This window comes from Stenotrophomonas sp. STEN147 (assembly GCF_056757995.1).
Map to the genome: position 1 here is coordinate 56523 of NZ_JBRRCG010000013.1, position 54757 is coordinate 111279.

Sequence of the window (54757 nt, forward strand, 5' to 3'; positions counted from 1 at the left end):
GGCTGCACGGCGACGGCTTCCGGCCAGGCGCCAGGCGATCGACCCCACCCCGCGACCGAGGGCGCGCTGCAGCATCCACGGCAGGCGGGCGATGGCGAAAGCGCCGTACATGGCGGCGAACATCGGCCAGTTGCGGGGATCGCGCAGTGACGGGCGGACGGCAGTGGAGGCATCGGACATGGCGCCATTCTAGCAATCCGGCTGCGTGTCTTTCCCGGGGGTGTCCCGTATCCTTGCCGCATGCGCAAAGACCCTGTCGAATGGATCCTGCGCGGCCTGTATTCGGTCGTGCTCTACATCCTGCTGCCGATCACCGTGTACCACCTGGTCTGGCGCGGCTTCCGGGTCCGTGAGTATTTCCGCCGCTGGGACGAGCGCTACGCCTCCTATCCCCAGCCCAGCGGCCAGCCACGGGTCTGGCTGCATGCGGTCTCGGTGGGCGAGGTCAACGCCGCCGCGCCGCTGGTCAACGCCCTGCGCCAGCAGCGCCCGGATATCCGCTGGGTCATCACCACCATCACCCCCACCGGCTCCGAGCGCGTGCGCGCGCTGTGGGGCGATGCGCTGGACCACGTCTACCTGCCGTATGACGTGCCCGGCAGCGTCAACCGTTTCCTCGGCCACTTCCAGCCCAGCCTGGCGCTGATCCTGGAAACCGAACTGTGGCCGAACATGCTGTTCGGCTGCCGTGACCGCGACATTCCGGTCTACATCCTCAATGCCCGCCTGTCGGCCCGTTCGCTGCGTGGCTACCGGCTGCTGGCCGCGCTGATCCGCCGCGCGCTGCGCACGGTGACGTGCGTGGCAGCCCAGTCGCAGGACGACGCAGAGCGCTTCGTGCAGCTGGGGGCGGCGCCTGACCAGGTGCAGGCACTGGGCAACCTCAAATTCGACATCGCCACGCCGGACGTGCAGGCCTTCATCGAACAGTTCCACGCACGGGTGCCGGCCACGCGGCCGGTGTGGATCGCGGCCAGTACCCATGATGGCGAAGAGCAGGCGGTGATCGATCTGCACCGGCGCCTGCGCCAGCACCATCCGGACCTGCTGCTGCTGTGGGCACCCCGGCATCCCGAGCGCTTCCCGAAGGTGGAGGCGCTGGCGCGCGAGCAGGGCTGGAACGTGGCGACCCGCCGTGCGCAGCAGTGGCCGTCCGCCGATACCGATGCCTTCATCATCGACACCCTGGGCGAACTGATGCCGTTCTATGGCTGTGCGCAGGTCGCCTTCGTCGGCGGCAGCCTGCAGCCGATCGGTGGCCACAACCTGCTGGAACCGGCGGCGATGGGCACTGCCGCGGTGACCGGTCCGCACCTGCACAATTTCTCGGAGATCTCGCGGCGCATGCGCGAGGCCGGTGCGCTGTTGATCGGCGAAGACGTGCAGGCGGTCGGCGGTCTGCTGCAGCACCTGCTGGAGGATCCGCAGGCCCGCGAGGACATGGCGCACGCCGGATGCACGCTGGTCAGCAATGGGCGCGGCGCGCTGCAGCGGACGCTGGCGCTGGTGGCCCCGCACCTGCCACCGCCCCGCGGCTGAGCCGCACGCGGCGCGCTCGCCGCCGTACTGTCGCGATCAACTGGATTAAGCCTGCTTGACGGCTATCGTTCTGTCGTAGCAGGACCGGTCGCCGACGCCGCAACGTGCCTCGGATCACACCTCGCGGCATGCAGATGCAAATCTGATATCGATTGCCCGCACAGGCTGCCAGCCTGATGTCGACCGTGCTTGGACGGCATCAAGGGAGCTTGAGATGAGCGGCAGCGATGGCCATCGGCTTGGAATGGATCATCTGGGCGTGATCCTGATGACGTTGCTGCTCGGTGGCAGTGTCATCGCACGGGTCGGTCAGTACACGGCGGCGCAGGCGGGGCCGGCCGTCGTGCTCAGTTTGCTGCTCGCAGCCCTCGGTGCGGCGCTGGTGCTGGCACGCCTGTACAGGGTGGTGACGCAGGCGGATATGGCCGATGGCCTGCATGGCCTGCTGGTGGCCGGCTGGGGGCGGTCGATTGCCCGCGTACTGTGCCTGGCGTTGTTGCTGGAGTGCACGGCGACGCTGGCGGGTGCGGCGCAGTCCGGGGCTGGCCATCTGCATGCGGCACTGGCGGCGGCGAGCGCATCCAGCGCCGGTACGTTGCCGGTGCAGGTGACAGCCGCTGCAGGCCTGCTGCTGTTGGGAGCCACCACGCTGATGCGACCGGCGCGGACGGTGCTGCTGGTGTGCGCGCTGTTGACCGTGAAGATCGGCATCGGCGTGCTGCTGCTGGCGCTGGCGGCCCGGTATGTGCACTACGCGCACTGGATCCCATGGGTTCCCCCCGCCACTGCACCGTATCGCTTCGGCCTGGGAGGCGTGCTCGCTGCGGCTGTGCCGCTGCTGGGCATCTTTGCCAGCGCCGGCCTGGCACTGGGTGTTCCCGGGTTGCCTGTTGGCGAGCTGGCGCGACGCCCACTGACGATGCTCATGGTGCTCGTCGCGGCGACGCTGATGCTGATCGCACTGGCCGCACTGCAGGCGGGCCTGGTCGACTATCCAGCGCTGGCCAGCAGCCGGCCCTTGACGGTTGCGCTGCGAAGCCATCCCCAGTTGTCCTGGATGTTGCCGTGGCTGCCGCTGGCAGGCTATGCAGGGTTGGCGGCGCTGCAGCTGGTGCTGCTGATGCTGGCGACGCGGCTGGCGCTGCCGCTGTGGCCGCTTGGAAACGAGGGCGACCCACCAGCGGCGTGCGTGGCGACCGTGGCGATCATCCTGTTGGCGACCCTGCTGGCGCTGTGGCTGCCGGCCGGCGTCTTGCCGGCGATGCCGGGGCCGGTGGGACTGCTGGTGGTGGCCGCCTTGTGCCTGGGAGGACTTCAGCGGCGCAGCGAGGTGACGCGCTCGCCTGCCGACGCCGTGCTGGGCATGGCGGCAGCAGCGTTGTGCCTGCTGCCGCTCCTGCGCTAGATCACATCGCCGCGGCACAATCAGAAAAGCCACCCGGTCGGGTGGCTTTCCGTCAACGCGGGTGACGACTTACTGCGTGGTCGTGGCGGGATTGCCAGCGTCCTGGGTCAGCAGGCGATTGATGTCCTGCAGTTCGGCCACGTCCAGCGCGCCCAGCGACTGGCTCAGCAGCAGGCGGTTCTGCAGGAAGGTGTAGCGGGCCTGCGCGTAGTCCAGCTGTGCCGAGAACAGGATGCGCTGGTTCTGGATCACGTCCAGCACCGTACGGGTACCCACTTCCAGGCCGACCTGCGAGGCGTCGTACGCGCTCTGTGCCGAGACGACGGCCAGGCGGCGTGCTTCCACCTCGCTGATGCCCTGCACCAGGGTCTGGTAGGCATTGCGGGTGTTGCGATCCAGCGCGCGCTTCTGCTGCTCGTAGCCATCCTGGGCGATGTCACGCTGGGCCAGCGCCTGGCGCACGCCGGACTGGGTGGCGCCGCCGGCGAAGATCGGCACGCTGAGGGTCAGGCCGATGCTGTTGGTGCGCGCATCCGGGGACAGCGAACCCGAACCGGTGCTGTCGCCCCAGGTCGCGGTCTTGCCCCAGCTGCCGCCCAGCGACAGCGTCGGGTAGTGGGCGCCACGGGCGGCCTGCACGCCAGCCTCGGCCGCGCTGACCTTCAGCTCCTGCGCCTTCAGCGACGGGTTCTGGCTGGTCGCCTGCTGCACCAGTTCATCGATGTTGCCGCGGTTGGCCGGCACTTCGGGACGGAAGTCGGCCGGCAGCCCCTTGAGGTTCAGCACCGGCTGGCCGGTGAGTTCGGTCAGCGCCTGGTAGTTATCGGCCAGGGTGTTCTGCGCGACGATGGTGTTGGCGCGCGCCTGGTCATACTGCGCGCGCGCTTCGTGCACGTCCGTGATCGGCGCCAGGCCCACTTCCAGGCGCTTGTCGGCGAAGTCGAACTGCTTCTTCGCGGCCGCTTCGTTGGTCTGTGCGGCATTCAGCGATTCGATCGCCACCAGCACGTTGAAGTAGGCCGCCGAGGTGCGGACGATCAGGCTGTCGTTGGCCGAATCCAGGGTGAAGTCAGCCGCCTTGCTCAGTTCGCGCTGCGAGCGCAGGTTGTTGATCTGCGTCCAGTTGAACAGGGTCTGCGAACCGTCGATCGTGTAGTTGCGGCGCTTGCTGCTGACCGTGCCGGTATTGGCATCGGCGTTGGCTTCGCTGCGTGTGCGGTTCAGCGTGGCCTGGCCGTTGATCTGCGGAAGCAGGGCAGCGCGCGCCTGCACGGCGCCTTCCTTGTCGTACAGCCGGGTGGATTCGGCGGCCGACAGCTGCGGATCGCCGTTGCGCGCCATCTCGTAGACCTGCAACAGGTCAGCGGCATGGGCAGACAACGGCAGCAGGGCAGTGGCCAGCGCAACAGCGAGGGATCGGCGGATCATTGCGGCTTCCTTGGACTCAGAGGTGGAACTGGGGTGCCGGGGCGGCACCGCGCAGGTAATCGATATCGGTCTCGAACAGGGATTCGGTGCTGCCATCGGCCTTGATCAGAAGCGCTTCCATCGCCGGCGAACGGCCCTGGATCACGAACAGGCGACCACCCGGACGCAGCCACGAGGCGAACTGTGACGGCACCACGTTGACAGCACCAGTGACACAGATCACGTCAAAGCGACGTTCGGTCTGCCACGCCAGCGCGTCAGCCACTTCCACCCGGACGTTGGTACCCAGGCCGGAGGCATCCAGCCGCGCGCGCGCGGCGGTCGCCAGTTCCGGGTCGATCTCCAGGCTCAGCACGTCGCGCGCCAGCGCGCCGATGCAGGCGGCCAGGAAGCCGCTGCCCGTGCCGATCTCCAGCACTTCGTCACCCGGTTGCAGGTCCAGCGCCTGCAGGGTACGGCCCTCGATGACGGGCTTCATCATCTTCTGGCCATTGCCGATCGGCAGTTCAACATCGGCGTAGGCCAGTGCCCGGTGCGCGTCGGCGACAAAGGCCTCGCGCGGCAGGCGGGCCAGGACGTCGAGCACCTTGATGTCCAGCACGTCCCAGGGACGGATCTGCTGTTCCACCATCAGTTCGCGGGCGTGGGCGTAATCAATCGTCATGAGGTTCAAATCCAGCGCAGTGGGCCGGCCATTTTACCGGTGCCGGAGGCCGGCGGCGCGCCCAGAGCATCCGCTGCCGGGGGGCCGGGGTCGCAGTGCCGGAAGTCATCGCGACCACCGGTTCGTTCAGCTTTGCCGTTTCAGCCGGTTCCGGCTCCTCCGGGCGCATAGGCGCGCAGGAAGAAGTCGACGCTGGCCGCCACGTGGGTGACAGGATCGATCTCCACCGATGACAGTGGCATGCCGCACATCATATGCATGTGCACTTCACCCTTGACCAGGGTCAGGAACTGCTGCCCGGCCAGGTGATGGTCGGGAATCTGCAGCTCGCCCCGCTCGCTGCGCGAGCGCAGGAAGTCGGCCAGCGCCTCGCAGGTGCGCTCGGGCCCGGCCTGCCAGAACAGCTCACGCAGGCGTTCGTCGGTCTCCGGGGCCATCATCACCCGTTGGATCGAGATCGCCGCGTCGGAGGTGATCAGCTTGAAGAAGGCCAGGCCGATCCCGATCAGCTGGTCTCGCAGTGGCCCTTCGGCGTCGGCCACGAACAGCGCATCCGGCAGCATCTCGATGCATTTGGACTGCACGGCCTCGGAGAACAGGGTCTCCTTGTCGCCGAAATGGCTGTACACCGTCAGCTTCGACACGCCCGCCTGGGCAGCGATGCTGTCCATGCTCACACCGGTATAGCCCTGTTCGATGAACAGGGTCTTGGCCGCCTCGAGGATCGCCGCGCGCTTGCCAAGATCCTTGGGACGCCCGGGTCCGGCGGCCTTGGCAGCAGGCTTGGCCGACGGCTTGCGGGAAGTGGAAGAACTCATTGCGGTAATACTAGACCAAGCGGTTCGATATTTATACTATACCGGCCAGTTTACTAAATTGGGCCGGACGTTGCGGCTCCCCTGCTGAACTCAGTGTTGTCAGGACGTTGACCGATGAAGATCGTGCGCTGGATGGGCGGTATCGTGTGGGTGGCTGCGCTGGCAGCCTGTTCGGGACAGGAGCAGGCGCCACCGGCGGCCGTGCCGGTGCTGGTGGTGCATCCCGGCGAGCAGGTCGGGCAGGCGCCGGCGGCGTTTCCCGGTACGGTCCGGGCACGCCAGGAGAGCCCGCTGTCGTTCCGCGTCGGCGGCAACCTGGTCAAGCGCCATGTGGACGCCGGCCAACGGGTGAAGAAGGGGGACGTGCTGGCCGAGCTGGATGTCGCCGACTTCGCCCTGCAGGCGCGCGCCTCGCAGGCGCAGCTGGCCGCGGCCGAAGCCGATCTGGTACGCGCCCGCGACGATCTCAAGCGCTACCAGGTGCTGGCCGACCAGCAGCTGGTCAGCCGTTCGCAGCTGGATCAGCAGTCTGCCGCGTTCAAGGCCGCGCAGGGCCAGGCCAACGCGGCCCGGGCCAACCTGGACGTGCTGCGCAACCAGGCCGGCTACGCCCAGCTGCGTGCGCCGGCCGATGGTGTGATCGCCAGCCGTGAGGCGGAAGCCGGGCAGGTGGTGGCCGCGGGCCAGACCATCTTCAACCTGGCCGCAGACGGTGGCCGCGAAGTGCTGATCGACCTGCCGGAAGCCACCATCCGCGACTACGCGGTAGGCCAGCCGGTGGAAGTGGAGTTGTGGAACCGCCCGGGGCAGCGCCTGCCCGGCACGATCCGCGAGATCGCCGCCGCCGCCGATCCGCAGGCGCGGACCTACGCAACCCGGGTCAGCCTGCCCGCCGATGCACTGGCCGATGTCGAGCTGGGGCAGAGCGCGCGCGTGTTCAGCAGCGCCGGCCGCCACGGCACCCTGCAGCTGCCGATGGCCGCTCTCCAGCGCGGTGCAGGTGGCGCAACCAGTGTGTGGGTGGTGGACCCGGCCAGCAGCACGTTGAAATCGGTCACCGTCAGCACGGGCGCCTATGGCATCGACGCCGTGCCGGTGCTGTCCGGCGTGGACGCCGACGACTGGGTGGTGGCTGCGGGCGGCCATCTGCTGCGATCCGGCCAGCAGGTCGTGGCGGTGGACCGGCAGAATCGCCCGGTGCTGAAGCCCGCAGCGCCGGCTGCCGCACCGAAGGCAAAGGAGTAAGCCTGTGCGCCGTTTCAATCTATCCGAATGGGCGCTGGGCAACCGCGCGCTGGTGCTGTTCGCCATGCTCGCCTTCGCCCTCATCGGCGCCTGGTCGTACAAGCATCTGGGCCAGTCCGAGGATCCGCCGTTCACCTTCAAGGTGATGGTGGTACGCACGATGTGGCCGGGCGCGACCGCCGAGCAGGTCTCGCGCCAGGTGACCGAGCCGATCGAGAAGGCGCTGCTCAACACCGGGCAGTACGAGTTCATCCGCTCCTACTCGCGCCCGGGCGAGTCGCAGGTGATCTTCGCGGCCAAGGACAGCCTGCGCTCCAAGGCCATTCCGGACCTGTGGTACCAGGTGCGCAAACGCGTGGGCGACATCAAGCCGAACCTGCCGCGCGAAATCGTCGGTCCGTTCTTCAACGATGAGTTCGGCGACACCTTCGGCAACATCTACGCGCTGACCGGGCAGGGCTTCGACTACGCCGTGATGCGTGACTACGCCGATCGCATCCAGCTGGAACTGCAGCGGGTGCCGGACGTGGGCAAGATCGAGCTGCAGGGCCTGCAGGACGAGAAGGTCTGGATCGAGCTGTCCAACACCAAGCTGGCCACGCTGGGCGTGTCGCTGCAGCAGGTGCAGCAGGCGCTGGCCGACCAGAACGCGATCAGCGCCACCAGCTTCTTCGAGACCCCGACCGATCGTGTGCAGCTGCGCGTGACCGGCCAGTTCCAGAGCATCGATGACATCCGGCGCTTCCCGATCCAGGCCGGCGACCGCACCGTGCACCTGGGCGATATCGCCGAGATCAAGCGCGGCTTCGCCGATCCGGCGTCGCCGAAGATGCGCTTCATGGGTGAGGATGCGATCGGCATTGCGGTCGCGATGAAGGACGGTGGCGACATCCTGAAGCTGGGCTCCACGCTGGATGCCGAGTTCGAGCGCCTGCAGAAGACGCTGCCGGCGGGCATGCACCTGCGCAAGGTCTCCGACCAGCCGCATGCAGTGGAAGAGTCGGTGGGTGAGTTCGTGCAGGTGCTGACCGAAGCGGTGGTGATCGTGCTGCTGGTGAGCTTCTTCTCGCTGGGCCTGCGTACGGGCCTGGTGGTGGGCGTGACCATTCCGCTGGTGCTGGCGATGACCTTCTTCGTCATGCATTACTTCGATATCGGCCTGCACAAGATCTCGCTGGGCGCGCTGGTGCTGGCGCTGGGCCTGCTGGTGGACGATGCGATCATCGCGGTGGAGATGATGGCCACCAAGATGGAACAGGGCTACGACCGCCTGCGCGCGGCCAGCTTCGCCTGGGAATCCACGGCGTTCCCGATGCTCACCGGTACGCTGATCACGGCGGCAGGTTTCCTGCCGATCGCCACGGCGGCGTCAAGCACCGGTGAGTACACCCGCTCGCTGTTCCAGGTGGTGACCATCGCACTGGTGGTGTCATGGATTGCGGCGGTGCTGTTCATTCCATACCTGGGTGACAAGATGCTGCCGGATCTGTTCAATCCGCAGCTGCCCAAGCCGGACAGCCTGGCCGGTCGCTGGCGTGCGAAGCGCCTGGCCTGGGCCGATCGCCATCCGGCGCTGCTGCGCTGGGTCGCACCGAAGGAGCATGCACACGACCACGATCCGTACCAGCGGCCGTTCTACACGCGTTTCCGCCGCTTCCTGGACATGTGCCTGCGCCACCGCTGGTGGGTGATCGCAGCAACGGTGGCCCTGTTCGTGTTCTCGCTGCTGATGTTCCGCTTCGTGCCGCAGCAGTTCTTCCCGGATTCGACCCGCCCGGAACTGATGGTGGATATCGAACTGGCTGAAGGCGCGTCGCTGCAGGCCACGCAGGCGCAGGCCAGCAAGCTGGAAAAGCTGTTGAAGGGCCGTGAGGGCATCGCCAACTACGTGGCCTATGTGGGGACCGGTTCGCCGCGCTTCTACCTGCCGCTGGACCAGCAGCTGCCGGCGACCAACTTCTCGCAGTTCGTGGTGCTCACCGAAGACGCCAAGGCGCGCGAGGCCACGCGCGACTGGCTGCTGAAGGACGTGATCCCGCAGTTCCCGGATGTGCAGATGCGCGTGACGCGGCTGGAGAACGGTCCGCCGGTGGGCTACCCGGTGCAGCTGCGGATCTCCGGCGAGCACATCGAGCAGGTGCAGGCGATCGCGCGCCAGGTACAGGACAAGGTGCGGGAGAACCCGCATGTGATGAACGTGAACCTGGACTGGAGCGAGCCGAGCAAGGTCGTGCGGCTGGTGCTGGACCAGGACCGTGCGCGCGCGCTGGGCGTGAGCAGTGCGCAGGTGAGCCAGCTGCTGGGCACTTCGCTGTCGGGCATGAGCGTGAGCACCTATCGCGAGGGCAATCGCCTGATCGAGATGCTGCTGCGGGGTCCGGAGAACGAGCGCGTGCAGCTGGGCATGCTGGGCAGCCTGGCCATTCCAACCGCCAATGGCACGTCGGTGACGCTCTCGCAGGTGGCGCGCCTGGAGTACGTGTTCGAGGACGGCATCATCTGGCATCGCAACCGCCTGCCGACCGTGACCGTGCGTGCCGATATCGGTGACGGCAGCCAGGCGCTGGACGTGGTGCAGCAGATCCTGCCGACGCTGGATGGCATCCGCGCTGCACTGCCGAGCGGTTACCTGCTGGAAACCGGCGGAACGGTGGAGGATTCGGCACGTGGCCAGGACTCGATCAAGGCAGGCATGCCGCTGTTCCTGATCGTGGTCGCAACGCTGCTGATGCTGCAGCTGCGCAGCTTCTCGCGTGCGGCGATGGTGCTGGTGACGGCACCGCTGGGCATCATCGGCGCGACCTTGTTCCTGCTGCTGTTCCGTGCACCGTTCGGGTTCGTGGCGCTGCTGGGCACGATCGCGCTGGCCGGCATGATCATGCGCAACTCGGTGATCCTGATCGACCAGATCCAGCAGGACATCGATGCCGGGCATGATCGCTGGCATGCGATCATCGACGCGACGGTACGGCGTTTCCGCCCGATCGTGCTGACCGCCCTGGCGGCGGTGCTGGCGATGATTCCGCTGTCGCGCAGCGCGTTCTATGGCTCGATGGCGATCTCGATCATGGGCGGGTTGATCGTGGGTACCGTGCTGACCCTGGTGTTCCTGCCGGCGCTGTATGCGGCGTGGTTCCGGGTGAAGCCGGATGAATCCGGGGCGTAATGCCCCGGGTTCCAGGGCCACCGCCTCTGGCAGGTGCCAACCCGGGTTGGCACGGCGCTTTGCATCCACGCATGCTCGCGGGATCTGCTTTCTGTAGAGCCGAGCCATGCTCGGCTGCTCTTCGCGCGATGATGGGGTGAGTCGAGCATGGCGTGGATCTACTGCAGTTGCAGGCCGCTCCGCAGCAGTGGCACCAGCCACTCCAGGAATACGTGCACGCGCTGTGCCCGATGCTGCCGATGCGGTTGCAGCAGGGTGACCGGCAACGGTTGTGCGACATGCCGTGGCATCACTTCCACCAACGTGCCGGACTGCAGCTCGTCCTGCACGTCATAGCGCGGAATCTGCAGCAGTCCCAGTCCGGCCACGCAGCAGGCGATCGAGGCTTCGGCGCTGTTCACCCGTACCCAGCCCTGCATGGGCAGCGTGCGCAGCTGGGGTCCGTCCTGCCATTCCCATGGTTCCACCCGCGCGGTCGTCGGCGAGGCGTAGTTCACCGCCCGGTGCTGCTGCAGGTCCGCCGGTTGCTGCGGGACGCCGTACGCGCGCAGGTAGGACGGCGCAGCCACGTTGACGAAGTCCAGCGTGCCCAGCGTGCGCGAAACCAGGCTGGAATCGCCCAGCTGGCCGACCCTCAACACCGCATCGCAGCCTTCCTCGATCAGGTTCACTGCGCGGTCGGTCATGCCCAGATTCACCTCCACCTGCGGATAACGGGCGAAGAAGTCAGGCAGCGCCGGCGCCACGATGCGCCGGCCGATGCGGCTGGGTACGTCGATCCTCAGCAGGCCGACCGGCTGCGCGTCCTCCTGGCGGAACAGCGATTCGGCATCTTCGACCTCGGCGATCAGGCGCAGGCAGCGGGCGTGGAACACATCGCCATCGTGGGTGGTGGAGACGCGTCGCGTCGAGCGTTGCAACAGGCGCGTACCCAGCCGTTGTTCCAGCTCGGCGACCGCCGCCGATACCGTGGAACGGGGCAGTCCGAGCTGGTCGGCGGCGCGGGTGAAGCTGGCGCACTCCACCACCCGGCTGAAGATGCGGAAGCGGTCGATCCGATCCATTGTTCGCTCGATCTGGAAAGTTAAGTCAATGTTGCGGGCTTTATCCGCATTTTCCGCACGATATCGTCATCGGGGCAGGGTTGCCATCCCGGACAGCCCCACTCCGAGACCGAAGCCATGACCGACCACTCCCTCAAGGGCAAGACCGTGCTGATCGCAGGCGGTGCCAAGAACCTCGGTGGCCTGCTCGCCCGCGATTTCGCCGCGCACGGCGCCGGGGCCATCGTCATCCATTACAACAGCGATGCCAGCCAGGCCGACGCCGAAGCGACCGTCGCGGCGGTCCAGGCCGCGGGCAGCGAGGCCGTGGCGCTGCAGGGCGACCTGACCTCCGCTGCCGCGATGGAGCGCCTGTTCGCCGACGCTGTCGCAGCCGTCGGCCGTCCCGATGTCGCCATCAATACCGTCGGCAAGGTCCTGAAGAAGCCGATGCTGGAGATCAGCGAAGCGGAGTACGACGAGATGAGCGCGGTGAATGCCAAGGCGGCGTTCTTCTTCCTCAAGGAGGCCGGCCGTCACGTCAATGATGGTGGCCGCATCTGCACCCTGGTGACGTCGCTGCTGGGCGCCTACACGCCGTTCTACTCCAGCTATGCAGGCACCAAGGCGCCGGTGGAGCACTTCACCCGCGCGGCATCGAAGGAGTTCGGCGAGCGGGGCATCTCGGTGACCGCGATCGGTCCCGGGCCGATGGACACGCCGTTCTTCTATCCTGCCGAGAGTGCCGATGCGCAGGCGTATCACAAGACCGCGGCGGCGCTGTCCGCGTTCACCCGCACCGGTCTGACCGACATTGCCGACATCGTGCCGTGGATCCGTTTCCTGGTCACCGACGGCTGGTGGATGACCGGGCAGACGGTGCTGGTCAACGGTGGCTACACCACCAAGTAACCGGGCCACGCCGGGCGAGGCTCCACCGCACTGCACCTGTGGCGCCGAGCCATGCCCGGCTCATGCAACAGCCGCCGGGCATGGCTCGACGCTACAGGTGCCGCCCGGCGGGTCAGGCCAGCTTCGCCAGTACGGCATCGTGACCGCGCCTGCCGGCAGGTCCCGTGAATGAATCCGTAGGTTCTGCCTCGGGCTGGCGTTGTGATCGGAGTGTTTGAAACTTCTTGCATGGATCGGGGCAGAGCGCCAAGGCATCGTGGGCAGGTATGAATATGAATCGGTTCTGCAGGTGCTGCGCTTGTCAATGTCCCCTTCCTTCAACGCCAGGCGCGGTACGCGCGTCGACGCGACGTCCCCGTCAACAGCGGTCAGGTGATCCATGCCGATACCGCTGCTGATGACCTCACGGATTCGCCTGGCTGGTCCCGTCGTGTTGACCTGGATGCTGCTGGTTGCTGGGGCGCCAGCGTTGGCCCGGCCGCCCTCGGACGGATGGACACTGGAGCGCACGGACTCAAGGAAGATGGCCCTGGCCGATCTGGCGGCCATTGTCGAATGCCGTGCCGACCACCGCACAACGATACGTAATCATCTTCTGATCGGCGAGGTGCTGCGGCAGGACCGCGCGCCACTGCCGCGGAAGTACGGTACGTGGCGGGTGCTTGGTGACGAGTACGGACGCACACTCATCGAACTGCCGAAACCGATCAAAGTGCATGGAGTCAGGTCCAGGACGTTGCTGCTTGATACGTTGATAAAGAGGCTCGTTCTGCCACGCGATGCAGGTGAGAGAATCGTTGCGGAACAGCAGTTGCAGGCGGTGCCTATCCCGCCCGCATTCAACCGTGATGAATGGCACCGCAGGCTCCAGCAGCGCACTCCGAGCAACGGCAATGGCCTCACCGCAGAGCAGAGGTTGGTGCTGGACCGGCGTGGAAGTGGCCTGTTGAGCATCGGCTGCGAATACATGCATCGTCAGCGCCCGGATTGGGTCAGTGAGCAGGCCTTCCGTGGGAGCGCACCGGCGGAGCGTGAACGGGCTGCGTTGGCGCTGCTGCCGCGGCTGATGAGCTGCGAGGGGACCATTGAAGATCGCAATTGGCTTGCGACGGTCCTGATCTATCGTCGCTGGGAACCACTGGCGTGGCGACATGACGAGGACGGCCTGGGGACGGAATGGTGGGATCTGCCGCACCCCGTCGACATCGGCGGTTTGAGCGTGCAGCGGCTCTATCGGCGGGATCGCAACTTCCACGTGATACTGGCCCAGGACAGCGCTGCACGGATCGCAAACCGGCTCGGTGCTGCGCAGACCGGGGTGCGCAACGGCAAGGCGGAGTACTCGATCGATCAACCACAGCGCCAGGCCGCAGATGGCTGGCTGGAGCAGAAGCGACTGATGCTGGCAGATATCGGTAATGGCCTGACCGAGCAGGGGTGCTACTTCCGGGAGGCGCTGCCCGAGCTGGGAGATCCCGTCTTCGGTGGCGCAGGGGGCGGGCGCATGTAGGGGCAGCCAGCACGGCGCATCATGCGATGCCCGGATCGTCCGCGCTGCGGTGGGTGCGCGCTGCAAGGTGCCGGGCAGTGCGCCCGGCACCCGGAGGGGTCAGGCCAGCTTCGCCAGCACGGCGTCGGTCGCCGCCGCCGTGCTCACGGCCTGGCCCTTTGCAGCCAGATCAGCAGTGAACACGCCATCATCCAGCACCGCGTGCACGGCCGCCTCCACCGCCGCCGCTTCGGCATCCAGGCCCAGCGAGTGGCGCAGCAGCATGGCCGCGCTGAGGATCGTCGCGTAGGGGTTGGCGATGCCCTTGCCGGCGATGTCCGGTGCCGAACCGTGGATCGGCTCGTAGATGCCGACCGCCCCCGGTTCTCCCAGCGACGCCGACGGCAGCAGGCCCAGTGAGCCGGCCAGCATCGAGGCCTCGTCGGTGAGGATGTCGCCGAACATGTTTTCGGTCACGATCACGTCGTATTCGCGTGGCTTGGCCAGCAGGTGCATCGCCATCGAATCGACCAGCTGGTGTTCCAGCACGACGTCCGGGAACTCCTCGCGGCCGATGCGGGCGGCGACGTCGCGCCACAGGCGGGACGTCTCCAGCACGTTGGCCTTGTCCACCGAGGTCACCTTGCCTCGGCGCTGCTGTGCCAGGCGGAACGCGCTGCGCAGCACGCGCTCGATTTCGGCCACGGTGTAGCGGCAGAGGTCGCTGGCGCTGTCGGCATCGCGGGTCTTGTCGCCGAAGTAGATGCCGCCGGTCAGTTCGCGTACCACCACGAAGTCCACGCCCTTGAGCAGTTCGGCCTTGATCGGCGATGCCCCCAGGGCGGCATCATGGGTACGCACCGGCCGCAGGTTGGCGTACAGGCCCAGCGCCTTGCGGATCGCCAGCAGGCCCTGCTCGGGGCGCACCTTGGCGTTCGGGTCGGACCACTTCGGTCCACCCACTGCACCCAGCAGCACGGCATTCGCAGCCTGGCATGCGGCGAGGGTCGCGGCGGGCAGGGGCTCGCCATGGCGATCGATGGCGATGCCACCGATATCGTGCTCGCTGAACGTGAAGGTGTGGTTGAAGCGTTCGCCGATGGCTTTCAGGACCGCAACCGCAGCGGCGGCCACTTCCGGGCCGATGCCATCACCGGGGAGTACAACGATCTCAGCGTGCATGCTCACTCTCGTAACGTTCGATGTCAGGGACGCGGCCCAGCAGATAACCCAGTTGATCGACGCCTTCCAGCAGGCAGGTCTGCGAGAAGCCATCCAGCGGGAAGGAGTAGACCCGGCCATCCGGCGTACGCAGCTCGCGTGCCGCCACGTCGATGGTCAGTTCGTCGTCGGGGCGCTGCATCAGCGCCTGAACGTCGGCTTCGTCCAGGACGATCGGCAGCAGGCCGTTCTTCAGTGAGTTGCCACGGAAGATGTCGGCGATCTCGCTGCTGACGATGGCGCGCAGGCCCAGGTCGGTCAGCGCCCACGGCGCGTGCTCGCGCGAGGAACCACAGCCGAAGTTGCGGCCCGCCAGCAGGATGCTGCGGCCGGCGTTGTGCGGCTGGTTGAAGGCGAAATCGGCCACCGGCGAACCATCGGACTGCCAGCGCCAGTCATTGAACGCGTTGCGGCCCAGTCCGGCACGCTCGGTGGTGGACAGGAACCGGGCCGGAATGATCTGGTCGGTGTCGATGTTGGTCTGGCGCAGTACGACGCTGGACGAGGTCAAGGTGCGGAAACCGGCCATTACGCCACCTCCTGCGCGAACAGTTCGCGGGTATCGGCCACGTGGCCCTTCACCGCCGCCCAGGCGGCGCTCATCGGCGAGGCCAGCAGTGTGCGCGAGCCCGGCCCCTGGCGGCCCTCGAAGTTGCGGTTGCTGGTACTCACTGCCAGTTGGCCGGGGGCGACCAGATCACCATTCATGGCGATGCACATCGAGCAGCCCGGCGCGCGCCATTCGGCACCGGCTGCACGCACGATCTCATCGATACCCTCCGCTTCGGCCTGGCGCTTGACGATCTCCGAGCCCGGTACCACCAGCATGCGCACGCGCTCGGCGACGCGGCGGCCGCGCAGCACCTGTGCCACTTCGCGCATGTCGCTGAGGCGGCCGTTCGTGCACGAACCGACGAACACGACATCGACCGGCGTGCCGGCCAGTGCCTGGCCGGCCTGGAAGTGCATGTAGTCCAGGCCCTTCTGCGCGGCGGCGTCGTTGGCCGCAGGAATCGGCACATCGACCGCGATGGCGGTGCCGGGATGCGTGCCCCAGGTCAGGGTCGGACGGATGTCGGCTGCATCGATGTGGACTTCGCTGTCGAAGCGCGCGCCTTCATCGCTGCGCAGTTCCTGCCAACGGGCCACGGCCGCCTCGAAATCGGCGCCCTTGGGGCCGCGTGGCGTGTTGGCGACGAAATCGAAGGTGACCTGGTCCGGTGCCACCATGCCCGCGCGCGCGCCGGCCTCGATGGACATGTTGCACAGGGTCATGCGCTGCTCCATGTCCATCGCTTCGATGGTGCTGCCACGGAACTCGATCACATGGCCGGTGCCGCCGTTGACGCCGATCACACCGATGATGTGCAGGACCACGTCCTTCGCGCCGACGCCCGGCGCCAGGGGGCCGTCGACCGTGATTGCCAGCGTCTTCGCCTTCCGCTGCAGCAGGCACTGTGTTGCCAGCACATGACCCACTTCGCTGGTGCCGATGCCGAAGGCCAGCGAGCCGAACGCACCATGGGTGGAGGTATGGCTGTCGCCGCAGACGATGGTCATGCCGGGCTGGGTAAAACCCTGCTCGGGCGCGATGACATGGACGATGCCCCGGTTGTCCGAGCTCATGTCGAACAGTTCGATGCCGTGCTCGCTGCAGTTGCGCGCAAGCGTGGCGACCTGCGCCTCGGAGGCGGCGCTGGCGTACGGCAGCCGGCCGTCGGCGGTGGCCGGCAGGGTCGGCGTGGAATGATCCATCGTCGCCTTGGTGCGGTCCGGCCGGCGTGGGCGGAGACCGCGTTCGCGCAGCTCGGTGAACGCCTGCGGCGATGTCACCTCGTGGATCAGGTGCAGGTCGATGTACAGCACCGCAGGGGCGCTGTCGGATTCGGGAACGACCACGTGGGCGTCCCACAGTTTGTCGTACAGGGTGCGGGGTGCGGAGGTCATGCGGTTGCCTGGCAGAAGTACGATTGAACGAACATCGGGAAATAACGGGAAAGGGTCAAGTCAACGGCGGCGCGCGAGGACGCGCAGGCGCACGTAGTCAGCCAGCGGCTGGCCCGCCGCGTTGCGGGGCAGGTCGGCCAGCAGGGCCGCGGCGGCCTCGCGAACGGTGGCTCGGGCCCCGACCGGCAGGTCGTCCAGCAGCGGTGCGGCGAACACCCGCAGCCATCCTGCCACGCCGGTCGGCAGTGCGGTGGGGCGCGGCAGGCATTCGATCAGCTGCACCTGGAAGCCGTGCTGGCGCAGGCGGTCGGCGTAGGCGTCGGCGGTCGGGAAATACCACTGGAAACCGCTGGCGCCATGGCCATGCGCGGCACGTGCGGCCTGCACCGCGGCGATGATGGTCGCCACGTTGCCATGGCCACCGAACTCGGCCACGAAGCGGCCGCCGGGACGCAGTGCACGGCGCACGCCTTCCAGCACGGCGTCGGGGTGACGCATCCAATGCAGCGCGGCGTTGCTGAACACCGCGTCGAACGCGCCATCGAAGGACAGGGCATGGCCGTCCATCACCTGCGCATCGACGCCGCGCGCGCGGGCGGCGATCACCAGTTCCGGCGACGCGTCCACGCCGTGGATGCGTGCACCGCTCAACGCCAGTTCACTGCTGAGCACCCCATCGCCACAGCCCAGATCGAGGATGTGCTCACCGGCGCGCGGGTCGAGCAGGCGCGACACCGCGCCGCCGAGCAGCGGCACGAAACCGGCATCGATCGCATAGTCCTGGGCGTTCCACTGCTGGCCCGCCGTAGCGGACGTGGTCGTGTCGAAGGCGCTCATGTCAGGTTTCTCAGGCGGTGGCAGGGGTGGCGGTTTCGCTGACGCTGCTGGCGGCAGCCTGGCGTTGGCGCAGCAGCCGGTTGGCAACGTCCAGCCAGGCCAGCGCAGAGGCTTCGATGATGTCCTTGCTGGTGCCGGTGCCGTCGTATTCGATGCCGTCGTGGCGCACGCTCAGGTTGGCCTCGCCGCGTGCATCGGCACCGATGCCGACGCTGTGCACGTGATAGCTGTCGAGCATCAGCTGCACGCCGGTGGCGGCCGACAACGCGCCGAACAGCGCGTCCACCGGACCATCGCCCTGCGCGGTCTCGGCCACGCGGTTGCCGTCCGGGTCGGACAGCTCCACCAGTGCATTGGCGCGACTGCCGACATCGCTGATGGTCATCGAGGCCAGGCGATAGCCCTGTGCATTGGCGCCGCCCTGCATCAAGGTCTGCAGGTCGGCATCGGTGACCACCCGCTGCTGCTCGCACAGGCCCTTGAACTGTTCGAACACCAGCTTCAGCTCTTCTTCGTCCAGCCAGAAGCCCAGCGCACGCAGGCGCGCTTCGACGGCGGCGCGGCCACTGTGGCGGCCCAGCACCATCTGCGAATCCTCCCAGCCCACGTCTTCCGGGCGCATGATTTCGTAGGTGCCGCGATGGCGCAGCATGCCATGCTGGTGGATGCCCGATTCATGGGCGAAGGCATTGGCGCCGACGATGGCCTTGTTGCGCTGCACCGGCATGCCGACCAGGCGCTGCAGCAGCTGCGAGGTGCCGACGATGCGCGGGGTGTTGATCGCGGTGTCCTGCTCGTAGAAGGCCTGGCGCACCTTCAGCGCCATCGCGATTTCTTCCAGCGAGCAGTTGCCGGCGCGTTCACCGATGCCGTTGACGGTGCACTCGACCTGGCGGGCGCCGCCCTCGATGGCGGCCAGGGAATTGGCCACAGCCAGTCCCAGGTCGTTGTGGCAGTGCGCGCTGAAGATCACATTGGCGGCATTGGGCACGTCGGCCACGCCGGCAATGACCTGCTGGAACATCGCGCGGATTTCCTCCGGCGTGGTGAAGCCGACGGTGTCGGGCAGGTTGATGGTGGTGGCGCCGGCGGCGATGGCCGCGCGCGAGACCTCGATCAGGTAGTCCAGCTCGGTGCGGGTGGCATCTTCGGCCGAGAACTCGACATCGTCGATGTAGGAACGGGCCAGCGATACATGCTTGCGTACCGACTCCAGCACCTGCTCGCGGGTCATCCGCAGCTTGTGCTCGCGGTGCAGCGGGCTGGTCGACAGGAACACGTGCAGGCGCGGGTTGGCCGCGGCTTCCAGGGCACGTGCCGAGGTCTCGATATCGGCCTGCAGGCAGCGCGACAGCACGGCCAGGCTCAGGCCCGGACGGCGCAGTTCGCGGCCGATCAGGGCCATCGCTTCGCGGTCGGACTGCGAGCTGGCCGGGAAGCCGGTCTCGATGATGTCCACGCCCAGTTCGTCCAGCGCACGCGCCATCACCAGCTTCTGCGGTGGGCTCATGCTGCAGCCGGGGGACTGCTCGCCGTCACGCAGGGTGGTGTCGAAGATGCGGATGCGCGGGGTGGTAATTCGTTCGATGGTGGTCACAGGGAGATCTCCTCGACAACAGGTGCAACGGCGTGCAGGGGGGAAGGGGGGGCAGCAGTGGTGGGCGTGACGCTGGTCCGTGCCGGCGGGCGGGGCGTCTCGGCGCGACGCCGTCGCGGCTTGCGCGGCGGGCGTGGGCGGATGTCGGTCAGCAGGCCGGCCAGCACGCCGGCATCGATGTTGCCGCCGGAGACCACGGCGCACTTGCGGCGCCCGGCGATGCGTCGACCGGCAGCCAGTGCCAGCGCGCCCGCGCCTTCGGCGATGATGTGTTCTTCCAGTGCCAGGCGCACCAGCGTTTCACGCAGTTCGGCCTCGCGCACGATCACCACGTCGTCCAGCAGCGAACTGCACAGGCGACGGGTCAGGAAGCCGGGGATCTTCACCCGCACGCCATCGGCCAGCGATGCCACCGGGGCGATCTCGCGGACATCGCCGTGGATCGCACGGGCCATCGAGTCCACGCCTTCCACCTGTGCACCAATCACGCGCACGCCCTGCGACTTGAGCGCCAGGGCAACACCGGCGGCCAGGCCACCACCGCCGATCGGTACGATCACCACGTCCGGCGCGTGCGCGGCCAGCTCGATGCCGACCGTCCCCTGGCCGGCGATCACGTCGGCGTCATCGAAGGCGGACAGGAAGCGATAGCCATGACGCTGCGCCAGTTCGACGGCGAAGGCGCAGGCCTCGTCATAACTGTTGCCGTGCTGGCGTACGGTGGCCCCCCAATGGGCGACACCGGCGATCTTGGTTGCCGGTGCACCGTGCGGCATCACGGTGATCGCGGGGACATCCAGCCGGTAGGCGGCCCAGGCAACGCCCTGGGCATGATTGCCCGCCGAGGCGCAGATCACGGGGCGGCTGTCACCGCGCTCGCGGCCGGCCAGCAGGGCATTCAACGCCCCGCGCACCTTGTAGGAGCCGGTCCGCTGCAGATTCTCCAGCTTCAGCCAGGTGCCGAAGCGTTCGGCATGATGCAGTGGCGTGGGCGGCAGGAAGCGGCGCAGGCGTGCCTGCGCGGCCAGGACATCGGCGACGCTTACGTCGCCGACATCACTTTCCTTGCTGGTATCAGCGGCCGGCATGGGCCACCGGTGCGGTGTGCGCGACCACCGCATGCGGGTGCGGGCGGCGAAGAAGACGCCTCCGTACCGGCACCGTGGTCACAACGGTACGGGTGTTCATTGCGATACTCCTTCGATGCTGCTGTCTACCGGCGTCAGCTCCACCGATACGCAGTCGTAGATCTTTTCGATCTGCCGGCACAGCGTCTCCGCCGGTCGCTGGCCGTCCACGACCAGCTGCAGGTGCCAGCGTCCGTCATCGGCGGCGTCCGGAGCACCGCTGATCGAACGCGGCGCGAAGCCACGGCGCTCGGCCATGCCGATCACGCGCAGCAGCGCGCCTTCGGCCGGCTGCAGCACCAGGTCAAGCCGGTATTGCATTGGGAATCTCCTGGCGGGCATGGGCTGGATTGCTTTCCAGCATGGTGCTGTTGGCGGTGTTCGGCGGCACCAGCGGCCACACGTTGGCGCGCGCGTCGATGGCTACGTGCAGCAACGCCGGGCCCGGCTCGGCCAGCAGCGCGGCCAGGCCGCCTTCGACGTCATCGCGCGAATCGATGCGGCTGGCGGCGATGCCGAACACCTGGGCCAGGGCGACGAAATCCGGGTTGTCGGACAGATCGATCTCGCTGTAGCGCTCGGCGAAGAACAGCTCCTGCCACTGCCGGACCATGCCCAGCGAGCTGTTGTCCAGCAGCACGATCTTCACCGGCAGGCGGCACCGGGCGATGGTCGCCAGCTCCTGCACGTTCATCATGAAGCTGCCATCGCCGGACACCAGCACCACGGTGCGCTCCGGGCAGGCAAACTGCGCGCCCATCGCCGCCGGCAGGCCGAAGCCCATCGTGCCCAGCGCGCCGCTGGTCAGATGGTTGCGCGGATGATTGAAACGACAATGCTGGGCCACCCACATCTGATGCTGGCCGACGTCGCAGGCAATCACCGTGTCGGCGGGTGCCAGTTCGCTCAGGCGCTTCAGCAGCGCGGGTGCGTAGATGTGCTGGCCAGGCGCGTCGTAGCGGGCGGCGAAGCGGTCGCGATGCTGCGCACAGCGGCTGCGCCATGCGTCCTGATGGGCCCTGGGGGAGGGGAAGGCCGCATGCAGGGCACGGATGGCGTGGCCGACATTGCCGGGCACGGCGACGTCGGCGCTGCGCAGCTTGGAGATCTCGTACGCATCGGCATCGATATGGACCACGCGCGCGAACGGAGCGAACTCCGCCAGCTTGCCGGTGGCGCGATCATCGAAGCGTGCGCCCAGCACCAGCAGCAGGTCGCTTTCCTGCACCGCCATGTTGGCAGCGCGGGTGCCGTGCATGCCCAGCATGCCCAGCGACTGCGGATGGTGTGCCGGCAGAGCGCCCAGTCCACGCAGGGTCATCACCGTGGGAATGCCACTGGCCTCGACGAAATCGCGCAGATCCTGCACCGCATCGCCCAGTGCGATGCCGCCGCCGGCATACACCACCGGCTTCTCCGCCGCCGCCAGCGCTGCGATGGCGGCGGCGATGGCGGCGTCGGTGGCTGCCGGCGGCGGTTCGACGCTGCTCGGCACATGCACCGGCAGGTGACTGGCATCGGCCACCTGCACGTCCTTGGGCAGGTCGATCAGCACCGGGCCGGGACGTCCTTCGCGGGCAATGCGGAAGGCATCGGCGACCACGCGGGGCAGGTCATCGACGCTGCGTACCAGCCAGCTGTGCTTGACGATGGGCATCGTCAGCCCGAACACATCCAGCTCCTGGAAGGCGTCGGTACCCAGCAGGGGCGTACCGACCTGGCCGGTGATGCAGACCATCGGCACCGAGTCCAGCATCGCATCGGCGATACCGGTGACCAGGTTCGATGCGCCGGGGCCGGAGGTGGCCACGCAGACGCCCACCTGGCCGCTGGCGCGCGCGAAACCGTTGGCGGCCAGCGCCGCGCCCTGCTCGTGCCGCACCAGGATGTGCTTCAACGACGAATCCACCAGCGCGTCGTAGAACGGCATGATGGTGCCGCCGGGATAGCCGAACAGCGTGCGGACGCCTTCGGCCTCCAGTGCCTGGGTCAGCCAGCGCGCCCCGTTGGGTGGCGCGCTGCGGTGTGTGGAAGAGTTCATGGGGGACCTTGCAAGCGGGTGGGGGAGGGCCGCGTGGTTACGCGGCCTGTCCTTGCAACCAGACCATCTTGGCGCGCAGTTCCTTGCCTACCTTCTCGATCGGATGCTCCAGGTCGGCCTGCTTGAACCGGTTGTAGTTCGGCAGGCCCGCTTCGTACTCGGCCACCCAGTTCTTGGTGAAGGTGCCGTCCTGGATGTCCTTCAGTACTTCCTTCATGCGCTCCTTGGTGCCGGCATCGATCACCCGCGGACCGCTGACGTAGTCGCCGTACTGCGCCGTTTCGGAGATGAATTCCAGCATGCGCGAGATGCCGCCTTCGTAGAACAGGTCCACGATCAGCTTCAGTTCGTGCAGCACTTCGTAATAGGCGATCTCGGGCTGGTAGCCGGCTTCCACCAGGGTCTCGAAACCGGCCTGTACCAGCGCCGAGGCGCCACCGCACAGCACCGCCTGCTCACCGAACAGGTCGGTCTCGGTTTCTTCCTTGAAGGTGGTCTGGATCAGATTGGCGCGGGCGCCACCGAGACCGGTCGCATAGGCCTGCGCATGCTGCGCGGCCTGGCCGCTGGTGTCCTGGTAGACCGCCCAGATGCACGGAACGCCACGGCCGATCTCGTACTCGCGACGCACCAGCGCGCCCGGGCCCTTCGGTGCGACCAGGACCACGTCCAGGTCGGCGCGCGGCTCGATCATGCCGTAGTGGACATTGAGGCCGTGGGCGAACAGCAGGCACGCGCCCTGCTTCATGTTGGGCGCCAGCACGTCGTTGTAGAGCTTCTTCTGCACCATGTCCGGAGTCAGCACGGCGACCAGGTCGGCATCCTTCACCGCATCGGCGGGAGCCACGACGGTGAAGCCATCGGCCTGGGCCTTGGCTTCGGTCGGGCCGCCCGGCCGCAGGCCTACCACCACATCGAAGCCGGATTCGCGCAGGTTCAGTGCGTGGGCGCGGCCCTGGCTGCCGTAGCCGATGACGGCGATCTTGGTCTGGGGCAGGTCGTTGGTGCTCATGGGGGAGGTTCCTTGCGGTGGGAAGAAAAAAGAACGGCCGGTCGTCGAAGCGACGTACCGGCCGGTCAGGGGAAAGCGGTGGAGGAGGGGCCGCGCATCGCACAGGAACGGCCGCCACGAGGCATCGTGGTGCAGCAGGTCCGGGTTTTGCAGAAGGCGGTGGTCATGGTGGTTGCGTCTGAAACCAGGTCTTGAAATGAAAAAACCCGCACCTGGGCGGGTGCGGGTTTTTGATCGAGTTCCGGTGTGTTCTATCTGCTTACACGCTGGCTCGTCCCGCACCTGTTGGTTGGGTAATAAGTACGAGCACAAGAATCGAACGCAGCGACGCGGCGCCGATGTCGGCGGCGTCGATGTGGGTTCGCGGTGGTGTGTTGTGTTGCAGCATGTGATCGAGAGAAACACAGCTGTTTTGACGATGTCAACCCTTGTCGGGGTGATTCCAGGCACTTTCCGCTGCGTCCAGCGGAATCGCTTGTGGCGCAAGGATGGTTGCCGCTGAAAGTGTTTCGGTGAACCCGAATTCACTCCTTTCACCAAGGTTTTTGCGCGGATTTCGGGGGTTCTGCCCGCCGGGCATGACCCGGTGCCGGCAGCGTTCGCCGCGGCCGCCTCGCCCCATGACCTCTGCCCGATACCGTGTGAAGGCCGCAGAGGCGATGATCGGTGCTACCACCCTTCCATCGGAACCCGACTGTGTCCCGACGCCTTGCCCGTTCCCTGCTGGCTGCCGCCGTCCTGGCGGCCATGCCTGTGCTTTCCCTCGCTGCCGACCGCATCACCGGCCACACCTTCGCCACCCGCTCGGAAGTCATCGCGCCTCACGCCATGGCGGCCACTTCGCAGCCGCTGGCCACCCAGATCGCACTGGACGTGATGAAGTCCGGCGGCTCGGCGGTCGATGCCGCCATCGCCGCCAATGCTGCACTGGGCCTGATGGAGCCGACCGGCAATGGCATCGGTGGCGATCTGTTCGCCATCGTCTGGGACCCGAAGACACAGAAGCTGTACGGCTACAACGGGTCCGGCCGCTCGCCGAAGTCGCTGACCCTGGCCGAGTTCCAGCGGCGCGGTCTGAAGGAGATCCCGGCGACCGGGCCGTTGCCGGTCTCCGTGCCGGGTGCCGTCGATGGCTGGTTCGCCCTGCATGGCCGCTTTGGCCGCAAGCCCATGGCCGACAATCTTGCGCCCGCCATCCGCTACGCGCGCGAAGGCCACCCGGTGGCCGAGGTGATCGCCTATTACTGGGATCGTTCCGTGCCACGGCTGTCGCAGTATCCCGGCTTCAAGGAACAGTTCACGGTCAACGGGCATGCCCCGCGCAAGGGCGAGATGTGGAAGAACCCGAACCTGGCCGATACGTTGCAGAAGGTAGCCGACGGCGGCCGGGATGCCTTCTACAAGGGCGAGATCGCCCACACCATCGGCGATTACTTCAAGGCCAATGGTGGCTACCTGAGCTACCAGGACATGGCCGACCACCACGGCGAGTGGGTCGAGCCGGTCAGCAGCAACTACCGCGGTTACGACGTATGGGAGTTGCCGCCGAACAGCCAGGGCATCGCCGCGCTGCAGATTCTCAACGTACTTGAAGGCTACGACTTCTCGAAGATTCCATTCGGCTCGCCCGAGCACGTGCATCTGTTCGTGGAGGCCAAGAAGCTGGCCTTCGCCGATCGTGCGCGCTTCTACGCCGACATGGCCTTCCAGCCCGCACCGGTCCAGAAGCTGATTTCCAAGGAGTATGCCGCGCAGCGGCGTGCACTGATTTCGATGGACAAGGCGTTGAAGGAAGTGCAGCCGGGCACGCCGAAGCAGCTGGAGGAGGGCGATACGATCTACATGACCGTGGCCGATGCTGACGGCATGATGGTGTCGCTGATCCAGTCGAACTACCGCGGGATGGGCAGCGGCATGGCGCCACCGGGGCTCGGTTTCATCCTGCAGGACCGCGGCGAGATGTTCGTGCTGCAGAAGAACCATCCGAACGGCTACGCACCGGGCAAGCGCCCGTTCCAGACCATCATTCCGGCGTTCATCACCAAGGATGGAAAGCCCTATGCCAGTTTCGGCGTGATGGGCGGTGCGATGCAGCCGCAGGGCCACGCGCAGATCGTGATGAACCTGGTGGACTTCGGCATGAACCTGCAGGAGGCCGGAGATGCGCCGCGTATCCAGCATGAAGGTTCCACGGAGCCGACCGGACAGGCCACGGCGATGACCGATGGGGGGGAGGTGAACCTGGAGACGGGCTTCCCGTACGAAACGGTGCGCGCGCTGATGCGCAAGGGGCATCGCATCGTGTTCGCCGACGGTCCGTACGGCGGGTATCAGGCGATCATGCGGGATCCGGACACGGGCGTGTACTACGGCGCGTCGGAGAGTCGAAAGGATGGGCAGGCGGCGGGGTATTGAGTTTCCCGGCCACCGGGCTGAGCCCCCTCGCGGCTGATCGCCAGAGCCGATCATGGATTGGGGCGTGCGGATGGGAATGCCGGGGGACGCCGTGAATACGTCCTTGTAGGCTTGGCCGCGGCATCCATGCCGCGGACACCCCCGTCCTTCCCACCCGCAGGCCCCCGACAATTTCCGTGCGCGTCAGCCACGGAAGAGAAAGAAGAAGATCAAAAGCAACAGCAACAGCAACAGCCGCGCGCTGTGGGTTGGGGTCGGATCCGTTTTCCAGAGGAAACGGATCCGACCCCTTCGTGTTTTTCCGGCGCAGGCTGCCGAACACCCTCAATCCGAATCCTGCGCGCGCGCTGCTTCGGCCTGGGTTTCTTCCTGTGCCGCCATTTCGCGCGCGATCCACGCATCGATCATGTGCCGCTGGCGCTGTGCCTGCCGCCGCTCCCGCGTGTACTCCTGGTCCAGTACCCGGTACAGCGAGACCATCACCAGCACCATCAGCAGCGCGAATGGCAGTGCCGAGATCGTGATCATGCCCTGCAGCGCGTCGAGGCCGCCGGCCAGCAGCAACGCGCCTGCGATCAGCGCGATGCCCACTCCCCAGGCCAGCTTGCGCTTGGCGGGCGGGTCGCCTGCCTCGTCGGTGGACATGCTGGCCAGCACCAGCACCGCCGAGTCAGCCGAGGTCACGAAGAAGATCATCAGCAGAACCAGCGCGATGCACGACAGCAGCAATGGCAGCGGCATGCTGTCGAACAGGGTGAACAGTACGGTTTCATAGCCGTTGCCCAGCGCCTGCACCAGGTCTGCATGGCCGAAGATCTGCGACCAGATCGCGGTGCCACCGAACACCGAGAACCAGAAGAAGCCCAGCAGCGTCGGCGCCAGTACCACGCCCACCACGAACTCGCGCACGCTGCGGCCACGCGAGATGCGCGCGATGAACGAACCCACGAACGGTGCCCAGGAAATCCACCAGGCCCAGTAGAAGATCGTCCAGTCGGCGACCCACGTACTGGAGGAGAACGGTGACATGCGCAGGCTCATCGTCACCAGCTGGTTCAGGTAGGAGCCCAGCGTCGTGGTGAAGGTATTGAAGATCGCGCCGGTCGGCCCGAGCACCAGGACCAGTGCCAGCAGCAGGGCGGCCAGTACCAGGTTGAAGTTCGACAGCCATTTCACGCCGCGCTCCACGCCGCTGAGGGTGGAGGCCATGTACAGCACGAAGGCGACGGCGATGATGGTCAGCTGCAGCGGCACACCGGCATGCACGCCGAACACGCGCTGCATGCCGGCTGCGATCTGGATGGTGCCGAAGCCCAGCGTGGTAGCCACGCCGATCGCCGTGGCCACCACCGCGGCAATGTTGACGATCCGTCCGATCCAGCCCCGATGATGATGACCGATGATCGGCTGCAGCATGTCGCTGACCAGCCCGCGGCCGTTGCGGTTGAACTGGAACCACGCCATTGCCAGGCCGATCAGCGCGTAGATCGCCCACGGATGCAGGCCCCAGTGGAAGAACGCATAGCGCATCGCTGCACGTGCGGCGTCCATGCTTTCCGGTGCCAGTCCTTCCGGCGGCTTGCTGAAGTGGGAGATCGGTTCGGCCGCCCCCCAGAACACCAGGCCGATGCCCATGCCGGCGGCGAACAGCATCGACATCCAGCTGGCCCGCGAGAATTCGGGTTCGGCGTCTTCGCCACCGATGCGCAGGTTGCCGAAGCGACCGAACGCCAGGTACATCAGGAACACCAGCGCCAGGAACACCACCAGCAGGTACAGCCAGCCGATGCCGCGGATGAGTTCGCCGAGGATGCTCTGCACCACGGCGTTGAAGGGGCCGGGTGCTACGCCGGCAAGCAGCACCAGCAACAGGACCAGTGCGATGGAAACACGAAACACCATGGAGGAGCTTCTCCGATCAAAGGGATTGAGGGAGCGAGCAAACGCTTGCAGCGAGGGGCCGGCGGCACTCGAGCGCGAGCCGGGCAGAGGCCGCGATGGCGGCGATGCGTCATCGGTCGCAGCGACACGATGCGCGTGCACGTTACTGAACGCGACGTCATGGTTGCGTTAATTCATCCGCGTTGCGTGATGCTCAGCTGCCCTGTCGGCTGGCCCTGTTGCAGGGGTTCTATGGTCTAATGCCGGCAAGAAGCGGGGGTACCGCGGCCATCGGCCACGGTTGAGACAGTCCCTTGGAACCTGATCCGGCTCATACCGGCGTAGGGAAGCTTTGCAATGCAACCGAACCCGGACGCCGCCCAAGGACCGTCCGCGTGCGGGGGCAGTGCGCCGCCGCTTCGTCCCTGACCCTCCTGGACGATGCCCGATGAACGCACAGCTCTCCGCCCTGCAGCAACAGGCCCAGCAACTCTCCGAATCCGTGACCCGGCCGATTCCCGGCTCGCGCAAGATCCATGTCACCGGCTCGCGCCCGGACCTGCGCGTGCCGATGCGCGAGATCGCACTGAGCCGCACGCCGACCCTGTTCGGCGGCGAAGAGAACGCGCCGGTCACGGTGTATGACACCTCCGGCCCCTACACCGATCCTGACGTGCGCATCGACCTGTCCGCGGGCTTGCCGGCCCTGCGCCGTGCGTGGGTCGAAGCGCGGGGTGACACCGAACAGCTTGATGGCCTTAGCTCTTCCTTCGGCCGCGACCGCGAGCACGACCCGAAGCTCGATGCGGTGCGCTTCCCGGCCCGCAGCCTGCCGCGCCGCGCCCGCGCGGGTGGCAATGTCACCCAGATGCACTATGCGCGCCGCGGCATCATCACGCCGGAGATGGAATTCGTCGCCATCCGCGAGAACCAGCGGCTGGACGCGATCCGCGATGCAGGCCTGCTGCAGCAGCATCCGGGCGAAGCCTTCGGCGCATCCATCCAGAAAATCATCACCCCGGAGTTCGTCCGCGACGAAATCGCCCGTGGCCGGGCGGTGCTGCCCAACAACATCAACCACCCGGAAAGCGAGCCGATGATCATCGGCCGCAACTTCCTGACCAAGATCAACGCCAACATCGGCAACAGCGCGGTGTCATCCGGCATCGCCGAGGAAGTGGAGAAGCTGGTGTGGGCGATCCGCTGGGGGGGCGATACGGTGATGGACCTGTCCACCGGCAAGCACATCCACGAGACCCGCGAGTGGATCATCCGCAACTCGCCGGTGGCGATCGGCACGGTGCCGATCTATCAGGCACTGGAGAAGGTCGATGGCCGTGCAGAGGCACTGACCTGGGAGATCTTCCGCGACACGTTGATCGAACAGGCCGAACAGGGCGTGGACTACTTCACCATCCATGCCGGCGTGCTGCTGCGCTACGTGCCGCTGACCGCCAAGCGGGTGACCGGCATCGTCAGTCGCGGCGGCTCGATCATGGCCAAGTGGTGCCTGGCCCATCACAAGGAGAATTTCCTCTACACGCACTTCGAGGACATCTGCGAAATCATGAAGGCCTACGACGTGACCTTCTCGCTGGGCGATGGGCTGCGCCCGGGCTGCATCGCAGACGCAAACGACGCGGCGCAGTTCGGCGAGCTGGAAACGCTTGGCGAGCTGACGAAGATCGCATGGAAGCATGACGTGCAGACGATGATCGAAGGTCCCGGGCACGTGCCGATGCAGCTGATCAAGGAAAACATGGACAAGCAGCTGCGCGAATGTGGTGAGGCTCCGTTCTATACGCTGGGGCCGCTGACCACGGACATCGCGCCCGGCTATGACCACATCACCAGTGCCATCGGCGCAGCGATGATCGGTTGGTTCGGTACCGCGATGCTCTGCTACGTGACGCCGAAGGAACACCTTGGCCTTCCCAACCGCCAGGATGTGCGCGACGGCATCATGGCCTATCGCATCGCCGCACATGCGGCCGACCTGGCCAAGGGGCATCCGGGCGCGCAGGTCCGCGACAACGCATTGAGCAAGGCGCGCTTCGAGTTCCGTTGGGAAGACCAGTTCCACCTCGGGCTGGACCCGGAGAAGGCAAAGGAATTCCATGACGAGACGCTGCCCAAGGACGCGCACAAGCTGGCGCACTTCTGCTCGATGTGCGGGCCGCACTTCTGCTCGATGAAGATCACCCAGGACGTGCGGGAGTACGCCGAGGCCGGAATGAAGGAGAAGTCCGAGCAGTTCCGCGCTGCGGGCGCGGAGGTCTACCAGCAGGGCTGAGCGGACTGGCGTCGCCGGGCATGCCCCCGGCGGCGCTGCATCGCGCGCCTCACGCGCATCCCGTTATCCTGCGCCCATCTTTCCGGGGAAGGGACGCCATGCCTGTTGCCGTGACCACCCGCTGGCTGGCCATCACCCGCCGCCATCCGTCCGCGTGGCTGCTGGGCGCGCAGCTGCTGGCGGTGATGCTGTATCCCGCGCTGGACGACACGGCCGCCGGCCGCGCCGCATTGGGCATGTTTGGAATGGCGGTGCTGGGCCTGGCATTGTGGGTGGTCCAGCGCAGCCCTTTGGGTACATGGCTGGCACTGCTGCTGGCGATTCCGGCGGTGGTGTTCTCCATCGCCGGCGCGCTGCTGGACCGCGCCGCGCTGGTGACCACCGCGCAGCTGCTGGAGAGCCTGCTCTACTTCTATACGGCCGGCGCCCTGATCGCCTACATGCTGCAGGACCACAAAGTCACCCGCGACGAACTGTTCGCGGCCGGCGCCACCTTCACCTTGCTCGCGTGGGCATTCGCCTTCGCATTCGCGGTGTGCCAACAGTGGTATCCGGGCAGTTTCCAGGGCAGCAGCGAGGGACCTCAGCGAAGCTGGATGGAGCTGCTTTATCTGAGCTTCAGCTTGCTGTCCGGGGTCGGCCTGAGCGATGTCGTGCCGCTGCATCCGCAGGCACGCGCACTGGTCATGCTGGAGCAGTTCTCAGGCGTGATGTACGTGGCTTTGGTGGTTTCGCGGCTGGTCGGATTGACCATGCTGCGGCGTTTCTGAAAATGAATGGCAGATAAAAATTTCGCGCCCGAAAGGGCGCGAATGATGGTGCGAAGTTATGTGAATGCGTCGGCGAGAGAGAGCCTGATGTCGACCACGCGATAGGCGAGGTAACCGGCATAGGCTAGTATTCGCGCGCTCCATTGTTTTTGCGGTATGCGCCGATGCTTTGTGCGGAATCTGGCTTTTCGCTGTTCCCCGTTGGGGACGGTATCGAAGGCGAACACTGCCCGGAACCTGTCTCTACTGTTTAGCAAAAAATGAACCGCAGCGAAATCCAGCCCACCGAATCTGATCGGATCCGGATTGGCGAATGTGTCGTCACTTTGTCCTCGCGAGAGGTCGAAGTTGCCGGCGCGCGTCGCCCGCGCCGGCTGACGCCGAAGGCGCTGGGCGTGCTGCGTGTGCTGCTGCGGCAACCCGGGCGCGTGGTCACCCGCGAAGAACTGTTCGCCGAAGTGTGGCCCGATACGCTGCCCACCAACGATGTGCTGACGCAGGCGGTGACCCAGCTGCGCAAAGCCTTCGCCAACGACGACGACAACGGCCAGGCGTATATCGAGACGATCGCCAAGACCGGCTACCGCCTGCGCGTGCCGGTGCAGGCCATGCCCGAGCCTGAAGCGGAACTGGCGGTCGAGGCCGAAGGCGCGGCGGGCGATTCCATCGCGGCCATGGAAGTGCACACGCCAGCCCCGGAGGACATGCGCCGCCGTCGCTGGCGCTACCTGCGACGTCGATTGCTGCTGGTGCTGGGCCTGCTGATGCTGGCCGCGCTGCTGGTGATGACGGTCCTGCTGCTGCGCCGTGCGCCGGCCAGCTCTCCGGTGGAGGCGGCGGTGGAGAACGGTACGCGGGTGATCGGCAGCCCGCAGCGGCCCTATCGGCTGATCACCGCCACCGCCGGCTTCGAGACCTATCCCACGCTGTCGCCGGATGGTTCGCAGGTGGCCTACGAAGGCGCCAGCGAGGATGGCCTGGGTGGCGGTGCGATCAAGGTACAGACGTCCGGCAACGCGCCGGCGCGGCAGCTGCTTGTTCCTCCTGCGGGTGCGGTTGACCGCTTCCCGAACTGGTCGCCGGATGGACGCGACATCGCCTTTGCCCGCTTCTCCGCCGATGGGGGGTGCCAGGTGCTGATCGCCAGTGCGACCGGCGGCGCGTTGCGCCAGGCCACGCGCTGCGATGGCACCGAGCTGCTCAGCTTCGACTGGACACCCGACGGGCGCGGCTTGGTATTCGGCAGCATGGTGGGCCGCTATGCCCACCGCGGTATCCGAGTACTCGATCTGGCCAGCGGACAGTGGCAGCCGCTGCAGTACGCCGTCGATCAGGACGATTTCGATTACGCGCCGCGCTATTCGCCGGACGGCAAATGGCTGGTGTTCGTGCGCAACCCGCAGATGGGCGACCTGTGGCGGGTTCCTGCCGCGGGTGGCACGCCGGAGCAGCTGACCAGCGAGTCGGCCGAGCTGCGCGGATGGGCCTGGCTTGGCGACGGCCGCACCATCGTGTTCGGCCGCCGGGTCGACAGCGAGGTGCGGCTCTATTACCTCGACATCGAGCGGCGCACGCTGCGTGATGCCGGACTGGACGACGCGCAGTGGCCGGCGGTATCGCGGCATGGCGGCATGCTGGCCTTCGTCCATCGCCGTGCACAGTTCGGCGTGTTCAAGGTGCCGATGCAGGGCGGTGAACCGGAACGCCTGTTTGCGTCCAGCGGCCGCGACGGTCAACCGATGGCCGCACCGGACGGTCGCCAGCTGGTATTCACCTCGGACCGCTCGGGCAGCTTCGCTCTCTGGTGGGCGGACATGCAACGCCCCGATTCGCTGCGGCCGATCGAGGGCCTGCGCCCGGAAGCACGGCAGGCCCCCGATTGGTCGGCCGACAGCCGGCAACTGCTGGTGGTTGGGCGCGATGCACACGGTCGCGCGGTGGTCTACGAGATCGCACCCCGCGACGAGCGTCTGCAACCGCTGCCCGTGCCCGCCGAACAGCCGCTGCAGGCGCTGTATGGCGCCACGCCCGAGCAACTGCTGGTGGTCGAACGTGATGCCGACCAGCGTACGCGGCTCAGTCTGTTCGATCGCAGCACCCAACCCTGGCGGCGGCTGGCGAGCATCGACGGCGTCTCCCAGGTCCGCTTCGACCGCGCAGGTCGCCGGGTGCTGTTCACCCGCCTGGCGGCGGAGGGGTTGTGGTCGGCGGACGCGGTGCTGTCCCCGGACAGCGTGCGGCAGATCAGCGAGGACAAGCCCAGCCGCTGGCGCTACCGCTCGTGGACGGTTGCCGGCCACGACAGCATCGGCTATCTCGGCAGTTCCACCCGCTGCAGCACCATCCTCGTCCGCATCGCCGCCGGGCAGGAGGATGCCGGGCGCTGCCTGGACGCGCAGCGCTTGAGCGCGAGCAACGGACTCAGCGCCAGCGCAGACGGGACGGCCCTGTTTGTGGCTCTGGCAGTCAGTGATGGCGCCGACATCGGCGTGATGCGGCTGCCCGAAAAGGCGCCCGCGCTGTTTCCGGCCTTCTCCAAGATGTTGATGTTCAAGGGAAATGGGACTTCGTAATTTTTTCGTCGGGATCTCGCCGCGAATTCGTGGCGATCTCGTCGGTCTTTCCTGACGCGGTGCCGCCTGATTGGGCAAAACGGAGGCCTGTACTTGGCAAATCCGTGGTGCACCATGCGTCAACTCTCACTGGCCGATCGTGGCCAATCCGTCTCCCTGGACAAGGCACTCGATGACGTCGTGCCGACCTGCCTGGGCGTGGCCCGGCTCGGCAGCCTGCAGACCGCGGGCAGCAGCTTCACCGTGTGGATGCAGGTGCGCGGCAGCTCCTGGGTGGAGGCCAAGGAGGGGCGCTTCCGCCTGCGCCACGGCGAATGGATCGCGTTCGAGAAGGAATCGCGCCCGCTGGTGCAGGCAGGGCGCAACGGGCTGTGCATCGGCCTGAACCTGAACGTGGAAGCGCTGCGCGTGCTGACGGAGATGGCCGACTGCGGCCTGTACGCGGGCCGCGGCCGGATGGGCCGCAGTGACGCTCGCGTCGCGCTGCGCCTGTGGCGTGATGCCTTGGCCAGTGGCCACCCGGCGCAGCACCTGCGCCCGCTGCTGCTGCATCTGGCCGGCCTGCAGCGTGGATTGGCCGACAACGTGCAGCGCTGCCCTGGCCGTTCCCGCAGCCGCAAGCGCCAGGTGTTCGGTCGCATGCAGCGCGCCCGCCTCTATCTGGAAGGCAACAGCCACCGCGTCGTACGCATCGGCGAACTGGCCGAGCTGACCAACTTCTCCAGCTGGTATCTCTCCAAGACGTTCCAGAGCCTGTATGAAGAAAGCCCGCAGTCGCTTTCGGCACGATTGCGCCTGGAGCGCGCCGCCGACCTGCTGCGCGACACCGACATGATGGTGGGAGAGGTCGCTGCAGCCAGTGGTTTCGACAACTGCTGCAGCTTCGCCCGCGCGTTCCGCGCCCGCTACGGGCAGTCCGCTTCGCGCTTCAGGGAAAACGGAGGCTTGCTCCCGCCACAATCCGCAAAGTCTCTGGTTGGTTCGCGCAAATACAGCGCTGCAACGCAATCGTAACGTGCTGGGGTGTTTTAACACGCTGCTAACACGTACCTTGGAGAGATTGATGAACGTTCGTAACCCCGCAGTGCGGTTCGGCCTGCTGCCGGCCGGCATTGCGCTGGCGCTGGCGCCCGCCTTCGCTTCCGCACAGGAAGCACCGGAAGCAAAGGGCACCACCGACCTGGACCGCATTTCGGTCACCGGCTCGCGCATCCGCGGCGCTGCCGTTGAAACCCAGCAGCCGATCGTCACCCTGAGCCGTGAGAACCTGGAAAAGCAGGGCTACACCTCGGTTGCCGACGTCCTGCAGAACCTGACCTCGGCCGGCTCCCCGGCCATCTCCCGTTCGGAGTCGCTGGCTTCGGGCGAAAACGTCGGTGGCTACTACGTCGACATCCGCAACCTGGGCGCGCAGCGCACCCTGGTGCTGATGAACGGCAAGCGCCTGGGCGCGACCACCGCCGGCTACCAGGATCTGAGCCAGATCCCGATGGCGGCCATCGAGCGCATCGAGATCCTGAAGGACGGCGCCTCGGCCATCTACGGTTCGGACGCCATCGCGGCCGTGGTCAACGTGATCACCCGCAAGCGCTTCGACGGCGCTGAAGCCAGCGTCTATGTCGGTCAGTACGGCAAGGGCGACGGCGACACCGAAACCTATTCGTTCACCCTCGGCAGCATGGGCGAGCGCGGCGGTGTCACCCTGTCCGCCGAGTACTCCAAGCAGGATCCGGTGTGGGCGAAGGACCGTTGGTTCAGCCGTGACGGCAACGCCGGCCCGAACTACCCGGGTTCGGGCGCCAGCCCGATCAACCAGAAGGGTGGTTTCTGCGACCCGTGCGTCACCCCGAACCTGAAGCAGGGCGAGCCGGGCTATGTCGGCCCGAGCGACCAGCGCTGGTACACCCTGCGTGATGGCGGCAACCCGGCCAACCGCGCCGACTACCGTCTGGAAACCTCCGCTGACGCCGTCAATGCCAACCAGCAGATGATGGTGCAGACCGGTATCGAGCGTAAGTCGCTGTACGTCAACGGCAACTACGACTTCACCGACGCGATCTCGTTCAACGCTGACGTGCTCTACAACGAGCGCAACACCACCCAGCAGATCGCAGGCTATCCGTACCAGTCGGCATCCTTCGACACCCCGCTGTCGGCCGACAGCGCGTTCAACCCGACCGGTGAAGACCTGACCTTCCGCCGCCGTCTGTGGGAAGTGCCGCGCACCACCGAAAGCCAGGTCAAGACCCTGCGCTTCGCCCCGAGCATCAGCGGCTTCTTCGACTTCGCCGGCAAGACCTTCGACTGGGACGTCGGCGCGCTGTGGAACCGCAACGAAACCACCAAGCGTGGTCACGGTGACATGAGCCTGATCGCATCGGAACAGGCGCTGGGCGCTTCGTTCATCGGTGCTGATGGCGTCGCCCGCTGCGGCACCAGCATGTCCGATCCGCTCGCCACCAGCGGCTGCCGTCCGTGGAACCCGCTGCTGCCGTTCGGCGTTGCCGGTGCCGGTTCGCTGGCCGACCAGGCCACCCAGGACTTCCTGTTCCCGTACTTCACCGATACCGGTCTGACCAAGACCACCAGCTTCACCGCCAACCTGTCGGGTTCGATCGTGACCCTGCCGGCCGGTGACCTGGGCTTCGCCGTGGGCGTCGAGCACCGCAAGGAAGAAGGCCGCTTCTCGCCGGACGCCTTCGCACAGTCGGGCCAGTCCACCGGCCTGGGCGCGCAGACCACCCAGGGTGAGTACTCGCTGGACGAGGTCTACCTGGAACTGAACGTGCCGGTCCTGGCGGACATGCCGTTTGCCAAGGAACTGACCCTGAATGCTGCGACCCGTTACTCGGATTACAGCAACTTCGGCGACACCCTGAACTCGAAGTTCGGCTTCACCTGGCGTCCGCTGGACGAGCTGCTGGTTCGCGGTACCTGGGCTGAGGGCTTCCGTGCTCCGACCATCGACAACCTGTACGGTGGCCTGAGCAGCAGCTTCGAGGCGTACACCGATCCGTGCGGCGTCACCGCACCGGGCTCGGTCAACGGCAACGCGGCCTGCTCGGCGGCGGGCGTCCCGGTCGGTTACACCCAACTGGGCCAGGGCCTGATTCCGTGCACCTCGACCCCGTGTGCGACGCCGGACCAGTTCATCTCGGGCGCCAACCCGAACCTGACCCCGGAAACCTCCAAGAGCACCACCGTCGGCCTGGTCTGGAGCCCGCGCTGGGTGCAGGGCCTGGACATCTCGCTGGACTGGTACAAGTACGAAATCAGCGACATGATCATCGCTGACAGCGTCGACCGCATCCTGCGTGACTGCTACGTGCTGGGCGATGCTTCGCGTTGCGCCGCACACACCCGTGCAGGCGATGGCCACATCAACGGCATGACCTACGGCCTGGCCAACCTCGGCCAGATGGAAACCCAGGGCTACGACCTGGGCATCAAGTACCGCCTGCCGGAGCTGGCCATCGGCCAGTTCGCGATCGACTGGCAGACGAGCTACCTGGCCAAGTACGACGAGCAGGGCCAGAACGCTGACGGTGACAACATCACCATCGGCCGTGTCGGTGAGCCGGGCCTGTTCCGCGTGCGTTCGAACCTGGGCCTGACCTGGTCGAAGGGTGACTTCGGCGTGGCGTACACCGCGCGTTACTACTCGGGCATGAACGAAGCCTGCGTGGCCAACCGTCCGTGCGACGACGCCGACCGCTACCAGAACGGTGAGAAGTCGCCGCTGCGCAAGACCGGCTCCAACACCTTCCACGACCTGCAGGTCAGCTGGAAGGCGCCGTGGGATGCCACCATCGCGCTGGGCGCCAACAACGTGTTCGACCACAAGGGTCCGATCATGTTCACCCAGCCGAACTCGAGCTTCGCCTACTACGGCGGCTTCGACGTGGGTCGCTTCCTGTACATGAAGTACACCCAGCGCTTCTGATCCATCGAAGTGCGATAGCAGAACGAGGAGGGCGGACCGCAAGGTCCGCCCTTTTCATTTCTGTAAGGGAATTCTGATCAGGTCGGGAAAGTGAGTGCGGTCACTGTCTGCTCTTGTCGCATTCAGCACAGTAGGTGCGTCCAATACCGGACACTGGGAGATGGATATGAAGCGCACGCTTTTCCGCCAGGTATCGGCCGCCGTCCTGATCTATGCAACGCTGGTGGGCTCGTTGTCCGCACAGAACATCATCGTCTGCGGCGGCGGTGTGTACTGCGAGCAGCTCCGGCTGGAGTGCCTGGCCAAGGGCAACGCTCCGGCCCTGTGCGAGCGCCAATGGCGTCTGTGCGTGCTGGACGCCTGTCCGCAGCGCTGAGACAGGAAAAAGGGCGCGTCCGTTGGACGCGCCCTCATGCGAGGCGGAGGCAGTCGCCCGCGTGCCGCTCAGGCGTCGGTGGGTGTCAGCCCCATCAGTGCATTGGCATGCTCACGCCACTGCGGCAGTCGATTGAGCACGCCCGCGCGCTGCAGGTAGTCCTCGTCAACGGGATCGCCGTTGACCAGCGCCAGCGCCACGTGCACCGCCCCGGTCACCCAGAAGCTGCGGGTCGTGGCGCGTTGCGGCTGCAGGTGGAACGCCACCGCTTCGATGATCGGCATCGGCAGGCCCCACAGCCCCAGCAGGTAGGCGCCGGCTTCGGCATGCCCGGGGCGGAGGTCGCCGGCCAGCGCAGGCTCGCTGCGCTCGTTGCGGACGCCCGGCAGCAGCAGGCCGATGTCAGCCAGCAGCGCCGCGGTGGCACCCAGTTCCGCACTGGAATCGGGCAGCAGGCGGGCGGCCAGGCGCGAGGCGAGCAGGGCGCGCTGCTGCAGCGAGTTGCGTTCGGCCGCAGACAGCGTCGGTGCCGAGAACACCTCGCTTGCCAGGACCAGGTCGCGCAGGGTGGACAGGCCCAGTCGGGTGACCGCCGTGCGCAGATCGGCGATGGTGCGGCCCTGGCTGAAGAAGGCCGAGTTGGACAGCTGCAGGACTTTCGCGGCGATGGCAGGATCGGCGGCGACCAGTTTGGCCACGTCGGCGCTGTCGGTATCGTCATCGTGTTCCAGGGCCTGGGTCAGGCTCAGGTACAGGTGTGGCGGCGAAGGCAGCTTCTCGATGCGGCCGATGGCATCACGCAGGCGCGGGCTGTCCAGCACCTCGCGCAGCTCTTCCAGGCTGGTCAAGGCCTCCAGCAGCACCTCCGGCGCCAGTGGCAGGGGCAGGAAGCGATGGGCAACGCCGATCAGGCGCGCCGGCGGTGGCCGGTTGCCGTGCTGGGCATCGACCAGGGCGATACGGATGGTTTCCGGGCGCAGCGTCCGGATCTGCCCCAGCAAGGTGGTGGCATTGAGGTCCGGCAGCTGCGGGCAGACGATCACCGCGTCCACGCCCTGCGTCGCCACTGCCGTCATCGCGGTGTGGCCGTCGGCGGCGGTCAACGGCTGCCAGTCTTCCCCAAGATCGGCAATGAATTCGGTCAGCTCGGCCGGCAGGCTGGCTGCATCTCCAACAAGCAGAATACGCACGACACAATCCCCTGGCTGTCTCGACGCTGGATGTCGACGACGTGTGAAGTGACGCAATTTACCTAATACAGCACCCGGAGTGCTGTGCCGCGGTGTTGAAACGTGACCCGCATCGCTCCGGCAGGACACACCGGAGCGATGCGGTTCAGGATCAGGCCTTGCTGCCTTCCAGGTAGCGCGCGTGCGCTTCGACCAGGATCTGCTTGGCTTCCGCCGCGCCGCCCCAGCCGTCGAGCTTGACCCACTTGCCCTTTTCCAGGTCCTTGTAGTGCTCGAAGAAGTGGCCGATGCGCTCCAGCCAGTGGCTGGAGACCTGCTCGATGTCCTCCACGTGGGCATAGCCGCTGAAGATCTTGGCGACCGGCACGGCCAGGATCTTCTCGTCGCTGCCGGCCTCATCGCTCATCTTCAGCACGCCGACCGGGCGGCAGCGCACCACCGAGCCCGGCACCAGCGGCAGCGGCAGCACCACCAGCACGTCGGCCGGATCGCCGTCGCCGCACAGGGTGCTGGGCACGTAACCGTAGTTGCACGGGTAGCGCATCGGGGTCGACAGGATGCGGTCGACGAAGATCGCGCCGGTTTCCTTGTCCACTTCGTACTTCACCGGCTCCGAGTCCTTCGGGATCTCGATGATGACGTTGATTTCTTCCGGCGGGTTCTTGCCGGGCGAGACGAGTTCCAGACCCATGGTCGTGCTCCAGGTGGGGATGTAGGCGGATAGCCCTCCATTTTATGCCTTTGCAGGCCGCTGTGCAGGTGGGGCGACCCCTACAGACCGCTGCGCAGGCGGACGACCCGCGGCGCCCGCCTTGCCCGATGGGCCCGGAGGGCTGGCCGGCGCAGGCTGCTGGCTCGTTCCCTGGGAGATATCCGCCATGTCCTGGACAACCCGCTGCTGCGGTACGTTCCTGTTGTTCGCAACCCTGCCGGCACTGGCACACGCCAGCCATGTTGACCTTGTCGACTACCCCTCGCCCCAGGCCAACTGGGACCGCTTCCACCGGTTGCAGGCGTCGCTGGTGCGCGAGTTCGACGGCATCTGCGCCGACACCTTCTGCGAAGGTGAGTACAGCAACTACCGGGTACTGACGTTCCGCTGTGCCGTGCAGGCCGAAGCCGGCACCGTACGCCACTGCGCCTGGGGCATCGTGGCCAGCGAGCTGCGGGTCGAACCGGTCCGCGGCGAAGTGCAGGTGGACAATGCGCGCTGGATCTGCCCCGTCACCCTCGGTGAGGGGGTTCCGGTGGAGGTGTTCCACGCGACGCTGGAGCAGGAGGAGGGCGCGTTCGAGCCCTTCCCCGGCACCGATGTGACGGTCTTCGACACACTGCCGACCTGCCTGGGGCAGCCGGGCAATGCCGGGAGGGCCGCCTGATGCGCGCGCTGAAGAGGATTGTTCTTGCAGGCCTGATGGGGCTGGCCGGCGCGGCACACGCTGCGCCGGCCTATGTGGATGCACGCCTGTTCCCCAACCAGACGGCTGGGTGGCAACGCTTCCTGGCGGTCGAACGGTCGCTGCGGCAGAGCTTTGACAACGTCTGCGGTGACACCTTCTGCGAAGGCGAATACAGCAATCTGCTGCCGATGCGGTTGCGCTGCTCGGTGCATGCGGCAAGCGGCGCCATCCAGAGCTGCATCTGGACCTTCGCCGGCAGCGCCACCACGGTGGCTGATGATGGACGGATCGATGTCGACCTGCGCAGTTTCGCCTGTCCACTGCCCGTGGCGACGGGAACACGGCTTGAGGATTTTCTGCGTGCGCTGGAGCAGGCCCAGCCCAACCGTGCGATCCATGTGACGCCGCCGGGCGGCCACATTTCGATTCACGAAGGGCTGATCGGCTGCCTGTGATCCCCTTAAATGAGAACGTGACGGATTCGCATTGACGGTGTAGCATGCGCGGCGCCTTCCGTCGTACCGGCTCCGCGCATGCGTTCCAATGCCGCCATCCTCACCGAACTGCTGATCCGAGAGCGGCCGGCGCTGCTGCGCCGGGTGCAGCGCATCCTGGGGGGCGACCCGGGTGCGGAGGACGTGATCCAGGCTGTCTGGTTCAAGGCCCGCGGGGTGGGCAACACCCCGTTGATCGACAATCCCAGGGCCTATCTGTACCGCCTGGCAGCCAACCTGGCGACCGATCACGGGCGCGAGTCGACGCGCCGCAACCGCCTGTTGGCCGATCACTACCTGTGGGGACCGGACGAGGCTACGTCCACGTCCACCGAAGAGCAGGTGATGGCGCAGGATGAGCTGCAGCGCGTCCTCGATGCGGCCAGCCACCTGCCGGAGCCGACCCGCACCATCTTCCGGCTCAATCGGCTGCAGGGCCTGACCCAGGCCGAGATCGCGCGTCGCCTTGGCGTGTCGGTCACCACCGTGGAGAACCACATCCGCGCCGCGTTGCAGCGCCTGGCCTGGGCCCGCAGCGGCCGCTGAGCGGACGCGCTTGGGAATGGGCCCGGTTCAAACGTCTTGATGGCTGGACTGTACCTGCGGTCCAGATCCCTCTCCCCGCGCCTGAATCCTCCTGTCCGCCAGCCAATGAGCCCGCCGAACACTTCTTCTCCCGCCGCCTGCGAAGACGTCGTGGCCGAACAGGCCATGCGCTGGATCGCATGGCTGGCATCGGGCGACATCACCGATGCTGGCATGTGCGAATTCGAAGAGTGGCTGGCGCAACCGGGCCATCGCCACGCCTTCGAGCAGCAGCGCACGCTGTGGCGCAGCCTCGGCCCCCGGCCGGCCGTCGCGTCTGCGGTGCGGCGCCGGCGTCAGCGGCTGCGCTGGATGACGGCTGCCGCTGCCGCCCTGGCGATGCTGATGGTCTGGCCCGAGGCGTCCCTGCGCCTGCAGGCGGACCACCGCAGCCGCCAGAGCGTCCAGCATGTGCAGTTGCCCGACGGCAGCCGTGCGGTGCTCGACGCGGACAGCGCGATCGCCGTGCACTTCGATGCGGGCACTCGGCGGGTCGATCTGCTGCGTGGCCGCGCCTGGTTCGAGGTGGTCGCCGATCCGCAGCGGCGCTTCAGCGTGGCCGCAGGCAACGGTGTGGTTGAAGACATCTCCACGGCATTCTCCGTGTCACGGGTCGAGGAAGCGGTTGAAACCCAGGTCGGGCAGGGCAGGGTGCGCGTGGCCGCCCCGGCCGACAGTGGCTGGACCTATCTGCAGGCGGGGCAGCGTGCGCAGTACGGTTCCGCGTCCGGCGTCGTCCGCCTGAGCGATGTCGCTGCCGACAGCGTGGGTGCGTGGCGCCAGGGCGAACTGCTGCTCGAGCAGGCCAGTGTCGCCGATGCAGTGCATCTGCTCGGCCGCTATCGTGCCGGTCCGACCTTCGTGCAGGGCGACCTTTCGACCTTGCCGGCCGTGAGTGCCGCACTGCGTATCGATCGCCCCGAACAGGCCCTGGATGCACTCGCGGAGACGACGGGGCTGAGGATCACCCGCCTGCCGATGGGTGTGGTCATCGTTCACAGATGACGCCGCGTCACGCGTGGAGACGCGATTTTCAGTGATCCCCCTTGGGGCTGTGGCGCTGCCGTTCGTCTTACTCCACGAACGTACCCGCAGCCGCCACGTACGTCGCCGTGTCCACGCGTGCCGTGGATGACGCCGCGCCTGCGGCTCCGCTCTCCTGACAGGTTTCTCCATGTTCGATTCCCCACGTCCGGGCCGCACTCCGCGCCCGTCCCGACTGTGCGTCGCACTGCTCGCCGCCGGTATTGCCGGCGCAGTACCGCCCGCGCTGGCCCAGGATACTGCCAACCCGCAGGCAGCCGCGCAGCGCTTCGACATTCCCGCGCAGCCGCTCGACAGCGCGTTGCGCAGCTACATGCGGCAGTCCGGCGTACAGGTGGTCTATCCGGCGGCGTTGGCCAGCGGCGTCACGTCGCAGGCGGTCAGCGGCGCGCTCACCCCAGACGAGGCGCTGGCGCGGCTGCTGCAGGGCAGTGGCATGGGCGTGCGCCGTGTCGGCGACGGTGCAGTGATACTGGCAGCGGCCGGCGCCCTGCAGGCGCAATCGCCGACCATCACCGGCCCGCTGCGTGTGGCCGGCGATCGCGTCGCTGAAGGCATCGGCAGCGACGAGGCGCGCCTGCTCGACACCTATCGCAGCGTCGGCTCGACCACCACGCTGGATCGCACAACGCTGGAGCGCTTCCGTGGCACATCCAACGGCGACATCGTCAAGGGCGTGGCCGGGGTCACCGCCGGTGATCCGCGCGTGGGCAACGGTTTCGACGTGAACATCCGCGGCATCCAGGGCCAGAGCCGCGTGCCGGTCATCATCGATGGCGGGCAGTCCAGCATGGACACCTACCGAGGCTACGCCGGCCAGTCACAGCGCAGCTATCTTGATCCGGACCTGATCTCCCGCCTGACCATCACCAAGGGCCCCAGCCTGCAGGCCAACGCGTCCGGCGGCATCGGCGGTGTGGTGGAGATGGAGACGCTGACCGTCGGCGACATCCTGCGCGAGGGCCGCGACGTCGGTGTCCGCGTACGCGGTGGTCTGGCCAACGCCAGTGCCAACAACGTGCCGGCATACAGCGCCGTACCCCGCACGGACCGCAGTGCTACCGGAAGCCAGTTCTTCAACGTTGCCGCCGCTGGGCAGTGGGACCGCTTCGACCTGGTCGCGGCGTACGCCCACCGCGACAACGGCAACTATTTTTCCGGCAGACACGGATACGATGACTTTCCGCAGACGCGGCGCACGCTGGCACCGTTGAATCCGCCGCGTACCGAAGTGTTCAACACCTCCTCGCGCTCGACGTCGGCCCTGCTCAAAGGCACCTGGCGCATCGACGATGCGCAGACCCTCGAAGCCGGCTATCGCCGCTATGAGGGCCGCGCCGGCGAGATCATGGCCTCGCAGATCATCCGCGTTGAGCGGGATCGCATCCCACAGTGGGATCCCGGCCACGTCGACATGGACAGCTACAGCCTGCGCTATCGCTTCGATCCAGACAGCGAGCGGATCGATCTGCGCGTCAACGCCTGGTACACCGATGCTGACAGCGTGATGTACAACAGCCTGACCGGCATCACGCCGTGGTACTTCGACCGCCGTACCGAGTGGTACGACGCGCCGAGTTTCAGCGGCGATCCGGGCTACAAGGATGCCTACCGCAATCCGCTGCGACAGAAGCGCTTCGGCCTGGATGCCAGCAACACCTCGATCTTCGACACCCGTGCAGGCGTGTTCACCCTCGACTACGGCCTGTCCTACAGCAACGAGGACATCGCACCGGGCAGCGCCGCACCGATCAAGCAGGATGATCTGGTCAACAACCGTTTCCTGCGCAACGCTGAGCGCAAGGAATACAGTGCCGTGGCGTCGCTGAAGTGGCAGCCCGACGAACACTGGGAGTTGATGGCCGGTGGCCGCTGGAACCGGGTGGACGTGCATGACCGCAATCGTCTGGCCACACCCGATGCCTATGAAGTGCAGGGACAGTACCGCTACACCGAGCTGCTGGATGGCAACCCGGCACTGCCCTCCTGGCGCGCCAAGCGCATCGCGCTGCTGAACTGGTATCCGGACGCCGATGGTGCGTTCACCCAGGCCTCGCTGCTGGCCTCGCCGTACAAGAAAGGCACGGTGGCTGACATCGGTGGCTGGAACTTCTACGACGCTGATGCACCGGAAGACCTGGAGGTGCCGGTCAGCTGGACCTGGTCGCAGCCGATCCGTCGCCGCGACAGTGCCTTCTCACCCACCGCCAGCGTGGCCTATCGCTTCAGCGAGGACACGATGGTCTACGTGAAGTACGCCGAGGGCACCAAGCTTCCGAGCCTGTTCGAGACGACACTGGGCCTGTTCACCGCCGCCAGACCCGTCGCAGAGCTGAAGCCGGAGCGCGCGCGCAGTTGGGAAATCGGTGCCAGCACCGTCCACCATGACCTGTTCACCGCCGGCGATCGCCTGGCGCTGAAGCTGGCGTACTTCGATACGCGCATTGATGACCTGATCACGCGTGACTACCGCACGCTGTCGGCCGGCCTGATCCGCAACGTCGACCAGTTCAAGGTCTCAGGCATGGAGTTCCAGTCCAGCTATGACAGCGGCAAGGCATTTGCCGACCTGTCCGCGCATTACTACTTCAAGGCCAAGACCTGCGCCCCGGACATCGCCGCCGAGCGCCGGGCGTACGGTGCACAGCGCAACAACGATGAACTGGCCAGTACGCCCAACTGCGTGGACGGTGGCTTCGAGGGCTCCTACACCAATACGCAGAACCCGCCGCGCTACATGGTGAACCTGACGGCTGGCTCGCGCCTGTTCGACGAGCGGCTGACCTTCGGCACCCGCGTGATTCACAACGCTGGCCCGATCAGCAAGCTGGACAAGGACTGGAATGTCGGCCTGTCGGCGATCCAGCAGCTGTACCGGCCGACCACCCTGGTCGATCTGTTTGCCAGCTGGCGCTTCAGCGACCAGCTGTCGGTGGAGGCGAACGTGGACAACGTGACGGATCGTTACTATCTCGATCCGCTCGCCCTGGGCGTGATGCCCGCCCCGGGCCGTACCGCGCGCCTTGCATTCACCTGGAGGTACTGATTACCTGCGCAGAGCGCCTTCGGTGGGTGCGGACCTTGGTCCGCACCGCCTTGCCGCGACCGCGGGCTTACAGCCCGGTCGCTGACTTCACCGCATCTTCGTGCAGCGACTCGTTCAGTTCATCGACCACCGTGCTCCAGGCCGCATCGGCCTGCAGCGATTCGGCCAGGAACTGCCGCTGGCCATCGTTCCAGTAGGGGGCGTCGGCCACCGCCACGCCGGTAGCCAGCTGGTGGTCGCGGATGAAGCGGGCGATGCCCTCGGCGCTGGCATCCAGGCCCAGCTGCAGGAACAGGTTGGTCATGCGCGGTTCGGTGGTGATCATCATCGGTTCCCGGCGGGAAAGAGGGAGGGGCATTATCGACGCAAGCGGGCTTGGGGAAAGCCCTGCGCCGCACGTCTACAGCAGGACCTCTCTCCCAGGCACCCTCCATGAACGCACATACCGCCCCTGAAGACAGCCGCAGCCTGCGCCTCAAGGCCGCCACGCGCGACAGCCACGGCGCGCTGGACAAGCGCATCATGGCCGGTGACATCTTTGCCGATCTCGGCAGCTTCGCCCGCTTCCTGCGCGTGCAGTACCGTTTCCACCGCAGCATCGACCGGCTGTACGCCAGCCCGGCGCTGGACGCATTGCTGCCGGGGCTGGCCGGGCGCCGGCGTCTGCAGCAGGTGGCAGCTGATCTGCACGACCTGGGGCAGGATCTCCCCGGCGCGGACATGGCGCCGTTGGCAGGTGACCTGCCGTTGCCGGTGGCGCTGGGCTGGCTATACGTGGCCGAAGGCTCCAACCTGGGGGGCACGGTGCTGTACAAGATGGCCGCGCGGCTTGGCCTGGACCAAGGGTTCGGTGCCCGCCACCTGGCTGCGCACCCGGATGGCGCGGCCCGCCACTGGCGGGAATTCACCGCCGCGTTGGATGCGGTGCCCCTGAGCGCCGCGCAGGAACAGCAGGTGATCGATGCCGCCGATGCCGCGTTCCGCAGCGTGCATGGCCACGTTGAAATCGAGTTCGGCTGATGCCCGGGCTCTGCCTGCGGGCGATGCGCTGATGCGCTGGCTGTGGTTCGCGCTGGGCTGGATGATGGTCGGGCTGGGGGTGATCGGCGCGTTGCTGCCGGTGATGCCCACCACCATCTTCCTGATCCTGGCGCTGGGCTGCTTCGCGCGCAGTTCGCCACGGTTCGAGCAACGGCTGCTGGCACATCCGCGCTACGGCCCGCCGCTGCGACTGTGGCGGGAACAGGGCGCGGTATCGCGCCGGGGCAAGGCATTGGCCAGCGTCGGCATGGCGGTGGGGTTCGCCTTGTTCTGCTGGGGCGCGCACCCTTCCTGGCGGCTGCTGCTGGGCGTGGGCCTGTTCTTCGCGGTCAGCGCCGGCTATGTACTCAGCCGGCCGGCGCCACGACTGGAGCCGCCCCAGAGTGTCGAACGTGGCGATGCCGGCGATGCCGGCGATCCGCGCCGCTGCGGGCGTCGCTGGAATCGCTGAGTCCGGGTGAGGGGGTGGAACCGGGCCCACGCCCGGCTCCACCGATCCGCTACAGCAGCGGCACCAGCAGCAGCGCCACGATGTTGATGATCTTGATCAGCGGATTGATCGCCGGCCCGGCCGTGTCCTTGTACGGGTCGCCGACGGTGTCGCCGGTCACCGCGGCCTTGTGCGCTTCGCTGCCCTTGCCGCCGAAGTGGCCATCCTCGATGTACTTCTTGGCGTTGTCCCAGGCACCGCCGCCGGTCGTCATCGAAATCGCCACGAACAGGCCGGTGACGATCGTGCCGATCAGCAGGCCCCCCAGCGCGCGTGGGCCCAGCAGCAGGCCGACCACCACCGGCACCACCACCGGCAGCAGCGAGGGCAGGATCATCTCGCGGATCGCAGAACGGGTCAGCATGTCCACGGCCTTGTCGTACTGCGGCTTGCCGGTGCCCTGCATGATGCCGGGGATGTCGCGGAACTGCCGGCGCACTTCCTCCACCACCGCACCGGCGGCACGACCCACCGCCTCCATGGCCATCGCGCCGAACAGGTAGGGAATCAGGCCGCCGATCAGCAGGCCGATGATCACCGTGTGGTCACTGAGGTCGAAGCGGAACTCCTGCCCGGGGTTCGCCGCCTGCAGGTTGTGCGTGTAGTCGGCGAACAGCACCAGTGCCGCCAGCGCCGCCGAGCCGATCGCATAGCCCTTGGTCACGGCCTTGGTGGTGTTGCCCACCGCGTCAAGCGGATCGGTGATGTCCCGGATCTCCGAGGGCAGTTCGGCCATCTCCGCGATGCCGCCCGCGTTGTCGGTGATCGGCCCGTAGGCGTCGAGGGCCACGATCATGCCGGCCATCGACAGCATGGCGGTGGCGGCGATGGCGATGCCGTACAGGCCGCCCAGCGCGTAGGCGCCCCAGATCGCGGCACAGACCGCCACCACCGGCAGCGCGGTGGACTTCATCGAGATGCCGAGCCCGGCGATGATGTTGGTGCCATGCCCGGTGGTCGACGCCTGGGCGACGTGCTGCACCGGCTTGTACTGGGTACCGGTGTAGTACTCGGTGATCCAGACGATCAGGCCGGTCAGGACCAGGCCGATGAGGGCGCAGCCATACAGCGCCAATGGACCGTGCACGTTGTCGGACATCAGCCCCGTGGTGATCGGGTAGAAGGCGATCGCCGCCAGAACACCCGACACGATCACGCCCTTGTACAGGGCCCCCATGATCGAGCCACCGGGCTTCACCTTGACGAACAGTGCGCCGATGATCGATGCGATGATCGACACGCCTCCCAGCACCAGCGGATACAGCACGGCGTTGGCGCCGGCTTCGGCGAGCATCAGGCTGCCCAGCAGCATGGTTGCGATCACCGTGACCGCGTAGGTTTCGAACAGGTCGGCGGCCATGCCGGCGCAGTCACCGACGTTGTCGCCGACGTTGTCGGCGATCACCGCCGGGTTGCGCGGATCGTCTTCGGGAATGCCGGCTTCGACCTTGCCGACCAGGTCGGCGCCGACGTCGGCGCCTTTGGTGAAGATGCCGCCGCCCAGGCGCGCGAAGATCGAGATCAGGGAAGAGCCGAAGGCCAGGCCGACCAGCGCATGCAGCGCCTGGTCCATCTGCAGCCCGAGCCGCAGCAGCAGGGCGTAATAGCCGGCCACGCCCAGCAGGCCCAGGCCGACCACCAGCATGCCGGTGATCGCACCGCCACGGAACGCTACGTCCATCGCGGCGCTGATGCCGTTGCGTGCGGCTTCAGCGGTCCGCACGTTGGCGCGCACCGACACGTTCATGCCGATGTAGCCGGCAACGCCGGACAGCACCGCACCCACCGCGAAGCCGACAGCGGTGTACCAGCTCAGGAACACGCCTACGAGTACGAACAACACCACGCCGGCGATGCCGATGGTCAGGTACTGGCGGTTCAGATAGGCGCGTGCGCCCTCCTGGATCGCGGTGGCGATCGCGACCATGCGCTCATTGCCGGTGGGTTGGCGCAGGATCCAGCGCGCCGAGACGATTCCGAACAGGATCGCGAGAATGGCGCAGCCCAGCGCCAATGACAGCCCGTGACGTTCCAGCATTAGACCCCTCCGCAGAATGGATGATGAGCATCCAGTGGCGATGAACTTCACCACGAGGGGGACGACGGGCTGCAGCCTGGAACCAACCCGTGCCGACCGTGGCGGTCGTCCGACGTATGGCGGTGTTCAGCATTCCCTGGTGGCCGCAGTATGCGTGCACATGCGCCCGGATGGTAGCGCCGTGCGTGGAAGGCGCAGCGCTTGCCCCTGCACCGACGCGCCTTTGCACCCTGTTAAGCCTTCCTCTGCAAGCCTGCGCTCAGTCCTGAAGGAGACCCTCCCATGCGTCTGTCCCTGTTGATGCTTGCCGCCCTTGTGCCGGCAATGCCTGCATCTGCCGCCGAGACCCCGGAACTGCAACGCGCGGTGGGTGCGCCGCAGGCGGTGGGAGCGGTACACACGCTGCGGCAGATTCCCGAAGCCTGTGCGCGGCTGGAGGGCGCCTTCACCGGCCAGGCTGCCGAGCCGTATCGATTCGCCGTGGTCCGTACCAGCGAGCAGTGCCAGCCGCGCGCTCGTTTTGTCGACTTCGCCAAAGCGCAGCCCGCGGTCGACAAGGGCTGGAAGCTCAATGACGTGATCCGCGTGCCCAGCGCGACGTGCCCGGCACAGCAGGCGGTGGTGCGGGTGTGGCGTCTGCCGGTCGACAACCGCCAGGCGCTGGACGGCCAGGGGCAGTCGCGCATCTATCTGGAAGAAGCAAAGCAGCAGGCCGCCGCCGGCAGGATCCCGCAGGTGACGATGTTCGCCGCGCAGCTGCAGGTGGAAGGCAAGGCCTGCAACTGACGCCGTCCGGCAGGGCGAAGCCACGCAGGGCCTGGATATACTTCGGCGCGCACCGGTAGCGTCGGGCCATGCCCGGCGGAGAACCCGGTAGTGCCGGCCGCTGGCCGGCACCCCTGCCATCACTCGGCCAGCTTCGCACCGCGGGCCACCAGCAGGTCACGCAGTGCCGAACGATGGCAGTGCGCCTCATCCTCGCAGTAGCAGCCCACGCTGATGTCGGTGTGCTGCGACAGCGCGGCCAGCAGATCCAGCGCGTGGGCTGCGTCGGGCGCCTTCATCTCGGCACGGTAGCTGCGGAAGAAGGCATTCCAGTCGGCCGCGGTGGTCGCCCCGCGAGCCTGTTTCACCCGTTCCGCGCTGGGCGACAACGTCGGGAACCAGACGTCGTACCAGTCCTGGCGGGCGAACTCGCTGCGTGGCACGCCGCGTGGCGGGCGGCGTACGGTGCCGATGCGCAGGCCTTCGCCCGGAACGCGCGGAGAACCGAGGCGGACGATCCGCAGGGCCATGATCGTACTCAGACCTCGAAGGCCGGCAGCGTCTTCTTCACTGCCACGTTCTTCAACGTCACATACTTCGGCAGGCCATCGGCGCCGTACGGCAGTGGCGCTTCGCCCTTGATCAGCGGTGACAGATAGGCGCGCGCCCGGGCAGTGATGCCGAAGCCGTCGCGGCGGATGAAGCCGGCCGGCATCTTCTTCTCGTGGTTGGCGATCTTCGACAGCGGCGCGGACTCGATCTTCCAGCGGTACGGTGCGTCGCTGCTGCGCACGATCACCGGCATCACCCCGTTCTGGCCCTTCAATGCCAGTTGCACGGCCGCCTTGCCCACGGCCTGCGCCTGGTCCCAATCGGTGCGGCTGGCGATGTGACGTGCCGAGCGCTGCAGGTAATCGGGCAGGGCCCAGTGCACCTTCAGCCCCAACTGGTCCTTGACCCGGCCGGCGAGGTGCGCGGCGACGCCGCCCAGCTGCGAATGACCGAATGAATCCTTGCTGCCGCCGGCATCGGCGACGAAGCGGCCATCCGCCGTGGCGATGCCCTCGGAGGCCACGACCACGCAGTACCCGACGCGTTCGACCACCGCCTTGACCTTGGCCAGGAAGGCCGCCTCGTCATAGGCACGTTCGGGCAGCAGGATGATGTGCGGGGCCTCATCGTCGCCATTGCCGGCCAGGCCTGCGGCAGCGGCCAGCCATCCGGCATGGCGGCCCATCGCTTCGTAGATGAAGACGCGGGTGGAGGTCTCGGCCATCGCCGCGACATCCAGCGCCGCCTCGCGCACCGACACCGCGGTGTACTTGGCCGCCGAGCCGAAGCCGGGGCAGGTATCGGTAACAGCCAGGTCGTTGTCGATGGTCTTCGGCACCCCGATGCAGGTCAGGTCGTAGCCGGAGGCCTTGGCCAGCTGCGAGACCTTCAGCGCGGTATCGGCCGAGTCGTTGCCGCCGTTGTAGAGGAACCAGCGCACGTCGTGCGCGCGCAGGACCTGCAGCAGACGTTCGTAGCGCGCACGGTCGGCATCGAGCGACTTCAGCTTGAAGCGGCACGAACCGAATGCACCGCCCGGTGTATGGGCGAGGGCGCGGATGGCCGCCGCACTCTCCCTGCTGGTATCGATCAGCTCTTCGCGCAGGGCGCCCAGGATGCCGTTGCGGGCCGCCAGAACCTTGATGCCCTTGGCCCGGGCCTGTTCGATCACCGCCGCAGCGGTGGCGTTGATGACCGCGGTGACACCACCGGACTGGGCATAGAGGAGGGTACCGTTGCGCATGCTTCTACCTGCTCAGGGGAGGGACATTGCAGGGACATTACCCGGATGCGGTAAAGTGGCGCTATTGCGGTGCAGCGATACCGGACCGTCCGGGACGCGAACCTTCTTTGTTTTCAACACGTTGGAGTCAGGTCAATGCGATTGGTTCTGTTGGGACCGCCCGGTTCGGGCAAGGGGACACAGGCGACGCGCCTGAAGGACAAGCTGGGCATCGCCCACATCTCGACCGGTGACATGCTGCGTGCGGAGATCGCTGCGGGCTCGGAGCTGGGCAAGCAGGCGAAAGCCGTGATGGATGCCGGCAACCTGGTGTCGGATGAGATCCTGCTGGGCATGCTTGAGTCGCGGCTGGCCCAGGCGGATGTCGCCAAGGGCTTCATCCTGGATGGCTACCCGCGCAACGTGGCGCAGGCCAACGCGCTGGACGGCCTGCTGGCCAAGATCGGTCAGCCGCTGGATGCGGTGGTGCAGCTGGATGTGGCCACCGAACTGCTGGTCGAACGCATCGCCGGCCGCGCCAAGGAGCAGGGCCGCGCCGACGACAATCCCGAATCGGTGCGCCAGCGCCTGCAGGTCTACAACGACCAGACCGCGCCGGTGGTGGATTTCTATGCAGGCCGGGGCACCCTGGCCCGCGTCGATGGCGTCGGCGAGCTCGACGAGATCGAAGCCCGCATCCTGGCCGCGATCAAGGCCTGAACCACGCGCGCGGCCGGCTGCGGCCGGCATGCAGAACACAGGCCTGGTCCTTGCGGACCAGGCCTGTGTCGTTTTCATAGGTGCCAGCGGAGGGCTTGCTCAGGGCCCCGCAGCATGAGCTCCCTTGGGGATGGCCTCTTGGGGAGTAGGACCGGTTCGGGTACTGCGGCTGGCAACCCGAATTGTGTCCGGGTTCACAGAACATCGCTATCAGGAATTCCCTGACAGGTCGCTGGAGTTTTCTCACATCCGGTGTAGGACTTGTCTGACCCCACTACGGACATTGGCCCTATACAGTCGTGATCAGTCACAATCCTCGCTCATGAGCAGCGTACATATCCTTGCAATCGCCGGCACCTTCATGGGTGGCGTGGCCGCCCTGGCGCGGGAACTGGGCCATACGGTCAGCGGCAGCGACCAGGCCATCTATCCGCCGATGTCGACCCAGCTGGAGCAGCTGGGCATCACCCTGGACCAGGGCTACCGGGCCGACAGCGTGCCGGCGGGCACCGACCAGGTGGTGATCGGTAACGCGCTCTCGCGTGGCAACCCGGCCGTGGAGGCCGTGCTCGACGCCGGCCAACGCTACATCTCCGGCGCGCAGTGGCTGTCCGAGCAGGTGCTGCCGGGCCGCGACACGCTGGCTGTGGCCGGCACCCACGGCAAGACCACCACCACGACCATCCTCACCTGGCTGCTGGAGAATGCCGGTCGCGCACCGGGTTTCCTGATCGGTGGCGTGGCCGAGGATTTCGGCGTTTCCGCCCGCCTCGGCCAGGGCCGTGAGTTCGTGGTGGAAGCCGATGAGTACGACACCGCCTTCTTCGACAAGCGCAGCAAGTTCGTCCACTACCGGCCGCTGGTCGCCATCCTCAACAATCTCGAATACGACCACGCCGACATCTTCCCGGACGTGGCCGCAATCCAGCGCCAGTTCCACCATCTGGTGCGCACCGTGCCGGCGCGCGGCCGCCTGATCGTCAACGGCGAGGACGTGTACCTGGCCGAAGTGCTGGCAATGGGCTGCTGGACGCCGGTCGAGCGCTTCGGATTCGATCCGGCGCTGGAATGGCATGCCGAACTGCTGGCCGCCGATGGCAGCGCCTTCCGCGTGCACCATCACGGGCAAGCGCTGGGCGATGTGCAATGGTCGCTGCTGGGGCGGCACAACGTGCTCAATGGCCTGGCTGCGCTGGCCGCTGCCCATGCGGTGGGCGTGGCACCGGCCGAGGTGATCCCGGCGCTGGCGCGCTTCCGCAGCGTCAAGCGGCGCATGGAAGTGATCGGCAGCCACGACGGCATCACCGTCTACGACGACTTCGCGCACCATCCCACCGCGATCGCCACCACCCTCGAGGGCCTGCGCGCCAAGGTGGGCGATGCACGCATCGTGGTGGCGATGGAACCGCGCAGCAATTCGATGCGGCTGGGCGCACATGCACACGCGCTTGCGCCCTCGCTGGCGCTGGCCGACGAGGTGGTGTTCCTGCATCGTCCCGAGCTGGCCTGGGACGCAGCGTCGGTGATCGCAGCGGTGCGCGGCCACGCGCACGCGGTACCCGATACCGACGCATTGCTGGCACAGCTGCAGGAGCGCGTGCACCGCGGTGACCACGTGGTGTTCATGTCCAATGGTGGCTTCGACGGCGCGCCGCGCCGTTTCCTCGCAGCATTGCAGGCGCGATGAGCACGGACGCGTCACTGCCCCTGTTCCCGCTGCACGCCACCCTGCTGCCTGGCGCGGCGATCGGCCTGCGCGTGTTCGAGCGCCGCTATCTGGACCTGATCCGCGACAGCGGCCGCAGTGCGGAGGGATTCGGCGTCTGCCTGATCCTTGATGGCCAGGAGGTCGGTGCGCCGGCAACGCCGGCCGCCTACGGTGTGCAGGTACGCATCGAGGACTTCGATGTCGGCGCCGACGGCGTGCTGCAGCTGCGCCTGCGCGGTACCCGCCGCTTCCATGTCGAGCGCACCCGGGTGCGCGACAACGGCCTGGTGGTGGCCGATGTGCGCTGGTGCGAAGAAGACCCGGATGACGAGCTGCGTCCACAGCATGCGCTGCTGGCCACCGTGCTGAGTCACATCATCGAGCAGGCCGGCGAAGCCTACGCTCCGGCCAACCCTGCGTTGCTGGACCAGGCAAGCTGGGTCGGCTGGCGCCTGGCCGAGCTGCTGCCGTTGAGCGAACAGCAGCGCCTGCAGCTGCTGCAGACGGACGATCCGCATCAGCGCCTGCAGCAGCTGCTGGGCTGGATGCCGTAAGAATCATTCACGCAGCGCTTGGAACTGGTGCCGCCGGGCATGGCCCGACGCTACCGACCGGGTTGCTGGATCCGCCGGGGCTTGCCCCCGGCTACCCCACCGCCACGGGGGGGGGCCGGGGCCAGCCCCGCGGGCACCACACCGCGCCCAGGGGGTCAGCCCCCGG

General features: G+C 67.0%; 45 protein-coding genes and 1 riboswitch (1 of these 46 running past the window's edge). Of the genes, 24 read left to right on the forward strand and 21 right to left on the reverse strand.

The window, feature by feature from the left end:
• On the reverse strand, positions 1 to 180 hold the start of the coding sequence (locus tag ACVOKU_RS13475; RefSeq protein WP_053517401.1) for an LpxL/LpxP family Kdo(2)-lipid IV(A) lauroyl/palmitoleoyl acyltransferase. 738 nt of this gene lie to the left of the window's left edge; 180 of the gene's 918 nt are visible here — the first part of the coding sequence; the start codon lies at positions 178 to 180; its stop codon lies off the left edge, out of view.
• A gap of 60 nt (positions 181 to 240) precedes the next feature.
• Between ACVOKU_RS13475 and waaA the strand changes: the two genes are divergently transcribed.
• Positions 241 to 1539, forward strand: a complete 1299-nt coding sequence (waaA, locus tag ACVOKU_RS13480; protein WP_065175113.1) for a lipid IV(A) 3-deoxy-D-manno-octulosonic acid transferase — start codon at positions 241 to 243, stop codon at positions 1537 to 1539.
• Between the two features lie 214 nt (positions 1540 to 1753).
• A complete protein-coding gene (locus tag ACVOKU_RS13485; RefSeq protein WP_481560167.1) occupies positions 1754 to 2944 on the forward strand; it encodes an amino acid transporter in 1191 nt (396 codons plus the stop codon).
• 69 nt (positions 2945 to 3013) lie between these two features.
• Here ACVOKU_RS13485 and ACVOKU_RS13490 read toward each other — a convergent pair whose 3' ends face one another.
• The 3 genes from ACVOKU_RS13490 to ACVOKU_RS13500 all read right to left on the reverse strand — a co-directional run bounded on the left by ACVOKU_RS13490 (position 3014) and on the right by ACVOKU_RS13500 (position 5854).
• The gene (locus ACVOKU_RS13490) at positions 3014 to 4372 is read right to left on the reverse strand and encodes a TolC family outer membrane protein (protein ID WP_065175111.1); all 1359 of its coding nucleotides are present in this window, start codon (positions 4370 to 4372) and stop codon (positions 3014 to 3016) included.
• Positions 4373 to 4388: 16 nt separating this feature from the next.
• On the reverse strand, positions 4389 to 5036 hold the full coding sequence (locus ACVOKU_RS13495) for a protein-L-isoaspartate O-methyltransferase family protein (protein WP_053520104.1): 648 nt from the start codon (positions 5034 to 5036) through the stop codon (positions 4389 to 4391).
• A 140-nt stretch (positions 5037 to 5176) separates the two neighbouring features.
• A complete protein-coding gene (locus ACVOKU_RS13500; RefSeq protein WP_065175109.1) occupies positions 5177 to 5854 on the reverse strand; it encodes a TetR/AcrR family transcriptional regulator in 678 nt (225 codons plus the stop codon).
• A 114-nt stretch (positions 5855 to 5968) separates the two neighbouring features.
• Between ACVOKU_RS13500 and ACVOKU_RS13505 the strand changes: the two genes are divergently transcribed.
• Both ACVOKU_RS13505 and ACVOKU_RS13510 read left to right on the forward strand, forming a co-directional pair.
• The gene (locus tag ACVOKU_RS13505) at positions 5969 to 7099 is read left to right on the forward strand and encodes an efflux RND transporter periplasmic adaptor subunit (protein WP_065175108.1); all 1131 of its coding nucleotides are present in this window, start codon (positions 5969 to 5971) and stop codon (positions 7097 to 7099) included.
• A gap of 4 nt (positions 7100 to 7103) precedes the next feature.
• The gene (locus ACVOKU_RS13510) at positions 7104 to 10265 is read left to right on the forward strand and encodes an efflux RND transporter permease subunit (protein ID WP_481560168.1); all 3162 of its coding nucleotides are present in this window, start codon (positions 7104 to 7106) and stop codon (positions 10263 to 10265) included.
• A 158-nt stretch (positions 10266 to 10423) separates the two neighbouring features.
• Here the strand turns inward: ACVOKU_RS13510 and ACVOKU_RS13515 are convergent, their stop codons facing one another.
• Positions 10424 to 11329, reverse strand: coding sequence for a LysR family transcriptional regulator (locus ACVOKU_RS13515; RefSeq protein ID WP_481560169.1), 906 nt, complete (start codon positions 11327 to 11329; stop codon positions 10424 to 10426).
• A 117-nt stretch (positions 11330 to 11446) separates the two neighbouring features.
• On the opposite strand from ACVOKU_RS13515, the gene ACVOKU_RS13520 reads away from it, so the two are divergent.
• Both ACVOKU_RS13520 and ACVOKU_RS13525 read left to right on the forward strand, forming a co-directional pair.
• Positions 11447 to 12220: an SDR family oxidoreductase gene (locus tag ACVOKU_RS13520; RefSeq protein WP_481560170.1), complete on the forward strand. Its 774-nt coding sequence runs from the start codon at positions 11447 to 11449 to the stop codon at positions 12218 to 12220.
• A gap of 523 nt (positions 12221 to 12743) precedes the next feature.
• The gene (locus ACVOKU_RS13525) at positions 12744 to 13730 is read left to right on the forward strand and encodes a hypothetical protein (protein ID WP_481560171.1); all 987 of its coding nucleotides are present in this window, start codon (positions 12744 to 12746) and stop codon (positions 13728 to 13730) included.
• A 99-nt stretch (positions 13731 to 13829) separates the two neighbouring features.
• Here ACVOKU_RS13525 and leuB read toward each other — a convergent pair whose 3' ends face one another.
• The 9 genes from leuB to ilvC all read right to left on the reverse strand — a co-directional run bounded on the left by leuB (position 13830) and on the right by ilvC (position 23491).
• The gene (gene leuB / locus ACVOKU_RS13530; RefSeq protein WP_481560172.1) at positions 13830 to 14891 is read right to left on the reverse strand and encodes a 3-isopropylmalate dehydrogenase; all 1062 of its coding nucleotides are present in this window, start codon (positions 14889 to 14891) and stop codon (positions 13830 to 13832) included.
• A complete protein-coding gene (gene leuD / locus ACVOKU_RS13535; RefSeq protein WP_053520097.1) occupies positions 14881 to 15459 on the reverse strand; it encodes a 3-isopropylmalate dehydratase small subunit in 579 nt (192 codons plus the stop codon). Before leuD ends, leuB begins: the two co-directional genes overlap by 11 nt.
• Positions 15459 to 16877, reverse strand: a complete 1419-nt coding sequence (leuC, locus tag ACVOKU_RS13540; RefSeq protein WP_481560173.1) for a 3-isopropylmalate dehydratase large subunit — start codon at positions 16875 to 16877, stop codon at positions 15459 to 15461. Before leuC ends, leuD begins: the two co-directional genes overlap by 1 nt.
• Positions 16878 to 16937: 60 nt before the next feature.
• Positions 16938 to 17714: a class I SAM-dependent methyltransferase gene (locus ACVOKU_RS13545; protein WP_481560174.1), complete on the reverse strand. Its 777-nt coding sequence runs from the start codon at positions 17712 to 17714 to the stop codon at positions 16938 to 16940.
• A 10-nt stretch (positions 17715 to 17724) separates the two neighbouring features.
• Positions 17725 to 19311, reverse strand: coding sequence for a 2-isopropylmalate synthase (locus tag ACVOKU_RS13550; protein ID WP_481560175.1), 1587 nt, complete (start codon positions 19309 to 19311; stop codon positions 17725 to 17727).
• Entirely contained in the window at positions 19308 to 20399 is a 1092-nt protein-coding gene (locus tag ACVOKU_RS13555; protein ID WP_481560176.1) for a threonine dehydratase, read from the reverse strand. The genes ACVOKU_RS13550 and ACVOKU_RS13555 overlap by 4 nt, the downstream gene beginning before the upstream one ends.
• A gap of 96 nt (positions 20400 to 20495) precedes the next feature.
• Positions 20496 to 20759, reverse strand: coding sequence for an ACT domain-containing protein (locus ACVOKU_RS13560; RefSeq protein ID WP_053520294.1), 264 nt, complete (start codon positions 20757 to 20759; stop codon positions 20496 to 20498).
• Entirely contained in the window at positions 20743 to 22479 is a 1737-nt protein-coding gene (gene ilvG / locus ACVOKU_RS13565) for an acetolactate synthase 2 catalytic subunit (protein ID WP_481560177.1), read from the reverse strand. The genes ACVOKU_RS13560 and ilvG overlap by 17 nt, the downstream gene beginning before the upstream one ends.
• A 37-nt stretch (positions 22480 to 22516) precedes the next feature.
• Positions 22517 to 23491: a ketol-acid reductoisomerase gene (gene ilvC, locus ACVOKU_RS13570; protein ID WP_053520296.1), complete on the reverse strand. Its 975-nt coding sequence runs from the start codon at positions 23489 to 23491 to the stop codon at positions 22517 to 22519.
• 696 nt (positions 23492 to 24187) lie between these two features.
• Between ilvC and ggt the strand changes: the two genes are divergently transcribed.
• Positions 24188 to 25906 (forward strand): gamma-glutamyltransferase, encoded by a 1719-nt coding sequence (gene ggt / locus ACVOKU_RS13575; protein WP_481560178.1) that lies wholly within the window; start codon positions 24188 to 24190, stop codon positions 25904 to 25906.
• Positions 25907 to 26230: 324 nt separating this feature from the next.
• Here the strand turns inward: ggt and ACVOKU_RS13580 are convergent, their stop codons facing one another.
• Entirely contained in the window at positions 26231 to 27808 is a 1578-nt protein-coding gene (locus tag ACVOKU_RS13580) for a BCCT family transporter (protein ID WP_481560179.1), read from the reverse strand.
• A gap of 244 nt (positions 27809 to 28052) precedes the next feature.
• A riboswitch (TPP riboswitch) is annotated at positions 28053 to 28153 on the forward strand.
• 82 nt (positions 28154 to 28235) lie between these two features.
• On the opposite strand from ACVOKU_RS13580, the gene thiC reads away from it, so the two are divergent.
• The 6 genes from thiC (at position 28236) to ACVOKU_RS13610 (ending at position 37742) form a co-directional block, all read left to right on the forward strand.
• Positions 28236 to 30080, forward strand: a complete 1845-nt coding sequence (thiC, locus tag ACVOKU_RS13585; protein ID WP_128990693.1) for a phosphomethylpyrimidine synthase ThiC — start codon at positions 28236 to 28238, stop codon at positions 30078 to 30080.
• Between the two features lie 98 nt (positions 30081 to 30178).
• The gene (locus ACVOKU_RS13590; RefSeq protein WP_481560180.1) at positions 30179 to 30850 is read left to right on the forward strand and encodes an ion channel; all 672 of its coding nucleotides are present in this window, start codon (positions 30179 to 30181) and stop codon (positions 30848 to 30850) included.
• A 260-nt stretch (positions 30851 to 31110) separates the two neighbouring features.
• Positions 31111 to 33423, forward strand: a complete 2313-nt coding sequence (locus ACVOKU_RS13595; RefSeq protein WP_481560181.1) for a winged helix-turn-helix domain-containing protein — start codon at positions 31111 to 31113, stop codon at positions 33421 to 33423.
• 114 nt (positions 33424 to 33537) lie between these two features.
• A complete protein-coding gene (locus ACVOKU_RS13600; protein ID WP_481560182.1) occupies positions 33538 to 34437 on the forward strand; it encodes a helix-turn-helix transcriptional regulator in 900 nt (299 codons plus the stop codon).
• Positions 34438 to 34486: 49 nt separating this feature from the next.
• Positions 34487 to 37366, forward strand: a complete 2880-nt coding sequence (locus ACVOKU_RS13605; RefSeq protein WP_481560183.1) for a TonB-dependent receptor plug domain-containing protein — start codon at positions 34487 to 34489, stop codon at positions 37364 to 37366.
• A gap of 166 nt (positions 37367 to 37532) precedes the next feature.
• Positions 37533 to 37742, forward strand: coding sequence for a hypothetical protein (locus ACVOKU_RS13610; protein ID WP_053519179.1), 210 nt, complete (start codon positions 37533 to 37535; stop codon positions 37740 to 37742).
• Positions 37743 to 37810: 68 nt separating this feature from the next.
• Here the strand turns inward: ACVOKU_RS13610 and ACVOKU_RS13615 are convergent, their stop codons facing one another.
• Positions 37811 to 38932 (reverse strand): HDOD domain-containing protein, encoded by a 1122-nt coding sequence (locus tag ACVOKU_RS13615; protein ID WP_053519181.1) that lies wholly within the window; start codon positions 38930 to 38932, stop codon positions 37811 to 37813.
• Between the two features lie 151 nt (positions 38933 to 39083).
• On the reverse strand, positions 39084 to 39623 hold the full coding sequence (gene ppa, locus ACVOKU_RS13620) for an inorganic diphosphatase (RefSeq protein ID WP_053519183.1): 540 nt from the start codon (positions 39621 to 39623) through the stop codon (positions 39084 to 39086).
• A 187-nt stretch (positions 39624 to 39810) separates the two neighbouring features.
• Between ppa and ACVOKU_RS13625 the strand changes: the two genes are divergently transcribed.
• The 5 genes from ACVOKU_RS13625 to ACVOKU_RS13645 all read left to right on the forward strand — a co-directional run bounded on the left by ACVOKU_RS13625 (position 39811) and on the right by ACVOKU_RS13645 (position 45501).
• Positions 39811 to 40311 carry a hypothetical protein gene (locus ACVOKU_RS13625; RefSeq protein ID WP_481560184.1) on the forward strand — a complete coding sequence of 167 codons (501 nt, stop codon included), beginning with the start codon at positions 39811 to 39813 and terminating at the stop codon, positions 40309 to 40311.
• Positions 40311 to 40787, forward strand: coding sequence for a hypothetical protein (locus ACVOKU_RS13630; RefSeq protein ID WP_481560185.1), 477 nt, complete (start codon positions 40311 to 40313; stop codon positions 40785 to 40787). Before ACVOKU_RS13625 ends, ACVOKU_RS13630 begins: the two co-directional genes overlap by 1 nt.
• 78 nt (positions 40788 to 40865) lie before the next feature.
• Positions 40866 to 41372 (forward strand): RNA polymerase sigma factor, encoded by a 507-nt coding sequence (locus tag ACVOKU_RS13635; protein WP_481560186.1) that lies wholly within the window; start codon positions 40866 to 40868, stop codon positions 41370 to 41372.
• 105 nt (positions 41373 to 41477) lie between these two features.
• The gene (locus tag ACVOKU_RS13640; RefSeq protein ID WP_164150857.1) at positions 41478 to 42416 is read left to right on the forward strand and encodes a FecR family protein; all 939 of its coding nucleotides are present in this window, start codon (positions 41478 to 41480) and stop codon (positions 42414 to 42416) included.
• Between the two features lie 169 nt (positions 42417 to 42585).
• Positions 42586 to 45501 (forward strand): TonB-dependent receptor, encoded by a 2916-nt coding sequence (locus ACVOKU_RS13645; protein WP_481560187.1) that lies wholly within the window; start codon positions 42586 to 42588, stop codon positions 45499 to 45501.
• Positions 45502 to 45568: 67 nt separating this feature from the next.
• On the opposite strand, the gene ACVOKU_RS13650 is transcribed toward ACVOKU_RS13645, so the two are convergent.
• Positions 45569 to 45826, reverse strand: coding sequence for a DUF2789 domain-containing protein (locus tag ACVOKU_RS13650; RefSeq protein ID WP_481560188.1), 258 nt, complete (start codon positions 45824 to 45826; stop codon positions 45569 to 45571).
• A 107-nt stretch (positions 45827 to 45933) separates the two neighbouring features.
• Here ACVOKU_RS13650 and ACVOKU_RS13655 point away from each other — a divergent pair, with 107 nt between their 5' ends.
• Both ACVOKU_RS13655 and ACVOKU_RS13660 read left to right on the forward strand, forming a co-directional pair.
• Positions 45934 to 46521 carry a biliverdin-producing heme oxygenase gene (locus tag ACVOKU_RS13655; RefSeq protein WP_481560189.1) on the forward strand — a complete coding sequence of 196 codons (588 nt, stop codon included), beginning with the start codon at positions 45934 to 45936 and terminating at the stop codon, positions 46519 to 46521.
• 31 nt (positions 46522 to 46552) lie between these two features.
• A complete protein-coding gene (locus tag ACVOKU_RS13660) occupies positions 46553 to 46993 on the forward strand; it encodes a YbaN family protein (protein ID WP_481560194.1) in 441 nt (146 codons plus the stop codon).
• Positions 46994 to 47042: 49 nt separating this feature from the next.
• On the opposite strand, the gene ACVOKU_RS13665 is transcribed toward ACVOKU_RS13660, so the two are convergent.
• Positions 47043 to 49070, reverse strand: coding sequence for a sodium-translocating pyrophosphatase (locus ACVOKU_RS13665; RefSeq protein ID WP_128990704.1), 2028 nt, complete (start codon positions 49068 to 49070; stop codon positions 47043 to 47045).
• Between the two features lie 282 nt (positions 49071 to 49352).
• Here ACVOKU_RS13665 and ACVOKU_RS13670 point away from each other — a divergent pair, with 282 nt between their 5' ends.
• Positions 49353 to 49856: a hypothetical protein gene (locus tag ACVOKU_RS13670; RefSeq protein ID WP_481560190.1), complete on the forward strand. Its 504-nt coding sequence runs from the start codon at positions 49353 to 49355 to the stop codon at positions 49854 to 49856.
• 119 nt (positions 49857 to 49975) lie between these two features.
• On the opposite strand, the gene ACVOKU_RS13675 is transcribed toward ACVOKU_RS13670, so the two are convergent.
• Positions 49976 to 50365, reverse strand: coding sequence for a DUF488 domain-containing protein (locus ACVOKU_RS13675; protein ID WP_053519206.1), 390 nt, complete (start codon positions 50363 to 50365; stop codon positions 49976 to 49978).
• Between the two features lie 8 nt (positions 50366 to 50373).
• Positions 50374 to 51630 carry a 6-phosphofructokinase gene (locus tag ACVOKU_RS13680; RefSeq protein ID WP_053519209.1) on the reverse strand — a complete coding sequence of 419 codons (1257 nt, stop codon included), beginning with the start codon at positions 51628 to 51630 and terminating at the stop codon, positions 50374 to 50376.
• A 135-nt stretch (positions 51631 to 51765) separates the two neighbouring features.
• On the opposite strand from ACVOKU_RS13680, the gene ACVOKU_RS13685 reads away from it, so the two are divergent.
• The 3 genes from ACVOKU_RS13685 (at position 51766) to ACVOKU_RS13695 (ending at position 54591) form a co-directional block, all read left to right on the forward strand.
• The gene (locus ACVOKU_RS13685) at positions 51766 to 52329 is read left to right on the forward strand and encodes an adenylate kinase (protein ID WP_053519211.1); all 564 of its coding nucleotides are present in this window, start codon (positions 51766 to 51768) and stop codon (positions 52327 to 52329) included.
• A gap of 322 nt (positions 52330 to 52651) precedes the next feature.
• A complete protein-coding gene (mpl, locus tag ACVOKU_RS13690; protein WP_481560191.1) occupies positions 52652 to 54016 on the forward strand; it encodes a UDP-N-acetylmuramate:L-alanyl-gamma-D-glutamyl-meso-diaminopimelate ligase in 1365 nt (454 codons plus the stop codon).
• On the forward strand, positions 54013 to 54591 hold the full coding sequence (locus ACVOKU_RS13695) for an LON peptidase substrate-binding domain-containing protein (RefSeq protein WP_481560192.1): 579 nt from the start codon (positions 54013 to 54015) through the stop codon (positions 54589 to 54591). The genes mpl and ACVOKU_RS13695 overlap by 4 nt, the downstream gene beginning before the upstream one ends.
• The last annotated feature ends 166 nt before the right edge of the window (positions 54592 to 54757 follow it).

Coding starts and splice junctions, on each gene's coding strand:
- waaA (WP_065175113.1), top strand. CDS start 241: ATGCGCAAAGACCCTGTCGAATGGATCCTGCGCGGCCTGTATTCGGTC.
- ACVOKU_RS13485 (WP_481560167.1), top strand. CDS start 1,754: ATGAGCGGCAGCGATGGCCATCGGCTTGGAATGGATCATCTGGGCGTG.
- ACVOKU_RS13490 (WP_065175111.1), bottom strand. CDS start 4,372: ATGATCCGCCGATCCCTCGCTGTTGCGCTGGCCACTGCCCTGCTGCCG.
- ACVOKU_RS13495 (WP_053520104.1), bottom strand. CDS start 5,036: ATGACGATTGATTACGCCCACGCCCGCGAACTGATGGTGGAACAGCAG.
- ACVOKU_RS13500 (WP_065175109.1), bottom strand. CDS start 5,854: ATGAGTTCTTCCACTTCCCGCAAGCCGTCGGCCAAGCCTGCTGCCAAG.
- ACVOKU_RS13505 (WP_065175108.1), top strand. CDS start 5,969: ATGAAGATCGTGCGCTGGATGGGCGGTATCGTGTGGGTGGCTGCGCTG.
- ACVOKU_RS13515 (WP_481560169.1), bottom strand. CDS start 11,329: ATGGATCGGATCGACCGCTTCCGCATCTTCAGCCGGGTGGTGGAGTGC.
- ACVOKU_RS13520 (WP_481560170.1), top strand. CDS start 11,447: ATGACCGACCACTCCCTCAAGGGCAAGACCGTGCTGATCGCAGGCGGT.
- ACVOKU_RS13525 (WP_481560171.1), top strand. CDS start 12,744: ATGGCCCTGGCCGATCTGGCGGCCATTGTCGAATGCCGTGCCGACCAC.
- leuB (WP_481560172.1), bottom strand. CDS start 14,891: ATGCACGCTGAGATCGTTGTACTCCCCGGTGATGGCATCGGCCCGGAA.
- leuD (WP_053520097.1), bottom strand. CDS start 15,459: ATGGCCGGTTTCCGCACCTTGACCTCGTCCAGCGTCGTACTGCGCCAG.
- leuC (WP_481560173.1), bottom strand. CDS start 16,877: ATGACCTCCGCACCCCGCACCCTGTACGACAAACTGTGGGACGCCCAC.
- ACVOKU_RS13545 (WP_481560174.1), bottom strand. CDS start 17,714: ATGAGCGCCTTCGACACGACCACGTCCGCTACGGCGGGCCAGCAGTGG.
- ACVOKU_RS13555 (WP_481560176.1), bottom strand. CDS start 20,399: ATGCCGGCCGCTGATACCAGCAAGGAAAGTGATGTCGGCGACGTAAGC.
- ACVOKU_RS13560 (WP_053520294.1), bottom strand. CDS start 20,759: ATGCAATACCGGCTTGACCTGGTGCTGCAGCCGGCCGAAGGCGCGCTG.
- ilvG (WP_481560177.1), bottom strand. CDS start 22,479: ATGAACTCTTCCACACACCGCAGCGCGCCACCCAACGGGGCGCGCTGG.
- ilvC (WP_053520296.1), bottom strand. CDS start 23,491: ATGAGCACCAACGACCTGCCCCAGACCAAGATCGCCGTCATCGGCTAC.
- ACVOKU_RS13580 (WP_481560179.1), bottom strand. CDS start 27,808: ATGGTGTTTCGTGTTTCCATCGCACTGGTCCTGTTGCTGGTGCTGCTT.
- thiC (WP_128990693.1), top strand. CDS start 28,236: ATGAACGCACAGCTCTCCGCCCTGCAGCAACAGGCCCAGCAACTCTCC.
- ACVOKU_RS13590 (WP_481560180.1), top strand. CDS start 30,179: ATGCCTGTTGCCGTGACCACCCGCTGGCTGGCCATCACCCGCCGCCAT.
- ACVOKU_RS13595 (WP_481560181.1), top strand. CDS start 31,111: ATGAACCGCAGCGAAATCCAGCCCACCGAATCTGATCGGATCCGGATT.
- ACVOKU_RS13600 (WP_481560182.1), top strand. CDS start 33,538: ATGCGTCAACTCTCACTGGCCGATCGTGGCCAATCCGTCTCCCTGGAC.
- ACVOKU_RS13605 (WP_481560183.1), top strand. CDS start 34,487: ATGAACGTTCGTAACCCCGCAGTGCGGTTCGGCCTGCTGCCGGCCGGC.
- ACVOKU_RS13610 (WP_053519179.1), top strand. CDS start 37,533: ATGAAGCGCACGCTTTTCCGCCAGGTATCGGCCGCCGTCCTGATCTAT.
- ppa (WP_053519183.1), bottom strand. CDS start 39,623: ATGGGTCTGGAACTCGTCTCGCCCGGCAAGAACCCGCCGGAAGAAATC.
- ACVOKU_RS13625 (WP_481560184.1), top strand. CDS start 39,811: ATGTCCTGGACAACCCGCTGCTGCGGTACGTTCCTGTTGTTCGCAACC.
- ACVOKU_RS13630 (WP_481560185.1), top strand. CDS start 40,311: ATGCGCGCGCTGAAGAGGATTGTTCTTGCAGGCCTGATGGGGCTGGCC.
- ACVOKU_RS13635 (WP_481560186.1), top strand. CDS start 40,866: ATGCGTTCCAATGCCGCCATCCTCACCGAACTGCTGATCCGAGAGCGG.
- ACVOKU_RS13640 (WP_164150857.1), top strand. CDS start 41,478: ATGAGCCCGCCGAACACTTCTTCTCCCGCCGCCTGCGAAGACGTCGTG.
- ACVOKU_RS13645 (WP_481560187.1), top strand. CDS start 42,586: ATGTTCGATTCCCCACGTCCGGGCCGCACTCCGCGCCCGTCCCGACTG.
- ACVOKU_RS13650 (WP_481560188.1), bottom strand. CDS start 45,826: ATGATCACCACCGAACCGCGCATGACCAACCTGTTCCTGCAGCTGGGC.
- ACVOKU_RS13655 (WP_481560189.1), top strand. CDS start 45,934: ATGAACGCACATACCGCCCCTGAAGACAGCCGCAGCCTGCGCCTCAAG.
- ACVOKU_RS13660 (WP_481560194.1), top strand. CDS start 46,553: ATGCGCTGGCTGTGGTTCGCGCTGGGCTGGATGATGGTCGGGCTGGGG.
- ACVOKU_RS13665 (WP_128990704.1), bottom strand. CDS start 49,070: ATGCTGGAACGTCACGGGCTGTCATTGGCGCTGGGCTGCGCCATTCTC.
- ACVOKU_RS13670 (WP_481560190.1), top strand. CDS start 49,353: ATGCGTCTGTCCCTGTTGATGCTTGCCGCCCTTGTGCCGGCAATGCCT.
- ACVOKU_RS13675 (WP_053519206.1), bottom strand. CDS start 50,365: ATGGCCCTGCGGATCGTCCGCCTCGGTTCTCCGCGCGTTCCGGGCGAA.
- ACVOKU_RS13680 (WP_053519209.1), bottom strand. CDS start 51,630: ATGCGCAACGGTACCCTCCTCTATGCCCAGTCCGGTGGTGTCACCGCG.
- ACVOKU_RS13685 (WP_053519211.1), top strand. CDS start 51,766: ATGCGATTGGTTCTGTTGGGACCGCCCGGTTCGGGCAAGGGGACACAG.
- mpl (WP_481560191.1), top strand. CDS start 52,652: ATGAGCAGCGTACATATCCTTGCAATCGCCGGCACCTTCATGGGTGGC.
- ACVOKU_RS13695 (WP_481560192.1), top strand. CDS start 54,013: ATGAGCACGGACGCGTCACTGCCCCTGTTCCCGCTGCACGCCACCCTG.